We start from the raw sequence: 57,671 nt of genomic DNA on the forward strand, positions 1-57,671 counted from the left end.
GCACATGTATTTCCATCCACTCTTCCTTGTGTAGCACTCAGGTCTCGCGCAAAAGACCTGACTTTACAAAAAAGTGGCTCAGTTTTACTTTGCGCGAAGTGGCTCATTTTTACTCCGCGCGCAACAAGGCCGAATTTTTGATAGGGGTAAGATTGGTAGCGGATTAGGACTGGTTGACCAGCTTGGACGAAACCTGCTGTGCGGCTAGGAGCGAAGAGATGGACCTCTAATGCATCTGGCGCAAGGGCTCGCGGTAAAGTCGTTGGGATCAAAGTCGCTAGCGCCTGCCCGGCATTAACAACTTGGCCCGGGTGATATGTAATTGTGGTTAGGACCCCGGGTTGGGGAGCGGTGATCAAAGTGGTCTTACGGTTTTGGTTTTCAATTAGTTCTTGCTGAAGGCTCGCTTCACTGCGCACTAGTTGCGCCAGATCGGCGGCGAGTGTTTCTTTCAGCGCCCTGTGTTCTGCTTCAAGCGTAAGGCGGTTAGCCTGCAGCTGCGCTTTCGCTCGCTCCAATCCTGTGATATGCAAGTCGAGATCGATGTGCTCTTCTTGCTTTTGCTGAGTCTGCGCTTGCGAGACATATCCACTGGCTTGCAGCAGCTGGAATTTTTCTACCGTTTGCTGAGCCATGCCAAGCCTCCGTTTGGCTAAACTAATTTCTTGTTCCAAACTTGCCATCTCACTTAGATTATTTCTAAGTCGCTCAGCCAAGGCAGTGCGCTTGTCGTTGTCCTGCGCTCTGCGTGCGCGTCGCTCGGTGTCGAGGGAATGCTGACGGATGATTAGCTGCTGTTCGACTAGACCGGCAATTTCTCCTTGCCTGCCTTGGCGCTCGGTTGAAAGTTCAAACAGGGTCTGCCCCGCATTGACGAATTGGCCTTCTGCTAAAAGGGCATGAGCTAGTAGTCCAGTGTTGGGCGCAATAATGGTTATACTGCCTCCGACTGGCACTGTAATGCCGGATACACGAGCTTTTTTTGTTACGCTGCCCAGTACGATAAAGGCAATCAATCCTGATGCGATCAAGCTGGAGGCACAAGCAACCAGCCAAGCTGATAAAGGTTGGGCTGTTCGTATCGGCCCGAAAAAATGATCGCTTCTTGCCGTTATCGCTTGATTGCGGAACAGCGGCAAGCTTTGCTGGTCGAGCGACTGTGAGCGAATGTTTTCCGGCATAAATATATTCCTGCCATAGCTTTGAATGAAAGCGCTAGTGCTATTCGAAGAGCACGTTTACCCAATGTCAACTATTAGAGACGCGTAAGAAAGGGCAAGCCCTTCAGGGAAGTATTGTTCGGGTGGAAAATCTAATATTGCTAATACGCAAAAAAGTTCTTATTTGAAAATTTTTTGTGCGCTTTTATGCCTGAGAAAACGGATAAGCGAAGGATCAGATTGAAGCTTGGAGTAGATAGAATGGGGCCGTGATCTGTAAATAGATTTCCAGTCGGCGAAAGACGCGCAAGCCTTGACTATCTTGCCGGGGATGCTGCGCACGACCGGAAGCCGGGCTTGGTGCACGCCGTAGTGTTCAATGACGGACTAGCGCGGGCGGAAACCATTGGTGCTTACCGCCATGACCTTGCCATCTGAATGCTGCGTATTCCTCTCACTACGTTGCCTATGACTTGGCAGTGCAGCAAGACCTGCATGTCATATTGCTGCCGAAATAGTGTGACGCGCCGGCACACGTTTGGATGGCGCTGCAAATGACCATCACGGCCAGAGTTGTGAGCAGAACGCTGCTCGGCATCTCGCTTACGCACCGCATGACTGGCGGGCCCAAGGCAAACTTCAGGTGGGCGCGCATAGTGTCTAGCCCAAAATAAAAGACGCCTGCTTCACGCCCCGTTAAAAACGGTGCGATGCAGGCGCCGGGGCTTCCGAAGAAGCGCGGGGCTATTCGTGATAGCGGTCAGTCAGCTTGTTGTGACTCCCTCGGGATTCCTGGACGATTTCAAAAGCGATCAAACCAATCATCGCGCCAAAGATACCGATGGTGAGCAGGGTAAACATGTTGTTTCAACCGCGGTGGCGGCTGCTCCCTAGAGTTGATACAACTAAACTTTAGCAGGCAGCAGTCACTTTTCAAGAGGCAGGCACTCGGCTGTTGCGTAGATAGCGCAATGCTATTTGGTGACCAGGTCTGCCGCCATCACTGCCTTTAAGTACAGGCTGTCTGGATTGCCCGGCTCGCGCTGGGAAAACCACCACGCGCTGCCTTTTTTGATATCCCAGTCGCGGTCTTCACCCGTCATCAACAGGGCCGCCGCCTGGCCCAGCGTGGGCTGGTGGCCCACGATCAGCACGGTTTCCTTCGATGCCGGCCAGTTGGCCGCTTGCAGGATATCGGTGGGGTCGGCATCCGGCGCCAGGTCAGGGTGGATCTTGTATTTGCGGCCCAAACCTTCAGCAGTCTGCACCGTGCGCAGCGCCGGGCTGGACAGGATGCGGCAACTGTCCGGCAGTTGCGAATCCAGCCACTGGCCCATGCGCCGTGCCTGCTTCTGGCCTTTCGTCGTCAGCGCCCGTTCCAGGTCCGGCTGGCCGGGCGCGGCTTCTTCCGCTTCAGCGTGGCGCCATAAGATCAAGTCCATCTTTTTCCCCTTCATCGCGAGCCTCACGGGGTGCCTGCATCCGGTGCGCCCAAAGTTTGCATCAAGTGGGCCTGGGCGCTGTAATGGCCTTGCTTGCCTCGTGCCTTGCGGCGTACATAGTGCCCGGTTGGCTCCAGGTCCCACGCGTTGGTGTTGTCCTTCAGGTAAGGATTCAAGCCTTCCGCAATCACGCGTCGTTTCAGCGAGCGGTCCAGCACGGGGAACGCGACTTCGACGCGGCGGAACAGGTTGCGGCTCATCCAGTCCGCGCTGGCCAGGTACACGTCGTGCGCCAGGTCGTTGCGGAAGTAATAAATCCGGCTGTGTTCCAGGAAGCGGCCAATGATGGAGCGCACTTTGATATTGTCCGACAGGCCCGGCACGCCAGGCTTCAACGTGCATGCGCCGCGGACGATCAAATCAATCTTGACGCCATCCTTGGACGCCGCATACAGCGCGCGGATCACGGATTCATCCACCAGCGCATTCATCTTGCCAATAATGCGGGCCGGGCGGCCTGAACGGGCAATCTTGGCTTCATTGCGGATCGCCTTGATTATCTCATTCTGCAGTGCGAACGGCGCCAGCCACAAATGGGTCAGCTTTTGCGGCTTGGCCAGGCTGGTCAAGTGCATGAATACTTCATTGACGTCGCGTCCCAGGTCCGGGTTGCTGGTCAACAGGCCAAAGTCCGTGTACAGCTTGGTCGTGGTCGGGTGGTAGTTCCCCGTACCCAGGTGGGCGTAATAGCGCAGGCCGCCATCTTCGCGGCGCAGCACCAGCGCGATTTTCGCGTGGGTCTTCAAGCCCACCACGCCATACACGACTTGCGCGCCAGCCTGTTCCAGCTTGTCGGCCCAATTGATATTGGCTTCTTCATCGAAGCGCGCCATCAATTCCACCACCACGGTGACTTCCTTGCCCGCATGGGCCGCCACGATCAGCGACTCCATCAAATCCGAATTCATCCCCGTGCGGTAGACAGTCTGCTTGATGGCCACCACGCTCGGGTCATGGGCGGCGGCGCGGATGAAGTCGATCACGGTCTGGAACGACTGGTACGGGTGGTGCAGCAAGATATCCTGTTCGCGCAGCGTGGCAAACAAGTCAATGTTGGCAGCTTTGGAAGCGGAGCCCGGCAGGTAAGGCGGGAAGCGCAGTTCCGGCATGTGCACGTGGTTGATGATTTCCGTCAGGCGCACCATGTTGACGGGGCCGTCCACGCGGTACAGGCGCGACTGGTCCAGGTTGAACTGGTCCAGCAAGAATTGCGACAACTCAGGCGGGCAATTCTTGGCCACTTCCAGCCGCACGGACGTGCCGAACTGGCGGCCCTGCAATTCGCCTTTCAATGCCTGACGCAAGTTCTTGACTTCATCTTCATCGACCCACAGGTCGGAATCGCGCGTGACCCGGAATTGCGAATACGCGATCACGTCGCGGCCGGCAAACAAGTCGGAAATGTGCGCGTGGATGATGGATGACAGCAGGCAGAACGACACGCCGCCTTCGTCGTTTAATTCATCGGGCAGCCGGACCACGCGCGGCAGCACGCGGGGCGCCTTCACTATGGCAATTGCCGTGCCGCGGCCAAACGCATCCTTGCCGCTTAATTGCACGATGAAATTCAAGCTCTTGTTGACGACTTGCGGGAAAGGGTGGGCCGGGTCGAGCGCGATCGGCGTGAGGAGGGGGCGGACTTCGCGTTCAAAATAATCTTTGACCCATGCGCGCTGCTTTTCATTGCGCTGCGTGTGGCGCAGGATGTGGACGCCTGCTGCCTGTAACTGCGGTAATACTTCTGCATTCAAGATGTCATATTGCTGTTTCACCAGCTCATGGCACTCGTCACAAATCCGTTTCAAGTTCGCTGCCAGCGCCGGATGTTCATCCAGCGTGCCATCCACGCTGGCTGCCGCCAGCAAGCTGGCCACGCGGACTTCAAAGAATTCGTCGAGGTTGCTGCTGACGATACATAAGTAGCGCAAGCGTTCGAGCAGGGGAATGGTCGGGTCTTCGGCCTGGGCCATCACGCGGCGGTTGAACGCCAGTTGTGACAGCTCGCGGTCCAGGAAGATCCCGTGCTTGTTGGTTTCCGCACGCAGATCAGGCTTCATCAGGTTTTGCTCCGAGAAACTCTGCCCTTCAGGGCGGAGAGTGAAACGAGCTGGCGGCACAGCCGCCGAACTATCTTTCGGTTAAATGGGGAACAAATTCCACCCCGCTTTGTCAAAGGGGGATGAACTTGGTCTTTCGATACCGCGTCAAATCCCAGACCGGCCTGCTCAATCAGCAGGCCCGGAAGGTGAATTTCGTCTGGAATTTCTGCAATGACAGGCAGAAGGATGCGTTGCGCTTTAATCGCCGCTGGCACACCGGATTTGACTTGATCAATCTGGCCACCGGGTGCAGCAAGGAACTTGGGCTGCATTCCGGCACGATTAACGACGTCTGCCAGCAATACGCCAAGTCGCGCAAACAATCCAACCGGCCCTACCTGCGTTACCGTGGCTGCAAATCGCTGGGCTGGGTGCCCCTGAAGGGGCGTGAACTGAAGCGCGAAGGAAATGCGTTTCGCTTCGCAGGCAATACATTCCGCGTGTTTTACTCTCGCCCTCTGCCGGAAGGCAAAATTGTCGACGGCACCAACTTTTCCCGTGACCGCCGAGGCAATTGGTTCCTGAACATTGTGCTTGAGTTGGCGGCGCCGCCAACCAGAGCGCCCATGCAGCGGGTTGGCATCGATCTGGGGTTGCAAGACTTGGCCAAGCTGACTTCCGGCGAATCGATACCTGCCCCCAACTTTTACCGAGAAGCAGAACTGGCGCTGGCCATTGCCCAGCGCGCCCACAAGAAGCGGCGCGTTCAAGCCATCCATGCCAGGACAGCGAATCGCCGGCATGACTTTCTTCACAAATTGTCCACCCGCCTGGTGCGCGAGTTCGACCACATCGTGGTCGGCAACGTGAACGCGGCGGGCCTCGCCAAAACCAGTATGGCGAAGTCGGTATTGGACGCGGGCTGGTCGACACTTCGTACTCAACTGGCGTACAAGGCTGTTAAGCATGGCGCCATCTTTGAAGAAGTGGGCGAACGATTCACCACCCAGATCTGCTCGAATTGCGGCTCCAAGCCCGAAACGAGGCCGAAAGGTATCGCAGACCTTGGAATAAGAGAATGGCAGTGTAGTGATTGCGGTGCCGTACATGATCGTGATCTCAATGCTGCGATAAACATTCTCCGTCGCGGACGTGCGACGCCGGTAGCAGGAATCTCCGTCCTTTAGGGCGGAGAGGACGTCAAGGTGGTCACGCATTCTTTACAGATAATTAATTCTATCCCCGATTCTAGTCCGATCGAAGGGTTGCCGTAGCTTAATTGTCAATTGTGACGACTTCATGACAAAACCATGACTTCCGTGACATATGACATGTCATAAATCGTATGACAGTGAGTGGGAAAAGGGCGGTTTTCACTCTGGGGACGGGGTAAGTCATTTAATTTTAGTCATGTCATAAAGGTGTCATATTCGGCCGATAGACTGCGCAGCATCTAAACCACGTCACAACCCTCAAAGGACTAGATATGCGCATGAAACAGTTGTTCACCTCCCTGGTCGTAGGCGCTTCGGCTGCCGTGGCTTTCTCCACTGCAACCGCCGCCGACATGACCGGCGCAGGCGCAACGTTCCCTTATCCGATCTACGCAAAGTGGGCGGAAGCGTACAAGGCGGCAACCGGCAATGGCTTGAACTACCAGTCCGTTGGTTCTTCCGCCGGCATCAAACAAATCAAAGCCAAGACCGTTGACTTCGGCGCAACGGACAGCCCGCTGAAAGGCGAAGATCTGGAAGCGGAAGGCTTGACGCAATTCCCGGCCATCATGGGCGGCGTCGTCACCGTGGTGAACCTGGACGGCGTGGCGCCAGGCGCACTGAAACTGACCGGCCCGGTGATCGCTGACATTTACCTGGGCAAGATCACCAAGTGGAATGCGCCGGAAATCGCGGCGCTGAACGGCGGCCTGAAGCTGCCGGCGGAAGAAATCACGGTGGTGCACCGTGCCGACGGTTCCGGCACGTCGTTCCTGTTCACCGATTACCTGTCGAAAACGTCTGCCGATTTTAAAACCAAGGTCGGCGCAGGTACCGCAGTGAAGTGGGTGGTGGGCGTGGGCGGCAAAGGCAACGAAGGCGTAGCTGCCAACGTGCAGCGTATCAAAGGTGCGATCGGCTACGTGGAATGGGCGTACGCCAAGAAAAACAAGATGGCGCATACCGCCTTGAAAAACAAGGATGGCCAGTTCGTCCAGCCGGATGATGACAACTTCAAGGCCGCGGCGGTGAACGCCGACTGGGCCAAGACCCCGGGCTTCGGCGTCGTGCTGACCGACCAGCCAGGCAAAGCTTCGTGGCCAATCACCGGCGTATCGTTCATCCTGATGCACAAAACCCAGGCTGACGCGGCCAAAGGCAAGGAAGTCGTGAAGTTCTTCGACTGGGCCTACAAAAACGGTGGCGCCGCCGCTGCGGACCTGGACTACGTGCCGATGCCGGCCAACGTGGTGAAACTGGTGCAGGAATCGTGGAAAGCCAACCTGAAAGACGCGTCGGGCAAGGCGATCTACTAATCAAAAATGGTGGATTACGCGCGTTGCGCTAATCCACCCTACGGCAAGCGATGCGTGCTGTAGGGCGGATTAGCGGCAACGCCGCGTAATCCGCCAAGCCAGCCCACGGTTTCTGAGGCTACCCAGGGCTGCTGCGATGAATACGCGGCGGCAGTCCCGGCCAGCCCCATAACGATAAGAAATCCACCATGAGCGCAGAACTCTCCTCAGCGACCATTCCACCCATGTCGGAATCCTCGAACAGCACCGTGTCGCCCCAGGCCATGATGTCCATCATGCGCAAGCAGCGCATGCAGGACGCCATCTTCCACAAGATCACGATGGCATTTGCCGTTTCCGTCTTGCTGGTCCTGGTCGGCATCATCATCTCCCTGGTGCTGGGCGCGATTCCAGCCCTGAAACACTTCGGTCCCGGCTTCATCACCACCATCGAGTGGGATCCCGTCAACGACCAGTTTGGCGCATTGATTGCCATTGTCGGCACGCTGGCGACGGCAGGTATCGCGCTGCTGATCGCGTTCCCCGTCAGCTTCGGCATCGCCCTGTTTTTGACGGAAATTTGCCCGGTCTGGCTGCGCCGCCCGCTGGGTACGGCGATTGAATTGCTGGCCGGCGTGCCATCGATTATTTACGGCATGTGGGGCTTGTTCGTGTTTGCGCCGCTGTTTGCCGACTATGTGCAGCCGGCGCTGAAAGCCACCTTGGGCCAGGTGCCGTTCATTGGCGCACTGTTCAGCGGCCCGGCCATGGGCATCGGCATCCTGACTGCCGGCGTGATCTTGTCTGTCATGATCATCCCGTTCATTTCGTCCGTCATGCGCGACGTGTTTGAAATCGTACCGGCCGTGCTGAAAGAATCCGCCTATGGCCTGGGCTGCACGCGCTGGGAAGTGGTGCGCAAGGTCGTGCTGCCGTACACGAAGAATGGCGTGGTCGGCGGCGTCATGCTGGGACTGGGCCGCGCGCTGGGTGAAACCATGGCCGTCACGTTCGTCATCGGTAACGCGAACAAGCTGTCGTGGTCGCTGTTCGCTGCCGGTAACAGTATCGCTTCCGTGCTGGCCAATGAATTCGCGGAAGCGGAATCCCCGCTGCACGTATCGTCGCTGTACGCGCTGGCGCTGATCCTGTTCATCATCACGCTGATCGTCCTGTCGTCCGCCAAGCTGATGTTGCTGGGCATGTCCCGCAAAGAAGGTGTCAAATAATGAATACTGTCATGAATCCTGTGTACCGCAAGCGCCTGCTGGCGCACCGTGCCGGCATCGCGCTGTCCGTGATGGCCATGTCGGCCGGCCTGATTTTCCTGCTGTGGATCCTGGCCACTTTGCTGATCAACGGTTTTTCCGCGCTGTCCATCAATATGTTCACGCAAACCACGCCGGCGCCAGGCAGCGAAGGCGGCGGCTTGTGGAATGCGATTGCCGGCAGCCTGATGATGGTGGTGCTATCCACCGTGATTTCCACGCCGGTCGGCATCCTGGCCGGCATCTACCTGGCCGAATATGGCGAGCAAAGCAAGCTGGCGCAACTGACCCGCTTCGTCACCGACATCATGCTGTCGGCGCCATCGATCGTCATCGGCCTGTTCGTGTACGCGCTGTACGTGGCCAACGTCAAGCACTTCTCGGGTTATGCAGGTTCCGTGGCGCTGTCGCTGATTGCCGTGCCAGTCGTGGTCCGCACCACCGACAATATGCTGAAACTGGTGCCGAACGGCTTGCTGGAAGCTGCTTACGCATTGGGCGCGCCACGCTGGAAAGTATCGATGACGGTGCGCCTGCGCGCTGTCAAAGCCGGTGTGATCACGGGCGTGTTGCTGGCCGTGGCCCGCATCTCCGGCGAAACCGCGCCGCTGCTGTTCACGGCGCTGAACAACCAATTCTTCAATGCCGACATGAACAAGCCGATGGCCAACTTGCCCTACGTGATCTACCAGTTTGCCATGAGCCCGTACGACAACTGGCGCTCGCTGGCGTGGGGCGGTGCACTGCTGGTGACCTTCAGCGTGCTGGGCCTGAACATCTTGTCGCGCACCCTGTTTGCCCAAAAGGCGCCTAAATAATTATGACTACTCAAATGACTGCCAAGCGTAAAACCATCGAGATTTCGGGCCTGAATTTCTTTTACGGTAAAACCCAAAGCCTGCACAACGTCAACCTCGACATCCATGAAAAACAGGTGACGGCGTTCATTGGCCCGTCGGGCTGCGGCAAATCGACGTTGCTGCGCACGTTGAACCGCATGTATGACCTGTATCCCGGCCAGCGTGCGGAAGGCGCCATCATGTACCGCGGCACCAACATCCTGGAGCCGGGCCAGGACGTCAACATGCTGCGCGCGAAAGTCGGCATGGTATTCCAGAAGCCCACGCCGTTTCCGATGTCGATCTACGACAACATCGCGTTTGGTGTGCGTCTGTATGAAGACTTGTCGAAAGGCGAGATGGATGAGCGCGTGGAGTGGGCGCTGAAAAAAGCCGCGCTGTGGACCGAAGTGAAAGACAAACTGAACAAGAGCGGCCTGTCGCTGTCGGGTGGCCAGCAACAGCGCCTGTGCATCGCACGCGGCGTGGCCGTGAAACCGGATGTGCTGCTGCTCGATGAACCGACGTCCGCGCTGGACCCGATTTCCACGTCGAAAGTCGAAGAATTGATCAGCGAACTGAAACAGGATTACACGATCGCCATCGTGACCCACAACATGCAGCAGGCGGCGCGCTGTTCGGACTATACGGCGTACATGTACCTGGGCGAATTGGTGGAGTTCGGCGAGACGGACCAGATCTTCATGAACCCCACGCGTAAAGAAACGCAAGACTACATCACCGGCCGTTTCGGCTAAAAAAGAGAGAACAACATGATGGGCGAACATTCTTCCAAGAAATACGACGAGGAACTGGAGGCAATCCGTTCCAAAGTGCTGCTGATGGGCGGTATTGTGGAAACCCAGTTCCTCGATGCGATGACGTGCTTCCGCATCGGCAACCTGGAGCGCGCCGAGCGAGTCATGCGTGAAGACGATACCGTCAACCAGCTGGAAGTGCAGCTCGATGACGCGTGCAGCCACCTGATCGTGCGCCGCCAGCCGACCGCCAACGATTTGCGCACGGTGATGGCGACGATTAAAGTGATTACTGACCTGGAGCGCATTGGCGACGAAGCCACCAAGATCGCCCGCGTGGCGAAAGCATTGCATACGCGCGGCGCGGCCGGCATCAACCACTATGAAATGGTGCGTGGCATTGCCAATGCCACCAGCGACATGCTGCACGATGCGCTCGATGCGTTTGCCCGCAGCGACCAGCAGCAGGCATTGCAGCTGATTGCCCAGGATGCCGTGATTGACCACGAATTCCGTTCCATCATGCGAAACTTAATTACGTTTATGATGGAGGATCCGCGTACAATCTCGGCCGCGCTCGATACGCTGTGGGTGGCCAAAGCCATCGAGCGCATCGGCGACCATGCAAAGAATATTGCGGAATACGTGATTTACGTGGTGGAAGGCAAAGATATCCGCCACACGCGTCCGGCGCCACAAGTGCAGGACGACGCTTAAAAACTGATTTGACAGAGCAATGGCATCCGATAAAACGACTGTATTGATTGTGGAAGATGAACCGGCGATCATCGAGCTGGTCACTTTTTCCCTGCGCGACGCAGGGTGGAATGTCTGTTCCGTATCCACCGTCCAAGATGCGTGGGACTTCATCACCAAGCGCACGCCGCAGCTGATGCTGCTGGACTGGATGCTGCCGGACCAGTCGGGTTTGCGCCTGCTGTCGCGCATCCGTTCCGACCGCCAGTTCCAGGATATCCCGATCATCATGCTGACGGCGAAAAGCATGGAAGAAGACAAGTTGTCGGGTTTGAACAGTGGCGCGGACGATTACATTACGAAGCCGTTTTCGCCCCGTGAATTGCTGGCCCGCTCGAAAGCGCTGTTGCGCCGCAAGAGCCCGGAGCATGCGCAAAACCAGATGTCGGCCGGCGTGGTGACCTTGGACCCGGTGAGCTGCACGGTATCGATGAATAACCAGAAAATCGATATCGGCCACGCGGAATACAAATTGCTGAAGTTCTTCATGGCGCATCCGGAGCGCGTGTTTTCCCGCTCGCAGCTGCTCGACAAGGTGTGGGGCGACCACGTGGTGATTGAGGAGCGCACAGTGGATGTACATGTGCTGCGCCTGCGCAAGGCATTGAAAGAGGCGGAACACTTGATCAAGACGGTGCGCAGCGTCGGCTACATGCTGTCCGAGAAGGCATAACCCGCATGAACCCGCATTTGGTGTTCTGGGTGCCGGTCGCCATCCGCATGGCGGCCATGGCGGTGGGGGGCGGGGTGCTGTGGTGGATGTTCGGCATGGTGCCGGCGCTGGTGGTGTCGCTGCTGGCGTTGGCCACCATCGTGTTTGTCCAGCTGCGCTACCTGTCGCAACTGTCGTTCTGGATGGATGACCCGCAAAGCGGCCGCTTGCCCGATGGCTGGGGCGAATGGACCACGGTGTTTTCGCGCCTGTACCGCATGCGCCGCGATGACGAGAAAAACCAGAAGGAATTGACGGAGTGGCTGGCCCGCTTCCGGCAGGCCATGCACTTGCTGCCGGACGGCGTCGTCATCATGGACGACGTGCTGTTCCTCGAATGGTGCAATCCTGCCGCGGAAGCCCATTTGGGCTTGCGCCATGACCGCGACAAGGGCATGCGTGTGACGAACTTGATCCGCAGCCCGGAATTCATGGATTACATCATCCTGGGCCGCTATGACCAGCCGCTGACGCTGACGTTCCGCGAGCGCAAGCTGATCGTGCACATCATCCCATTTGAAAACCGCCGCCAGATTCTCGTGACGCACGATGTGACGGAAACCGAGCGCAATGAAATGATGCGGCGCGACTTTATTGCCAATGCGTCGCATGAATTGCGTACGCCGCTGACGGTGATTGTCGGCTTCCTGGAAATCGCACTGTCGGAAGAACTCGATCCTGCTACCCGGCTCGCGCATTTGAAATTGATGATGGAGCAGGGGCAGCGCATGCAGCATTTGATTGAAGATATGCTGACGCTGTCGCGGCTGGAATCGGTCGATCATCCGCTGCGTTCCGAGCGGGTCGATGTGAAGAAATTGCTGGACCGCGTACTGTCCGATGCGCGGGCGCTGTCGGCAGGCAAGCATACGATTTCGCTGGAAGTCAACGGGCCGGATATCAGCGGCAGTCCCGATGAATTGCACAGCGCCTTTGGCAACCTGGCGTCGAATGCCGTGCGGTATACGCCGGCCGGGGGCGAGATCCGCTTGAAGTGGCAGAGGTCGTCGCGGGGCGCGCAATTCGTCGTCGAAGATACGGGGATCGGCATCAGTCCCGAACATATTTCGCGGCTGACGGAGCGCTTCTACCGGGTCGACAAGAGCCGGTCGCGCGAGACACAGGGCACGGGGCTGGGACTGGCCATCGTCAAGCACGTGCTGCTGCGGCATGGGGGCAATTTGTCGATTACGTCGGAAGCGGGGAAGGGCAGCAGTTTTACAGTGAGCTTGCCGGGCGCTTGATTGCAACTATATGTAAATCAATATACCCGGTATACGGGCGTTCTGAGGGGTTCTAACCGGTTTGCTGTAAGGCATTTTTAAGCCACCGCTGTCCTATTGCGCTACAATCTCGCGGCTCAACCCCGCGATGATTGTCATATGTCCCTGAAACACAAGTTGATTGCCGCCCTGGCTGCTTTGGCGCTGGGCGGTTGTGCCACTACTGTCCCGCACACGCCGCCAACCGCGGCGATGGCGGGCAACGGCACGCCGGCTGTCACCACACCGGTCGCCAACCCTGCCACTCCCAATGCCACGCCGGCCGACCCGGGTGCGCCCGTTGCGGCCGCGCCGGCGCCACGCAAGATCAAGATCGGCCTCGCGCTCGGTGGCGGCGCCGCGCGGGGCTTTGCCCACATCGGCGTCATCAAGGCGCTGGAAGCGCAAGGCATTACGCCGGATATCGTGGTCGGCACGTCAGCCGGCAGCGTCGTGGGGGCGCTCTATGCGGCCGGCCACTCGGCCGCCACGCTGCAAAAAATGGCGTACGACATGGATGAGGCGGCGATTTCCGACTGGGCCATGCCGCTGTTCGGCAAATCGTCCGGCGTGCTGAAAGGCGAAGCGCTGCAAACCTATGTCAACAAGACGGTGAATTTCCGTCCCATTGAAAAACTCAAGATTCCTTTCGGCGCCGTGGCCACGGATTTGAAAAACGGCCAGCCGATCCTGTTCCAGCGCGGTAATACGGGCATGGCGGTACGCGCCAGTTCGTCCGTACCGGGCGTGTTCCAGCCGGTGGTCATCGGCAGCCATACGTATGTTGATGGCGGCCTGGTGGCGCCCGTGCCAGTGAAATTCACCCGCGAAATGGGCGCTGATTTCATTATTGCCGTGAATATTTCCACGCAGACGGAAGCGCAGGCCGCCATCAGTTCGCTGGAAGTCATCATGCAGACGTTTGCCATCATGGGCCAGCGCATCAACCAATATGAATTGAAAGAAGCCGACATCGTGATCCAGCCGCCGCTGGGCAAGATGGCCGGCAATGATTTCGGTAACCGCAGCAAGGCCATCCAGGCCGGTGAGCGCGCCACCAATGCGGTGATGGCGCAAATTAAACAAAAGCTCAAAGCACTTCGCGAGCAGTAAGCCTGCTCTGCGCAAGTTTGCGGCACCTGCAGGGGCAGTTGCCGTCCGCATTCAACCAATACTACGCACAGGAAACTGCCATGCAAACCAAACCCATGCTGACCCTCGAAGATGTGAAGAAAATCGCTGCCGCCGCGGAAGCGGAAGCAGTCGCCAATAAGTGGGCGGTCGCATTCTCCATCGTGGATGACGGCGGCCACCCGCTGTGGTTCCAGCGCCTCGACGGCGCCGCGCCAATGTCGTCGGTGATTGCGCCTGCCAAGGCCCGTACGGCCGCCATCGGCCGCCGCGAATCGCGCATCTACGAAGAGATGATCAACAATGGCCGCACGTCGTTCCTGTCGGCGCCGGGCGTGGAAGGCATGCTGGAAGGCGGCGTGCCGATCATCGTGGATGGCCATGTGGTGGGGGCGGTGGGCGTGTCGGGCGTGAAGTCGAACGAAGATGCGCAAATTGCCAAGGCTGGTATTGCCGCCCTCGGTTGATTGCAACTTGCTATGGCCGAGGCCGTAGCTTTTCTACTAGAATGGGTGCATGAGGTTCCTCACTGCACTCGTCATAGCCTGCCAGTTGCCCGTGTCCGCCTACGCGGACGAACTGCGGCTGGCCGTCATTGCCAATAACGCCACGCACGAAGGCTTGTGGTCCGTGGTGGAAGAGGCGGCCCGGCGCGCCGGGCTCACCGTGTCAGCCCATGCCATGCCCGCCGAACGGGGCATGCTGCAAGCCAGCCAGTATGATCTCGATGGCGCCGCCGGGCGCACCACGGTGATGGCGCAAGGTTATCCAGCGCTGGTCCGCGTGGATGAACCCGTCTATCAATATGCTCCTACTGCGTACACTTACCGGCGTTTCGACGTGACGGCGGGCTGGCAAGCGCTGGCCGGCCATACCGTGTGTATCCGGCGCGGCTTGAAATTGACGGAAGAGCGTACCCGGGGCCTGCCGCGACAGGAATTGCGCGACGAATCGTCGATGCTGCGCATGCTGCGCGCCGGCGGCTGCGATGTGGCCGTAATGGACCGCCATAACGCGGTGGCGAAAGCAGCGATGGCAGCCGATGCCCGTTTGCTGCAATTGCAGCCGCCACTGGAGCGCATCCCCTTATATCTTTACTTGAATGACCACCATGCGCATCAGGCGCCGCGCCTGGCTGAAGCGCTGCGCAAGATGCGTGCGGACGGCGCCATGCAGCGCCTCGGCTCCGAGTGAAGATACATGACAAACGTGTGACGGTGGCTTGCCGGAAAGCAGGGTTTGGGTTATAATTCAAAGGTTTAGCCAATTACCCATCGACCGTAGCGCCTACCTCACACATCCATCTTCATCTGATCAGCAAGCTCGCGAATTTGTTCAATTCTGCCGGGCTACCATGCTGTTCGTCTGACGTGGCGCCGCTACGGTAACTTTATCAGGAGTTGCCCTTGCCGCCATTTTTTTCTGGCCCAGCCGTCCCAGCCATTCTGGCTCTTGCTGACGGAACTATTTTCAAAGGTTTTTCCATCGGCGCCGCCGGTCACACGACGGGCGAAGTAGTTTTCAATACTTCGATCACCGGTTACCAGGAAATCCTTACCGATCCAAGCTACAGCCGCCAGATCGTCACCCTGACGTATCCCCATATCGGCAACTACGGCATCAACCCGGAAGATGTCGAATCCACCAAAGTCCACGCCGCAGGCTTGATCATCCGTGATTTGCCACTGCTGGCCTCGAATTTCCGTTCCACCCAGTCGCTGTCCGATTACCTGAAGGCCGAGAACATCGTTGCCATCGCCGGTATCGACACCCGCAAGCTGACCCGTATCCTGCGTGAAAAAGGCGCCCAATCCGGCGCGATCCTGACTGGCACCCAGGGCAATGAGCCATCGGCAGCCCAGGCACTGGAACTGGCCCGTTCGTTCCCTGGCCTGACCGGTATGGACCTGGCCAAAGTCGTTTCCGTCAAAGCCGCTTACGAGTGGACGGAAAACGAATGGAAATTGGGTGAAGGCTACGGCAAGGTAGAAAACCCTAAATTCCACGTGGTCGCATACGACTTCGGCGTCAAGCGCAACATCTTGCGCATGCTGGCCGAGCGCGGCTGCAAAGTCACCGTGGTGCCTGCCCAGACCACGGCCGAAGAAGTGCTGGCCCTGAACCCGGACGGCGTGTTCCTGTCGAATGGTCCTGGCGACCCGGAGCCATGCGACTACGCAATTGCCGCCACCAAAGTCTTCCTGGATAAAAAGCTGCCGGTGTTCGGTATTTGCCTGGGCCACCAGATCCTGGCGCTGGCTTCCGGCGCGAAGACCCTGAAAATGAAATTCGGCCACCACGGCGCCAACCACCCGGTGCAAGACCTCGACAGCCGCAAGGTAATGATCACGTCGCAAAACCACGGTTTTGCCGTGGACGTGGATACCTTGCCGGCCAACTGCCGCGTGACCCACGTGTCGCTGTTCGACGGCTCGCTGCAAGGCTTTGCCCGCACCGACACGCCGGCGTTCTGCTTCCAGGGTCACCCTGAAGCATCCCCTGGCCCGACCGACGTCGCCTACCTGTTTGACCGCTTCATCACGTCGATGGAAGCAGCGGAGAAGAAATAAATGCCAAAACGTACAGACATTAAAAGCATCCTGATCATTGGCGCCGGCCCGATTGTTATCGGCCAGGCGTGCGAATTCGACTACTCCGGCGCCCAGGCTTGCAAAGCCCTGCGCGAAGAGGGCTACAAGGTCATCCTGGTGAACTCGAACCCGGCGACCATCATGACCGACCCGGAAATGGCCGATGTCACCTACATCGAGCCGATCACGTGGCAAGTTGTCGAGCGCATCATCGACAAGGAAAAGCCGGACGCGATCCTGCCGACCATGGGCGGCCAGACTGCGCTGAACTGCGCACTCGACTTGCACCGTCACGGCGTGCTGGATAAATACAAGGTGGAACTGATCGGCGCGACGCCGGAAGCCATCGACAAGGCCGAAGACCGCTCGAAGTTCAAGGATGCGATGACCAAGATCGGCCTGGGTTCGGCACGTTCCGGCGTGGCGCACACGATGGACGAGGCGTGGGCCGTGCAGCGTGAAATCGGCTTCCCGATGATTATCCGTCCATCGTTCACGATGGGCGGCACGGGCGGCGGTATCGCGTACAACGAAGAAGAATTCGAAACCATCTGCAAACGCGGCCTGGAAGCATCGCCGACGTCGGAACTGCTGATCGAAGAATCGCTGATTGGCTGGAAAGAGTACGAGATGGAAGTGGTGCGCGACAAGGCGGACAACTGCATCATCGTGTGCTCGATTGAAAACCTGGACCCGATGGGCGTGCACACGGGCGACTCGATCACCGTGGCGCCGGCGCAAACGCTGACCGACAAGGAATACCAGATTATGCGTAACGCCAGTCTGGCGGTATTGCGCGAGATCGGTGTCGATACGGGCGGCTCCAACGTGCAGTTCTCGATCAACCCGAAAGACGGCCGCATGATCGTCATCGAGATGAACCCGCGCGTGTCCCGTTCGTCGGCGCTGGCATCGAAAGCCACCGGCTTCCCGATCGCCAAGGTTGCCGCGAAACTGGCCGTGGGCTTCACGCTGGACGAACTGCGCAACGAAATCACGGGCGGCGCCACGCCGGCGTCGTTCGAACCATCGATCGACTACGTCGTCACCAAGGTGCCGCGCTTCGCGTTCGAGAAATTCCCGACCGCCGACAACCGCCTGACCACGCAGATGAAATCCGTGGGTGAAGTGATGGCCATGGGCCGCACGTTCCAGGAATCGTTCCAGAAAGCCCTGCGTGGCCTGGAAGTGGGCGTCGATGGCTTGAACCAGAAAACCATCGACCGCGAAACGCTGGAAGTGGAACTGGGCGAGCCAGGTCCTGAGCGTATCTGGTACGTGGGCGACGCTTTTGCACAAGGCTTCACCCTGGATGAAGTGCATGCGCTGACCCACATCGATCCATGGTTCCTGATCCAGATTAAAGAGATCGTGGACCTGGAACTGTGGCTGGACACGCAGAAGCTGGAAAACCTGGACAAGAACACCTTGTACAAGTTGAAGCAAAAGGGCTTCTCGGACCGCCGCCTGGGCTACCTGCTGCAAACCACCGACACGGAAGTGCGCAACAAGCGCCGTGAACTGGGCATCCGTCCGGTGTACAAGCGCGTGGATACGTGCGCGGCGGAATTCTCGACCAACACCGCGTACATGTATTCCACGTACGATGAAGAGTGCGAATCGAATCCGACCGACAAGAAGAAAATCATGGTGCTGGGCGGTGGCCCGAACCGTATCGGCCAAGGTATCGAATTCGACTATTGCTGCGTGCATGCCGCGCTGGCCATGCGCGAAGACGGCTACGAGACCATCATGGTCAACTGCAACCCGGAAACCGTATCGACCGACTACGATACGTCCGACCGCCTGTACTTCGAATCGCTGACGCTGGAAGACGTACTGGAAATCGTCGACCTGGAAAAACCAGTGGGCGTGATCGTGCAGTACGGCGGCCAGACCCCGCTGAAACTGGCGCTCGACCTGGAAGCCAATGGCGTGCCGATCATCGGTACGTCGCCGGACATGATCGACGCTGCGGAAGACCGCGAGCGCTTCCAGAAGCTGCTGCAAGACCTGGATCTGCGCCAGCCGCCTAACCGCACTGCGCGCACGGAAGAAGAAGCGCTGCGCCTGGCGCAGGAAATCGGCTACCCGCTGGTGGTCCGTCCTTCGTACGTGCTGGGCGGCCGCGCGATGGAAATCGTGCACGAGCAGCGCGACCTGGAACGCTACATGCGCGAAGCCGTCAAGGTATCGAACGATTCGCCAGTGCTGCTGGACCGCTTCCTGAACGACGCCATCGAGTGCGACGTGGACTGCATCTCGGACGGCAAGTCGACCTTCATTGGCGGCGTGATGGAGCACATCGAACAGGCCGGCGTGCACTCGGGCGACTCCGCCTGCTCGCTGCCGCCGTACTCGCTGTCGCAGGAAACCATCGATGAACTGAAGCGCCAGACCGCGCTGATGGCCAAGGGCTTGAACGTGGTCGGCCTGATGAACGTGCAGTTTGCGATCCAGAAGCAGGATGGCAAAGACGTCGTCTACGTGCTGGAAGTGAATCCGCGCGCATCGCGTACCGTGCCATACGTGTCGAAAGCCACGGGCCTGCAACTGGCGAAGATCGCCGCACGCTGCATGGCCGGCCAGTCGCTGGCGGAGCAGGGCATCACGAAAGAAGTCGTGCCGCCTTACTACAGCGTCAAGGAAGCCGTGTTCCCGTTCGTGAAGTTCCCTGGCGTGGACACCATCCTGGGCCCGGAAATGAAATCGACCGGTGAAGTGATGGGTGTGGGCATGACGTTCGCGGAAGCGTTCGTGAAGTCGCAGCTGGGCGCGGGCGTGAAATTGCCGAAGTCCGGCAAAGTGTTCCTGTCCGTGAAGGCGTCCGACAAGCCGCGCGCCGTGAAAGTTGCGCGCGACCTGGTCGATGCGGGCTTCTCGCTGGTGGCCACCAAGGGTACTGCGGCCGTGATTTCGGCAGCCGGTATCCCGGTAACGCCGGTTAACAAGATGTCCGAAGGCCGTCCGCACATTGTCGACATGATCAAAAACCATGAGATCGCGCTGGTGATCAACACGGTGGAAGAAAAGCGTTCGGCAATTAACGACTCGCGTAATATCCGTACGTCGTCGCTGGCGGCCCGCGTGACCACCTACACGACGATCGCCGGTGCGGAAGCGGCCGTGGCCGGCATCCGCCACCTGGATGAGTTGCGTGTGTACGATTTACAAGGGCTGCATAAGTCTTTAAACTAAGCCTGTTCCTGCCGTTTGGCAGGCCGCAGAATTGATATGCGGATGCCCGGCCTGAAGGCCCGGCACACCGTGTGATACCTGACAGAGCCCGCGCTGTTGTATGGCGCGGGCTCTGTGCTTTTTTGTAATCGAGAGAGATGAATATGACTTCAGTTCCACTGACCAAATACGGCGCCGAACTCCTGCGTGAAGAATTGCACCAGTTGAAGACCAAGGAGCGCCGCATTGTCATTGACGCGATCGCGGAAGCGCGTTCGCATGGCGACTTGTCGGAAAATGCTGAATATGATGCTGCCAAGGAACGCCAGGCGTTCGTGGAAGGCCGTATCGCTGAACTGGAAGGCAAGCTGAGCACCGCTCAAATCATTGACCCGGCCACGCTGGATGCGGAAGGCCGCGTCGTGTTTGCATCGACCGTGGACCTGGAAGATTTGGAAAATGGCCAGAAAGTCAGCTATCAAATCGTTGGTGTTGATGAGGCTGACTTGAAGTTGAGCAAAGTTTCCGTGACGTCCCCGATTGCCCGCGCGCTGATCGGCAAATATGCCGGCGACGTGGTGGAAGTGCAGGCGCCATCGGGCCCGCGCGAATATGAAATCCTGGAAGTGCGCTACGTTTAATGCCTAGCGTGCTCGCCAAGGTCCGCCTGCTGGTGGCGGCGTTGTGGGCCGGCAGCCTGTGGGCGGTTGGTTACCTGGTGGCGCCGACCCTGTTTGCGACCTTAAGTGACCGGGTGTTGGCTGGTTCCATTGCCGGCAGCATGTTCCACTCGATGGCCATGCTGTCGCTGGGCTGTGCGCTGGCGATGGTGCTGCTGTTATGGCGCGCCACGCCGGACTGGACGGCGCAGCGGCGCCGCACGGTGCTGGCGCTGGTGGCAGGCATGGCGCTGTGCACGGTGGTGAGCCACTTTGGCTTGCAGCCGATGATGGCGGAATTGAAAGCGGCGGCAGGGCCGGGCGGGGTGATGGAATCCGCAGCGAAGGGCCGGTTTGGCATGCTGCACGGCATTTCCAGTGTGATTTATCTGGTGCAGAGCGTGCTGGCAGGCTGGCTGCTGCTGAAGCAATGATGTCTTTACTTCGTCATTCCCGCGAACGGCTCGGCGCCCCCGCAGGAATCCATGCTGAGCGGGCATAACCTGCGCCCTATGGATCCCCGCCTGCGCGGGGATGACACAGTTTTGCGGAGCTTGGCGTGCAGATTAGGCCAGCGATGCTTTCTTGGTGCTCTTCTGGCGCGTTTTTGCGCGCTTGATGGTGCCGCCTTCGGTGACACGTTCGTTGCCTTTCAGCAAAACTTTGCTGACAGATGGCTTCTTGGTGCCGCTGGCGGATGGCTTGACGATGGTCACCATGCGCATGCCTTTGCCGGCTTTCGCGGAGCGTTCCTTTTCCACTTCCTTCTTTGGGCGGTACAGGACCAGCAGTTTGCCGATGTGCTGCACCGGCGCGGCGCCCAGTTCGGCGCAAATGGTTTCATACATGCCGATGCGGGCTTCGCGGTCGTCGCCGAACACGCGCACCTTGATCAGGCCGTGTGCATCCAGGCCCAGTGCGATTTCTTTCATGACGGCCGGCGTCAGGCCGGATTCGCCGATCATGACGACTGGCTTCAGGCCATGGGCTTCAGCGCGCAGCGCGGAGCGTTCAACGGGGGTCAGATTGATCATAATGTTTTTTTCGGTAGTTCTCTAAAGGCAGTATTCTACGCGAATGGCTAAGAACAAAATAAACAAAAACTGGTTGCATGACCATATTAACGATCCTTACGTGAAGGCGGCGCAGAAAGATGGCTACCGCGCCCGCGCCGCGTACAAGCTCAAAGAGATCGATGAAGATGAAAAATTGATCAAGCCAGGCCAGGTCATTGTCGACCTGGGCTGTACGCCGGGCAGCTGGGGCCAGTACACGCGCCGCAAGCTGGCGGCGGGCGGCGGCATCAATGGCACCATGATCGGCCTCGACATTCTGCCGATGGAACCGATTGCGGACATGCATTTCATCCAGGGCGATTTCCGTGAAATGGAAGTGCTGGACCAACTGGCGGAAGTGCTGCAGGGCCGCAAAGCCGACCTGGTGCTGTCCGATATGGCGCCGAATTTATCCGGCATTGCGACGGCGGATGCGGCGCGCATGGAAGACTTGATTGATATTGCCATCGACTTCGCGCAGCACCACATGAAACCCGGCGGTGCGCTGCTGGTGAAATGTTTCAAGGATATGGGCTTTTCACAGATCGTTGAGAAATTCCGCGCTGAATTCAAGACCGTCACGCAAAAGAAACCCAAGGCCAGCCGCGACAAATCGTCGGAAATATTCTTGCTGGGCCGTGGTTTGAAGCATCCTGCCCCTTGAGAATGGTCAAACGGGCCATATATCGGCCCGGAGAGGACCCGATTTACCGCTGCAAACTGGCATAAACGACATACTTACGGCGTGTTTTACGCGTATTGGCGCACGTAAGGGCGTGTTTATGGCACACCAGCCTTATTGCGAGTAAAATCGGAAGTCCAGCTATTGGTCTCTGGATGGGGCCAGGATTGAAGGAGTTTTCGTGAATAACATGTTTTCCAAATCAGCCATCTGGGTCGTCGTTGCCCTGCTATTATTCATGCTGTTTAAGCAATTCGAGAATCATGGCATGGCGGCCGGTTCCAAGGTCATTGCTTATTCCGATTTGCTGGACGAAGTCAAATCCAAACGCATCAAGGATGTCGTCATTGAAGGCAGCACACTGACTGCCACCAAGGAAGACGGCTCCAAAGTCCGCGCCAATACGACTTACCTCGACCGTGGCCTGATCGGCGACCTGCGCGACAATGGCGTGCACTTCGACGTGAAGCCGCCAGAAGAGCCATCGTTCCTGCAGCAAGTGTTCGTATCATGGTTCCCGATGCTGCTGCTGATCGGCGTGTGGATCTTCTTCATGCGCCAGATGCAGGGCGGCGGCAAGGGCGGCGCCTTCTCGTTCGGCAAGTCGAAGGCGCGCATGCTGGATGAAAGTAACAATACCGTGACCTTTGCCGACGTGGCCGGTTGCGATGAAGCAAAAGAAGAAGTCACGGAAATCGTCGACTTCCTCAAAGATCCAACGAAATTCCAAAAGCTGGGCGGCCGTATTCCACGCGGCGTGCTGATGGTCGGTCCTCCAGGCACGGGTAAAACCCTGCTGGCCCGCGCCATTGCCGGTGAAGCGAAAGTGCCGTTCTTCTCGATCTCGGGTTCCGACTTCGTGGAAATGTTTGTCGGCGTGGGTGCTTCCCGCGTCCGCGACATGTTTGAAAACGCGAAAAAGCATTCGCCTTGCATCATCTTCATTGACGAGATCGACGCGGTCGGCCGTCACCGCGGCGCCGGTATGGGCGGCGGCAACGATGAGCGCGAACAAACGCTGAACCAGTTGCTGGTGGAAATGGATGGCTTTGAAGCATCGTCCGGCGTCATCGTGATTGCCGCCACCAACCGCGCCGACGTGCTGGATAAAGCGCTGCTGCGTCCGGGCCGTTTCGACCGCCAGGTATCGGTCGGCTTGCCGGATATCCGCGGCCGCGAACAAATCCTGAACGTGCACATGCGCAAAGTGCCAATCGGCACCGACGTGAAAGCTGACATCCTGGCCCGCGGCACCCCTGGCTTCTCCGGTGCGGACCTGGCCAACCTGGTCAACGAAGCTGCCCTGTTTGCCGCGCGCCGTTCGAAGCGCTTGGTGGACATGCAAGACTTCGAAGATGCGAAAGACAAGATCTTCATGGGTCCGGAACGCAAGTCCATGGTGATCCGCGAAGAAGAGCGCCGCAATACCGCGTACCACGAATCCGGCCACGCGGTGGTGGCGAAGCTGTTGCCGAAGGCGGATCCTGTGCACAAGGTCACCATCATGCCGCGCGGCTGGGCGCTGGGCCTGACGTGGCAATTGCCTGAGCATGACAATATCTCGGGTTATAAAGACAAGATGCTGGAAGAAATTTCCATCCTGTTTGGCGGCCGTATTGCTGAAGAAATCTTTGTCGGCCAAATGTCGACTGGCGCGTCGAATGACTTTTCCCGCGCCACCAAGCTGGCCCGCTCGATGGTGACCCGCTTTGGCATGTCCGACGCGCTGGGCGTCATGGTGTACGAAGACAGCCAGAACGAAGGTTTCCTGGGCGGCACCAACAAGACGATTTCGGAAGCCACGCAGCAAAAAGTCGATGCAGAAATCCGCAACATCCTGGACACGCAATATGCGCTGGCCCGCAAGTTGCTGGAAGAAAACCGCGACAAGGTGGAAGTCATGACCAAGGCGCTGCTGGAATGGGAAACCATCGATGCAGACCAAATCAATGACATCATGGCCGGCCTCGAGCCGCGTCCTCCTAAAGCTGGTGTCACCTTGCGCAAGCAGCCGAACAGTGGCGATGGCCCAGGCGTCTCGCCAAACGCGACGGCTCCGGCTTAATTCACAGAGACAGCAATGACGAGGGCGGGGAGCGATCCCCGCCTTTTTTTATCCCGTATGAAGACAATTCCGTTTGGCCGCTTTAACTTGCCACTGCACCCGGCAGGCGCGCTGGTCATGGGCATTTTAAATGTGACGCCTGACTCTTTTTCCGATGGCGGCCAGCATGCCGCGCTGGAAGGTGCGATTGCCCATGCCGAGCTGATGATGGAGCAGGGCGTCGATATCATTGATATTGGCGGCGAATCCACCCGTCCCGGCTCGCCCGCGGTGCCGCTCGAAGAAGAAATGCGCCGCGTGATGCCCGTGATTTATGCGCTGCGCGATTGCGGTGCGGCCATCTCGGTCGATACCTATAAGCCACAAGTCATGCGCGAAGCCATTATTGCCGGCGTCGACATGATTAACGACATCAATGCCTTCCGCGCGGATGGCGCGATTGAAGCCGTGCGCGACAGTGACTGCGCGTTGTGTATTATGCACATGCGCGGCGAGCCTGCTACGATGCAACAGCAGCCGGTATATGACGACGTGGTACTGGAAGTCATTGATTTTCTGCGCGAACGCATTGCTGCATTGACTGCGGCAGGCATTGCCCGTGAGCGCTTGTGGATCGATCCCGGATTTGGTTTTGGCAAGACGGTCGAGCATAATTATGCTTTGATCAAAGCCACGCGCCGCCTGATCGATGAATTGGGCGTGCCGCTGCTGGCTGGCCTGTCGCGTAAATCCATGGTGGGGGCAATCACCGGCAAACCGGTTGAGCAGCGTCTGGCGGGCAGTCTGGGTGGTGCGCTGGCGGCTGTCGCACATGGCGCAAAGATCGTCAGGGTCCACGACGTGGCAGAAACTGTCGATGCATTAAAAGTTTGGCAAGCAGCACATTAACCGTAGAACTCACAGAACATTAGAGAACAGACATGGCACGTAAATATTTTGGCACCGATGGCGTACGCGGCCTGGTCGGTGTGGCGCCGATTACCCCGGATTTCGTTATGCGCCTTGGCTATGCGGCAGGCAAAGTCCTGGTAAAAAACCAGGGCGGTGCAGCGCGCTCGACCGTGCTGATTGGCAAGGACACCCGTATTTCGGGCTATATGCTGGAAGCCGCGTTGGAAGCGGGCTTCTCCGCTGCCGGCGTTGACGTGATGCTGGCCGGCCCAATGCCGACCCCGGCGATTGCTTACCTGACCCGCGCGCTGCGCCTGCAAGCCGGTGTCGTGATTTCCGCTTCGCATAATCCATACGAAGACAACGGCATTAAATTCTTTTCCGAGCACGGCACGAAATTGCCGGATGCCGTGGAACTGGACATTGAAGCGCAACTGGATTTGCCGATGGAATGCGTGGAATCCAAGCGCCTGGGCCGAGCCAGGCGCCTCGATGATGCGCAAGGCCGCTATATTGAATTCTGCAAGAGCACCTTCCCCAACGCGCTGGATTTGCGCGGCTTGAAAATCGTCGTGGATTGCGCCCATGGCGCCGCCTACAACATTGCTCCGCACGTGTTCCATGAATTGGGCGCGGAAGTGATTGCCATTGGTAATAAACCGGACGGCTTTAATATTAATGCAGGTTTTGGCGCTACCGCGACGGCAGCCATGGCGGCCGCCGTGGTAGAGCATGGCGCAGATTTGGGTATTGCCCTGGATGGCGACGCCGACCGCCTGATTATGTGCGATGCCAAAGGCCGTTTATATAATGGCGATGAATTGCTTTATGTTATGGTTATGGACCGTTGCGCAACAGGCCCCGTGGCAGGCGCAGTCGGCACATTAATGACGAATATGGCGCTGGAAGTTGCCTTTAAAGAAAAAGGCATCGGTTTTGCCCGCGCTAAGGTCGGCGACCGTTATGTATTGGAAGTTATGCAGGAAAAAGGCTGGATTTTGGGCGGCGAAGGTTCCGGCCATTTACTGGCAACCGATAAACACACGACTGGCGACGGTATTATTTCGGCATTGCAAGTATTGTCCGCATTAAAGCGTAGTGGCAAATCGCTGGAGCAATGTGCTGCAGACCTGGTATTGTTCCCGCAATCGCTGATTAATGTCCGCGTCAAAGCCGGCTTTGACTGGCAATCGCACGCCGCCGTGGTTGCGGAAAAAGAAGCGGTGGAACGTGAGTTGGGCGATACGGGCCGCGTGTTGATTCGTGCTTCCGGTACGGAACCGTTGATCCGCGTAATGGTGGAAGCGCGCGATGCACAAGCTGCCGTGGCTTATGCCCGCCGAATTGCAGATAAGGTAGAGGCGCGCCTGGCCGCATAAGGCTCACTCGCGGGCGTTCCGCATTGACGCGGAGCGCCCGATGCGGATATAATATTGTCATCGGAGTGTAGCGCAGCCCGGTAGCGCATCTGGTTTGGGACCAGAGGGTCCTAGGTTCGAATCCTAGTACTCCGACCAAATACTTAAAGAACGGGTTAGTCGAAAGACTGCCCGTTTTTTATTGTCTACGATAATCCATTTGGATTCATCACTGCCCATAGCTCAGTTGGATAGAGCATCGGCCTTCTAAGCCGAGGGTCGCAGGTTCGATTCCTGCTGGGCAGGCCATAAAATCCAGGATTGATATTTCTCCGCACGCTTGCTGATCCCGGGCTTTATATCCGGCGTTCCATTAAAACTGCGGCAAAGATAATCAAGAACTTACGGTCAATTTGAATGCCGAAAGGCTATCCGGTGTTATTCACACGTTATTGTGATGGCGGTAACGCAGGATTCAATCGTTTGAAACGTTGCCTAATGCGGGTATTCGTGAGATACAGCCAAGGTTTCAATCATATCCGGTGAAACGGTTAAGCCCGGCGGATGCAATCGATCCCGAACAGTTGCTGCGCCTGAGCGAGAGCGCCATATACGTTGGCAAAACGGCGAGGGCGTACTGCCAAGTGCTGCTTGGCGAGGAACCGATCAGGGTCCGCATGCCGGGCGCAATAAATGTCTGCGTATTTTGACCAGGATCAAGCCGGACCAATGACAGCCGAGGGCTTGGTGAATAAGCTGGTCTTCACGGCACCAGTAATCCCCATAGGAAAGAGCAAATGAACGCACTGGTCTACGAAGGGCCGGGCAGCCCAGACTTGGCTAACGAGCTGAAACCCATGCTAGCCGGGCCTTCCGGCTTCGCATCGGGAGCTTTTGCCATGTACTGCATCCGCATACATGCCGGCGCAAGATGGCCGAGCCAGGCTTGCGACTGATCAAGCCACGCCAGCCATGGAAACTTTGCCAGCACCCGCCGATGCCTTGAATCTGCTGGCTTCGTTCGCTGCTGGCCTGGTGATCGGGATCGAGCGGGGCTGGAACCAGCGGCAGCGCAATGATGGTGAGCGCGTTGCAGGGCTGAGGACATTTTCTCTGGTGGGCATCCTGGGCGGTGTCCTTGTGCTTCTTTCCGGTCCGCTAACGGCATGGGGGCTGCTGGGGACGGTGCTGGGGCTGTCGCTGCTGCTGGCGCTGGCCTGGCGCGAGACGGCGCGCACATCAGGCGACTTCAGTATCACGACCGCAGTGGCCCTGCTGTTGACGCTGATGCTGGGGGCTGCCGCCATGCACGGCCACGTGGCGGTCGCGCTGGCCGCCGCTGTCGTGGTGGCTGTCATGCTGGACTTGAAGTCGACGCTGCACCGCTGGCTACGCCTGATCGAACACCGCGAACTGGCGGCGGCGCTGCAACTGCTGGTGTTGTCAGTGGTGATCTTGCCCAATTTGCCGAATACCGGTTTGGGACCATATCGGGCTCTCAATCCCTATCAGCTGTGGTGGGCCGTGGTGCTGATTGCCGGGTTATCGTTGGCCGGGCACTGCGCGATGCGGGCCGCAGGCTATCAGCGTGGCCTTTTCCTGACCGGAATACTGGGTGGCCTGGCATCGTCCACAGCGGCCACGCTGTCGCTCGCCCGTCTTGCCAGGAGGGAGCCCGGGCTGTCTTCCATTACTGGCGCGAGCGCGCTGGCGTCCTGCGCGGTCATGTATTTTCGTCTATTCATTTTGTTGCTGGCGATCCAACCAGCGCTGTTGAAAACCACCGGTCCGGCCCTGCTTACCACTGGCGGGACCATGCTGTTGACAGGAATTTGGCATTGGCGCCGCGCCAATATTCAGGTTCAGCCTGGCAGCGCCGGGGCTGCGATTGCCCCGTTTGATTTGTCGACAGCGCTGGTGTTTGGGGGATTCCTGGGTGTAATGGCTGTTGCGGTGCCGGCGGCCAAGGATGCCCTGGGAGCTGGCGGCGTGTATACGGCGTCTGCACTGTCGGGGCTGCTGGATGTTGACGCCATCGTCATTTCCATTGCACGCATCCATCGCGCCAGCGGTATCACCGATAGCATCGCTGTCATTTCGCTGTCTCTGGCGGTGTTCGCCAACATGGCGGTCAAGGCCGGCATGGCCTGGGTAGCAGGGGGACGCGCAATCGGGCTGGTGGTGTCGCGCGGCTATGGCATTGCACTGCTGGCCGGCGCCGTGCCAGTGGTGTTGGCCATGGCTTGATGAACCGTAGGCGAACTTGGCGATAGAAGGAAGCAGAAGCCGCCTCCACGCTGTCAACCTTGCGTTGCTGCTGATCGGCTGGGCCGTGAATTCTATCCAGAATCGGAATTGTTGCCGGTTTTGATTTAGATCAACTCATGGCAAAGACATGGCCAATCACGCAGGCTATTGTGGAGTCATGCCGCTGCGGGCGATTGCGCTGGCGGACTCATCGCGATAAGGAGAAGACGATGGCTGCAGAACAGTTTAATCCGGCAGAGGCCGGTGATGGAATGGAGGTTCCCGTGGTGTTTACAGGCTTGCAGCGTTTTGAACGGCATACTGTCATACGCCAGACTTCTTTTTATATATCGGGAACGATAGAGCAGGCGTCCTATTACAACGAACTGTTTTACGCCCTGCGGTCAGCCAGTGAAACCGACCTGATTTATCTGCATTTGAATACGACGGGAGGCGACTTTGACACTGGGCTGCAGATAATTAATAACATGCAAGCATCTGCAGCACGTGTCGTCACGGTGCTGGAGGCGCGCGCTTATTCCATGGGCGCGTTTATCCTCCTCGCTGGCGATGAAATGGTCGTACATGAAAATTGCCAGTTGCTGTTTCACAGCTATTCCGGGAATTTTTCCGGCAAAGGCAATGAGCAGCAGGCGCAAGCCTTGGCGGTGGCAAACTGGTTTGCCAAGTTCATGGAGCGGATTTGCCAGCCATTCCTCCATGCCCGTGAAGTCAGTGCGATTTTAAAGGGAACGGATCTGTGGATGGACTCGGATGAGATCCGCCGCCGCATGCAAAAATTGCAGCGCGCATGCGGCCCGGCAGTTGTTGCAGGCAGGCGGCACGCACCTGCTGCGCCATCCATACCTGCTGCAGCATTAGTTGCTGCCGATAGCGCCAGTTGAAACATGGCCGGGTGGAAGGTAAGGTCCCACCCGGTAAAATTGTTTAATTCGTGTCCGTTTCGGCATGGAATACCAGAACGGGCACGCGGCTTTTTAATAATACCTTGTGGGTTTGGCTTCCCAGTAAAATGCCTTTCAGGCCCGAATTGCCATGTGTGGCCATGGTAATCAGATCGCAGCCCCGCGTCACGGCGGTTTCTACGATATTCCGATATGGCTGGTCGGATCTTAATGATATGGTCTCGCATGGCACGCCCATGGCTTGCGCTTTCTGGGCTAATGCCTCCAATAATTTTGATGCTTGCTCGGACGTATCCCGCATAAATGCTTCACGGGTTTCATCAAGCTGCACCGGCTCGATCGAAAACATATGGTATTCCGGCATGACATGCAACGCTGTAATACGGGCGCCCGCCTCTCTTGCAAACTGTAGCGCGGATTGAATAGCCGATGCTGTAGCAGGTGAGCCGTCGGTAGGCAATAATAAATGTTTGTACATATCAGACTCCTGTCATAAACGTTGGTGGGCGGTGGTGCTGACAGATAGTGTGCGCAAGCTGGCGCATTGCAACTTTGACGCTGATCAAATACTTATAAATAAAGGGTTTTTGCTCTTGACTAAGGGTAATGCTGGTCAGGAGTGCTGGAGTGCCTGCGTTTTTTTGCGGTTTTTTTGCCACTTTATGCCAGGTTTTAGCTTAATCGTGCCTGTAATTGGTATAAAAGGTTAGAATTGCCTAAATTCCATTGGGAAATGATCATGACGGCATCTGGGTACCGCAATGCGTTGGCGGCATTGGTGTGGGTAATATGCACGGCTTGCGCCGCGGCGGAGCAGGGGCCAGTGCCGGCCACGTTAAAAGTCGGCTTGCAAAACGTGATTGCACCGTTTGTGATGCCGGGGCAGCAAACCGGTTTATTGGTCGATGTATTGCGCGCGGCCTTTGCAACACAGCATATTGCAGCGGATTTCAGTTATTTACCGAATGTCCGCTTTGAACAGCAATTGCGAGAAGGCAAGGTCGATGTCAGTACATTAGCGAAACCTGAATATAAGCACAAAGGGTTTCTCAGCCATTGGCCGGTTACGCATTTCCATAATATGGCCATTACCGTTCGCAGCCGTATTCCCGCCTTACACCATCTTGATGATTTAAAGGCATATCGCGTGACGGCATTTGGCAATGCCCGCAAAGTGCTGGGGCGTGAATATGACGCGGCCATGGCAAAAAATCCGGAATACCGTGAACCCGCGACAATGCCTTCCGCCAGCCTGATATTGAACCGGACCGATGTGATCATTTCGCAGCGCGATATTTTTTTGTATTACCTGAGCCAGCAAATGCCAGAGGCGCGCAGCCGCGAAGGTGAACTGGCTTTCCACGATATTATCGGGCCGGGGAATTTATATTGGCTGTCATTCCGTTCAGAACAGCAGCGGGATGCATTTGAACGCGGTATTGCGGAACTCTATGCCAGCGGTGAAATCGACCAGATTATCGCACGCTACCAAAAAGAATTCGGTACAACGCGGGATTTCTTCTTGCCGCTGGATTGTCAATTCAGGCCGGCGCAGGCGCCAAAAGCTTGCAAGGATATCGCCAGGCGCCAATAAAAAAGCCGGGCAGTGCCCGGCTTTTTTCAAGGATTAGCCACCATTAATAGGTGTAATACATGCGCTGGATTTCTTTGGTGTTATTGGTTTTCGTCAGCGCCAGCATCAGCAGAATACGGGCTTTTTGTGGATTCAGCGTATCCGATACAACGAAGTCCAGTTGATCGTCATTGGCTTCGCCATTACGGGCGACAATACCGTTACCTACGCGGGCCGAACGCACAATGATCGCGCCTTTTTTGCGGGCTTCCACCAAGCCTGGTTTGACTTGCGCCGCTACGCTGCCGTCACCGGTACCGGCATGAATAATGCCTTTATCGCCGGACGCAATAAATGCATTGAGCGCCACGGTATTCATATTGGCATAGCCGTACACGATATCGACTTGTGGCAGGGCGTCCAGTTTGCTGATATCGAATTCCGTGTCCACCGTATGTTTGCGGGTCGTCACGTGGTAGAAGTAAGGCTTGTTACCTTGCATGTAACCGAGCATGCCCAGTTCCGGCGTACGGAATGCGTCTGGCGTCGACGTATTGGATTTCGTGACGTCGCGCGCGCCATGGATCTGGTCGCCCAGTGCCACCATCACGCCCTTGCCGGCGGCATCCGGGCTGGCAGCCAGCAGCACGGCGTTATACAGGTTGATCGGGCCATCGGCCGACAGGGCGGTCGATGGGCGCATGGCGCCGACCAGCACGACTGGCTTGCGGCTTTTCACAACCAGGTTGAGGAAATAGGCGGTTTCTTCCAGCGTATCGGTACCGTGCGTAATCACAATGCCATCGACGTCGTCTTTGGACAGCAATTCATTGACGCGCTTGCCCAGTTTCAGCCAGTGGTCATTGGTCATGCTTTCGCTGGCGATCTGGAACACCTGTTCACCGGTGACGTGGGCGGCTTTTTGCAATTCCGGTACCGCGTTAATCAATTGCTGCACGCCGACGGTGGCTGCCGTGTAGCCCACGGTGGTGGTGGACGTGGCGCCGCTGCCGGCAATGGTGCCGCCCGTTGCCAGAATGGCGACATGAGCGAGTTTTTGTTGGGCTACTTCTTGCGCTTGGGCCGTGGCAAAGATAATCGTGCCGATAAATGCAGCCATCAAACGGGCCGTCTTATGTTGAAACATTGTTTCCTCCTTATGGGCGAATTGAGCCGCGATAGTAGCAAACAATGAATGCTGAAGAAATAAGGAAAAAACAGAAAATATTAAAATGCGACAAAGCCGTCCAATAACCGGAAATTGGAGAATTTAACGCGTATCAAAGTTGAGAAAAACCCTGAAAAACCAGTGAGCGGCCACGGAAAACCGTGGCCGCCACCAGATGCGCAAGCAGGAATTCAGTGCAGCTTGTGGCTCTTGTTGCGGCGGGCCGTGAACGCCAGCATGCCCAGGCCGGCTGCCAGCATGCCGTAGCTCGCTGGTTCCGGTACCGGAGCAGTCACCAGGTTCAGGTTGCCTGCATAAGAACCGCCCAAGCCATCCAGCGACGTCTGGCCGTGGATGACAAAGCCATAGTTTCCTGCGGATAGCGTGTCGGCCGGGAAGAACTCGACCGAATTGCCGGTAGTAGTATCAGTACCCAGGATGCTGCGGGAACTGTCGGCATTAACGCGGAAAAATTCGACCCCCGTTATGCCGTAGTTGAAGAGACGGCTGAGTCCCACGAGTGTCTTGCCTGCAATGGCAGTCCCGCTGGCCCAGCCCTGGCTCTCAGTGGCCACCTTGAACAGGAATTCGTCGGAATAGGCGCCCGGGTCGGCGTGTGACGCGCCGTACGTGGCATTGCCCGATCCGTCGAAGACCAGCACATCCGCAATTGCCGCCGGCGCTGACAGCACGCCGACAGACAACAGCAAGGCGGCAGCCGTGCTGAAGATGGATTTCTTCATTGTGTTACCCCTCTGGATGATCAAACATTGCCGGTAGACGGAAAACTGCAATCCCCATCACAGTTTTGTCTTTACGGCAAGTTTTCCTATCTACCAACATTGGCAATATAGCATAATGCTGAGTCCGCATTACTACATTAATGAAGTGTGTTGCAGTGCAGCGCGGCACACCAGGCACTGCCGTTAAGCCCCTATAATCGCCGCATTGCAACTTTGTCAGGCGCAGCCCGTGGATATTCATTCCGATGACTTGAAGACGTTTGTCGCCGTCATTGACAGCGGTTCACTGAGCGCCGCTGCAGCGCATCTGGCGCAAACCACGTCCGGTGTCAGCCGCGCGCTGGCCCGGCTGGAAGAAAAGCTGGGCGCCACACTGTTGACGCGTACGACGCGGCGCATGGATTTGACGGAAGAAGGGCAACTGTTGCTGGAGCATGCGCGCACCATCCTGGCGGGCATGGCAGCGGCGGAAGAAACCATCCGCATGCGGCGCCAGCAGCCGGCCGGGCGCTTGTGCGTCGATGCCGCGTCGCCGTTCATGCTGCACTGTGTGGTGCCGCACGTGGCGGAATTCCGCGCGCTGTATCCCGGCATCCGGCTGGAGCTGACCAGCAATGACCAGATTGCCGACTTGATTGAACACCGCACGGATATTGCAATACGCATCGGCGCCCTGGCGGATTCCACGCTGCATGCGCGGCCATTGACGGCCAGCCCGCTGCATATTCTCGCCAGTCCCGCTTACCTGGCACGGCACGGAACCCCCGGCACGCCGGAAGCATTGGCGCAGCATAGCCTGCTAGGGTTTGCCCAATATGAGGCGGGCAACCTGTGGCCGTTGCGCCATGCGGGTGGCAATGCACTGCCCATTACACCGGCGCTGTCCGCATCGAGCGGCGAGACCTTGCGCCAGCTCGCGCTGGCGGGGCAGGGCATTGTGTGCCTGGCCGATTTCATGACGCGCGCCGATATCGCTACCGGCCGCCTGGTGACGCTACTGGAACATTGTTCGACGGGCTACCGCCAGCAAATCCACGCAGTCTATTACCGCAATACGCAGCTGGCGCGCCGCATTTCGTGCTTCCTCGAGTTCTTGCAGCACAAGCTGTAAGAGTCCATCCGCGCTACGACAAGATCCAGTCCTACACCATTTTTTACGTTTTTGCAGCAACCGCCGCGTACAGTGTGCGTCACCGTACGGTCCCACCTTTGCCCCGGCAATACACTGATCCTGCGTGGTTGATGAATGGCGCAGCGGTCAATAAACAGCATGCGCAGCGCCGTCTCCAACCCGCAGGCTTGCCGGCCGCCTCGAGGACCGGCACCAATTCCAACGTAGCAGGCAGGTGAGGCGCCCAGCGCCGGCCAGCCAGGTTTCGATAAAAAACGGAGGCTATCATGGCACAGACTAACCACCCATCGAAGTACGTCGTACGAGAGTATCTGGAACGCCGTTCGCAGGAAGTCAAACCACCGCCCACTCCGGAAGAAATCCGCCGCCAGCTGGGCTGGGGCTTGATGATGTTCGATCAAAAAATGAATGGTGGCCGCTCCTGAAAGCCACTTGTTCCATCCCGCCCTCCAGGGCCCGCGCTGAGTCAGCTCGGGCCCTTCGTATTTCTGGCGCCTGCCGCCTGCGCCATTCCGCCGTTCGCTGAAAACTTCGCCATTCACCGGTTGCCATCCGCCATTCACCGATTCCCTGTTTCGCCGCACTAAGGCAGCCGGTATGGTTACGTCCATACCGAACACTCACTGACGGAGATGAACATGAACGACGAGGCAGCGACGCAAAACTGGCGCAAGCAAATGATCTGGGGCCTGATGATTATCGCGATGGGCGTGGCCTTCCTGCTCGATCGCACGGGCCAGTTTGACTTCGGCCACCTGTGGCACTACTGGCCGCTGCTTGTCGTTATCGCAGGCGTGTCGGACCTGGTGCCCCCGACCACGGCGAAGCTGGTGTTGAACGGCTTGTCGACCATCACGTTTGGCGCATGGTTTTACGTATCGGTCGAACACCTGTGGGGCATGGGCTTCCACAACAGCTGGCCTATCCTCATTATCATGTGGGGCGTGAAAGTGGCGCTGAAGCCGGTACTGGAAAAATACATGGGTAACAAGGAGTAAGGCATGCGCAACCTATATCGCAGCGAAAGGCGGGAACAGCGCCGCCAGGACAGGTTGCAGCGCAGGCTTGAACGCAGGCGCAACGGCGGCAGCGCCGCAGGGCAATTGGTGGTCGGGTTGGGCGTGATTGCCATCGGCATGCTGTTCTTGCTCGATAACCTGGGCATCATTGAATTTGAATATGCGTTCCAGCTGTGGCCGGTGATCTTTGTGCTGGCCGGCGCGCTGAAGGTCCAGCAAGCGACCAGCAACAGCGGCAGGGTGGCGGGCGGCATATTGATCGCGGTGGGCGCTCTGCTGCTGTTAAAAGGAATGGGCTTCATCGATATCAGTTGGCGGACGCTGGCGCCGGTACTGATGATTGCGGCAGGCTTGCTGGTCGTGTTCAAGTCGACCCGTGCGCGCAACGATACCGTCAGCAGCCTGCTGGACAAGGATGCCGGCCAGGACAGCGTGGTGCGCCTGACGGCGCTGATGGGTGGCATCGAGCGCCGTATCAATACGCAGGATTTCCGTGGCGGTGAAATCACGGCCATCATGGGCGGCTGCGAGCTGGACTTGCGCCAGGCTTCAATACAGGGACAAGCCGTGCTCAATGTGTTTGCCATGTGGGGCGGCATTGAAATCAAGGTGCCGGATGACTGGACGGTCAGCCTGGAAGGCACGCCGCTGCTGGGCGCCTTCAGTGAAAAGACCATTGCGCCGCGCGACAATGCCAAGCGGCTGATCATCCGCGGCGTGGCGCTGATGGGGGGCTGCGATGTCCGCAACTGAGGCGCACGGCTGATGCTGGCGCCAACGGGTAACCGCCGCAGCGCCGTCCTGTACCTGCTGGCATGGCTGCTGCTGGGCGTGGCGCTGGGCGGCGCGATCGCGGCAGCCTTTGATGCGCGCTGGGTCAATGCGATGATCTTCGCCATCCCCGCCACCGTGCTATATGGGGTCGGCGCCGGCTTTTCAGCGTATTACCTGTGCCGCGCGTATCCCCTGGCCGAGCGCAGCCTGGCAGGTGTCGTGACGGCGCTGGGCGCGTCGGCCGTGGTGTCGGCACTGTTGTGGAGCGCGCTGCTGGAAGGCTGGAACACGCTTGGGAGCGCGCTGAATGTGGCGTGGGCCGGCATCGATTACACGCCGTCATTGAAGGCGGTCCTGTTTGGGCTGGGCGTGCTGCTGTATGGGCTGCTGGCCGCCATCAATTACCTGGCCACGGAATCGGAGCGGGCCAGCAGCGCCCTGCAGCGTGAATTGCAATCGCGGCTGGCTGCGCGGGAAGCGGAATTGCGCATGCTGCGCACGCAGATCGACCCGCATTTCCTGTTCAACAGCCTCAATTCCATCAGTGCGCTGACGTCGCAAAACCCGAAAGGCGCGCGCGAAATGACGCTGCAGCTGGCGAGTTTTTTCCGCCTCAGCCTGGGCGTGGCGGAACATGCGGTGATCCCGCTGGCGCAGGAAATGCAGCTGATACGGCATTTCCTCGCCGTGGAAAAAGTGCGCTTTGGCGACCGCCTGCAACTGGAAGAAGCCATCGAGCCCGAAGCGGAAAGCTGCGCCGTGCCGCCGATGCTCATCCAGCCCCTCGTGGAAAACGCTGTCAAGCATGGTATCGCGGGATTGCCGGAAGGCGGGAAAATCCGTGTCGCGGCGCGCCGGGCTGGTTCACAATTGCGTATCGTGGTGGATAATGCGATGGATGCCGACGGGCCCGCGCCGCGCCGCGAAGGCAACGGCATCGGCCTGGCCAACGTGCGCCAGCGCCTGGCCGGCAGCTATGGTTCGGAAGCGGCCGTGCACTGGGGCGCGCGCGATGGCGTATTTGTGGTGGAAATGACGTTGCCTGCACAGACAGGCGAAGAAAGCAGGAAGTGACATGCGCATCATTATCGTAGACGACGAAATGCTGGCCCGCAGCGTCGTCCGGGAATACCTGGAGCCGCATCCGGACGTGGAAGTGGTGGCGGAATGCGCCAACGGTTTCGAAGCCGTGAAAGCCATTACGGAACTGGGCCCGGACCTGGCCATCCTCGACATCCAGATGCCCAAGCTCGATGGCTTTGAAGTGGCCGAACTGGTGGCAGGCAAATGCCGCATCATGTTTGCCACCGCATTTGACCAATATGCGATCAAGGCGTTTGAATACCGCGCGCTGGATTATTTGCTGAAGCCTTTCAGCCAGGAGCGGTTTGACCAGGCCATCAGCCACGTGCGCGCCACGCTGGGGCAGGGCGACGCTGCGAAGGCGCAGCAAGAGGCGACACAAGACGTGGTGCGCGAAGCCGCCCGCGATGCGGCGGCGCGCGGCAAGCCGCTGGGGCGGGTCGTGATCCGCGATGGCGCCAAGGTGCATGTGATTGCCAGTGAAAAAATCGATTACATTGAAGCGCAGGACGATTACGTGCAAATCCATACGGAAGGCAAGTCGTACCTGAAAAACCAGCGCCTGTCGGACCTCGAAGGGCAGCTCGATGCCGATAAATTCCTGCGCATCCACCGTTCCTATCTGCTGAACCTGGAATGCCTGGCGCGTATCGAACAGGCGGGCAAGGACAGCCATGTGGCAGTATTGAAGGATGGCGGCAAATTGCCGATCAGCCGTAGCGGTTATCAAAAGGTGCGCAGTGTCATTCAGTAAAACGATAAACAACAGGTTGTGGTGGATGCTGGCGGCTGCCACTGTCGCCACTGTTGCCACTGTCGCCGTTGCGGCCGAGCCGGAAACGCGCTCGCCCAATGAAGGCGAAATGCAATCGTTTGCCGCGTATTACCAGGCGCCGCCTGGCGCCGTGGCGCGCCCTGCATTTGACATCCGGCGCGGCGGCGCCGTGCATGGGTGGTCCGTCGCAGCGTGGACGGAAGACAAGCCGCAGCGGGCCGCGTGGTCGCTGTGCCTGGCGCAGCGCCATGGCCATGCATACGATGGCAAGGCGTGGCATGCGACGGGCGTGTCGCGGCGCTATGTGTGGCTGGACCGGGCCAGCGATTGCGGCGTGTCGCCGCAGCGCGTGCTGCTCGGGCATGACATGGCGGACCGCGATATAGTCACACTGCTGGAAGGGCAGGCTGCGGTGCTGCAAGGGGCCCGGCTGCTGTTTGCCGGGAATACGCAGTGCGCGCCGATGCGTGCGCTGCCATTCAAGCTGGTGGGGCTGGGGTTGGACAAGGATGGGATGGTGGTCATGACGTACCGCAGCGACCGCGAATCGGATGCACAGGTGACTGTGCGCAAGCGGGGGCGGGAACTGACTGCGTGGAACGTCAAGTGCTGACGTCCACGTGCCACCACGAAGGCAACAGCGCCCGCACTTCCGGCCGCGCAAAGCGGTCATCGATCAGATACACGGTTCCCTTGTCCGTCTCGGTACGGATCACGCGCCCCGCAGCCTGCACCACCTTTTGCATGCCCGGGTATAAATACGTGTAATCGTACCCGGCGCCAAAGATGGTTTCCATGCGCCGGCGGATTTGTTCATTGACGGGATTGAGTTGCGGCAGCCCCAGGGTGGCAATGAATGCGCCGATCAGCCGCGCGCCCGGCAAATCCACCCCTTCGCCAAACGCGCCGCCCAGTACGGCAAAGCCTATGCCGCAGCCCTCTTCGGTAAAGCGCGCAATAAAGCCTTCGCGCGCTGCTTCATCCATGCGCCGCTCCTGCAGCCACACGGGAATGTCCGGATAGCGTTCCGCAAAGGCGCGCGCCGCCTTGTCCATGTAATCAAAGCTGCTGAAGAAGGCCAGGTAATTGCCGGGCTGGCGCGCATATTGTTCGCCCATCAGCTGGCCTATGGGCGCCAGCGAACGGTCGCGGTGCTGGTAGCGCGTGGAAATGCGGCCAGCGATGTGTACGGCCAACTGGTCGGCCATGAACGGCGATTCCACATCGACCCATGCCGTTCCCGCCGGCATGCCCAGCATGTCGCAGTAATAATTCCACGGGCTGAGCGTGGCGGAAAACAGGGCGGTCGTGTGGGCTGCTTCGAAGCGGGATTGTAAAAACGGGGCAGGGACGATGTTGCGCAGGCACAGGATGGAATTGGCGCGCGTGCCGGAACCGTCCAGCGCGACGTCGAACAGCGAGTGATCGCCATGGCTTTCCGCCAGCCGCATGAAGGCCATCGCATCAAAATAGAAATGCTGTAAATCGTTATCCACGTGCGCCGGGTGTTCCGCATAAAACTCGCCGATCGCCGTGATGGCGGTTTGCAGCGCGCCCGTCAGCTTTTCCGGCAAATCCTGGTAGACCTGGTAGGCCGGTTCGGCGCACGCTTGCTGTTCCTTTTCCAGCGCGTTCCACTGCCTGTGCACGCGGTCCAGCACTTTCTTCAGCAATTCCGGTGCGGTCTTGCGCAGCATGCGCAGTTGCGCGTGTTCCAGCTCCGCGGAATACATCTTGCGCGTGCGCGACACCATGTTGTGCGCCTCGTCCACCAGCACGCTGGCTTTCCAGCTGTTTTGCACGGTCAGGCTGTACAGCATGGCGCTGATGTCGAAGTAATAGTTGTAGTCGCCCACGATGACGTCGGCCCAGCGCGCCAGTTCGCTGGCCAGGTAATATGGGCACACGTCATGCGCCAGCGCGGTCGCGCGGACAGCGTCGCGGTCCAGCATGGACACTTGCAGCGCCGCCGCGCGCGCTGCCGGCAGGCGGTCATAAAAGCCTTGCGCCAGCGGGCACGATTCGCCGTGGCACGCTTTATCCGGATGCTCGCACGCCTTGTCGCGCGCCACCAGTTCCAGCGTGCGCAGCGGAATAATTGGAATGTTTTTCGCCGGCGCCGTGCGCTCCACGCCCGTCAGCGTGGCGGCCGCATCGAGCGCCATGGCGCGGCCCGACGTTTTCGCGGCCAGGAAGAAAATCTTGTCGAGGCCATGTTCGGCCGTGGCTTTCAACAGGGGGAACAGGCTGCCCACGGTTTTGCCGATGCCAGTCGGCGCCTGCGCCAGCAAGCCGCAGCCACGCGTGCTGGCCTTATACATGGCTTCGGCCAGCTGGCGCTGGCCGGGACGGAAATCCTTGTGGGGAAAGCGCATGGCCCTCAGCGCCGCGTCGCGCGCCGTGCGGTGTGCGATTTCCTGTTCGGCCCACGCGATAAACGCGCGGCACTGCTGTTCGTAAAATGCCTGCAGCTCGCCTGCCTGCGCCTGTTCCGTGACCAGCGTTTCCTTTTGGCTGCCGATATCGAAATATACGAGCGCCAGCCGCACGTGCGGCAAGCCCCGCGCCGTGCACAGCAAGTGCCCATACACTTTCAACTGTGCCCAGTGCAGCGCCCTGTGGTTGGCAGGCATGCGGGCCAGGTCGCCCCGGTACGTTTTGACTTCTTCCAGCTGGTTCGCGGCCGGGTCGTAGCCATCGGCGCGGCCCCGCACGCGCAGCGGGCCGTACTCGCCCGACAGGCTGACTTCCTTTTCATAGCCATCGCCACGGCGCGACGCCACCACGGCATGGCCGGCGATGCCTTCCTGCGCGGTCGGCGTGGGCGTGAAGCGCAAATCCAGGTCGCCGGTCTTGGCCGTGAATTCGCACAGCGCACGCACGGCGATCGTGTAGCCTTTTATGCCGCCCATTGCAAATAACAGACAGTGATCGGCATCGCGTGCTGCGCACAATACGCAATCCAGCGCAACTGGTTGTCTTGCAGGCGGTCGCCGGGACCTTTGACTTCAATCATGTGGTAGCGGCGTTCGTCCGGCCAGAACTGGATCAAGTCCGGGAAACCGCTGCGGTTGGACTGGATGTCGGCCAGGATGCGCTCGCACCACAGTTTCAAGTGGGGTGCGGGAATGCAGGCCAGCGCCAGTTCCAGCAACGTTTCATCCAGTGCGCCCCAATACACAAACGGCGACTGGATATTGAACTTGGCGGCAAAGTTGCGGCGGATGGTGTCCGCATAGCTGCCATCGTCCAGCTGCGCCAGGCAAGCGGCAAATGGCGCGGCGCGGCGCGCGTGGAAGTCGGCCGCGTGCAAATCCGCCGGGCCATGGTGGAATGGGTGGAAAAAGGCGCCGGGAATCGGCGTGAAGATGGCGTCCCAGCACAGCAAGCCAAACAGGGAGTTGGCCAGCGCATTTTCCACGTAATACACGGGCGACGCCTCTGCCGACAAATGGTCGCGTACGACGCCTTCGACCCACCAGTCATCAGGCGGCATCGGCAACGCCAGGTCCAGCCTGACGACAGGCGCAGCGGGCGTTGCCGGCTGTTTCGGGTGGCCCAGCTTGCGGCGCAGCCTGGGCGCCATGCGCAGCAATTGCTGGCGTTCCGCATCGCTTTCCGGCGACGCCATGGCTTGTTCCAGCAAGGCATACGCGTCGGCTGGCGCTTCGCTTTTTTCCAGCACGCGGATGGCGCGGGCGCGGGCGCCGGGATACGGGCAATCGCGGTACAAGGCCAGCGCCCCCGGCCAGTCCTGCAGTTTTTCCTGCTGCTGCGCCATCTGGAATTGCAGGCGGTGGCGGCGGCTGGCCAGCCATTCATTGCCATCGTCGGGCGGCAAGTCGCGCAAGATATCCAGCGCCGGCTCGCCATGGGCAAAGCGCTCGCGGCATGCATGCAGGGCCAGGTAGGCGTCGATGTCGGCGCGCGTGCGGAAGCCGCGGGCCGAGGGCGGGAAGTCGACTTTTTCATACTGGTAGATGCCCAGGTCGGACAGCACGAATTCCGACCAGTCCTGGTGGAAATTGCCAAAGAAAACCAGCCGCAGGCGGTCGCACAGCGGCTGCATCAGCATGTGGTAGAGGGTGTCGGACGGCGCAATGCCGCCAGTCAACTCCGCCCAGCCGGACAGCGGCAATGCATCGGGGTAGCGTTCGCGCAGGGCTTCCAGCTGGTCGGCCTTGCGCGCGGTTTTGTCGGCGCCCTTGAACGCAAATAATTGCGCCAGTTCCGGCTTTTGCAGTACGGCGAATACATCGTCCAGCGCCAGCGCTGCGCCGGCGGCTATCCAGCCCAGCTCCGTCAATGGCGCGGCAGCGGCAGTGGTATTGCCGATTTCCGGATACACGAGTTTGGATGCGCGGAACAGCACGCCTTTGCGCATGGCCATGCGCACGAACAGCGCGCGCGACGGCTGCGGCAGCGCGGCAAATTGCGCGACAAAGGAGCGCTCGGCGTCATCGAGCAAGTCGTCATAGCGGGCAGCAATCCACTGCAAGACTTGCTGGAAGTTATCCAGATAATAAAACGGGTTTTCCAGTACCTTGACCATCGATGCGCGCTGCTGGCTGTATTTCTATACAGTAGTGTATCGCGGATGACAGCGGTTGGATAGGGGCGGGAAAGAGCGGCGGCAAGCGCCGCTCCGGGAAGCGTTATTGCGGATCGGTGACTTGCGCGGACGCTTTGGCGATTTGCGCTTCCACATTGGACACCGCCTGGCGGGCTGCCGTGGTCACCTGTTCATAGCCGGCAAACGCATTGTCGATGGCGGCTTTGACAATTTGCACGGCATTTTCCGAGCCGGGACGGACGTTTTTCGTCACATCGTGAATCAGCGCGGACAGCGTGGTTTTCGCTTCCGTCATGTGGGCGTCGGCCGCACGGTTGAATTCATCGCGCATTTCCGTGATGATTTCGCCCAGCTGCTGGTGGTATTCCTTGGCATTGGTCATGCCAGGCTGGACTTTGGAGGCGGCCACGGCCAGCACGGCTTTCGGGTCGCGGGCCAGGCTCAAGTCTTTGCCGGCAGCCAGCTGGTCTTCCAGGCTGGATTTTGCAGTGGCCATGTTCAATGCCACCACTTGCTCGACGCCTTGTACGGTCTTGCTGGCCAGCGTGTTGAACGTCTCCAGCTGGAATTCAAACAGGGCCTTGGTGGTGGCGGCGAATTGCTCAGGACTTGTAAACATTGGCTCTCCTCGTTTTTTAGGTGGAACAGCAAAGTCTTGTTATGAGCCCATTATTTGGCAATTGCTAATTTTTCGCAACGGCTATCTCTATAGGGACGGGGTATCTTTTCCCATCCATCGCCCAGCGGCGTTTGCGAGCAGACGCGGGCGCCGTCGATTTTGCTGACCCACCAATACCATGCGGCGGGTTCGGCTGCCAGCAGCGTGCAGGCGCCGGCCAGGAATAATGTCAGCAGGATTTTCATGCAGATGATTATAGCGGGGCGCTCGATGGCAAGAGCAAGGAAAAACGCGTGCCGGCGCCTGGCGTGCTTTCCACGGTAATGCGCCCGCCCAGCACGCCCGTGACGATGTTGTGCGCCACGTGCAAGCCCAGGCCGGAACCGCCGGCGCCCAGGCGCGTCGTAAAAAACGGGTCGAAAATGCGGGGCAAATGTTCCGGCAAGATGCCGGCGCCATCGTCTTCGAACGTCAGTTGCGCTGTATTGTCCGCCAGGCGGCGCGCGGCAATTTTAATGTGGCCGCCTGCGCGGCCTGCGAAGCCGTGCGTGATGCTGTTTTCAAACAAGACCTGGATCACCTGGCCTAACTGGCCCGGATAGCTGTCCATGTCGAAGTGGTAGGGGATGTCCTGTTCGACTTGCACTTCCGTGTGCTTGACCATCGCATGCAGGGGCAAGATCAATTCCGAGATGAAGTTATCGAGGAAGAACGTACGGCGCTGCGCACTGTCCGTATCGACTGCAATGAGCTTGAAACTTTGCACGAGGTTGGCGGCGCGGCGCAAATTGCGCACGACAATGTCGTCTGCCTCCTGCGCCTGCTGCAGGTAGGCGTCCAGTGCGGAGCGGCGCAGCATGCCTGTGTCCGTGCTGTTGCGGATGGTGCGCGTGCGTTCCACCATCGTGCTGGCCACCATCAGGCTGTTGCCGATCGGCGTATTCAATTCGTGGGCCACGCCGGCAACCAGCGCGCCCAGCGCGGCCAGCTTGTCGCGCCGCACCAGTTCATCTTGCGTCATGCGCAAGTTTTCCAGTGCTTTTTGCAATTCCGCGTTGGCTTGTTCGGCCGCATCCATGGCGCGGCGCATGTCGGCCGTGCGGGCTTCCACCAATTCTTCCAGGTGGCCGCGGTGGCGCAGCAATTCATTTTCATGGCGCATGCGGGCAATCGCGATGCCGGCCAAGTGGGTGGCCACGCCGGTCAGGCGCAAATCGTCCGGTCCAGGGCTGCGCGGTTCGCGGTAATACATGGCAAACGTGCCCAGTACCGTGTCCTGGTCCAGCAAGATCGGCATCGACCAGCAGGCCCGCAAGCCGAACTTTTCCGCTATCGCCTTGTAGGGCTGCCACAGCGGATCGGTGGTGATATCGTTGACGATGACGCCTTCTTTGCGGAACATGGCCGTGCCGCACGAACCGACGCCAGGGCCGATGGCCAGGCCATCGATGGCTGCCATATATTCCTGGGGCAGGCTCGGCGCGGAACCATGCCGCATGGTTTTGCCATCCGTATCGAGCAGCAGCGTGGAGCACAGCACGCCGGGCGACTGCGCTTCAATCAGCAGCATCAGGCTGTCCAATGTCTGCTGCAGCGGGGCGCCGCGCGCGATCATTTCCAGCAATTTGTTTTGGCCAAAGCGCAGCGCTTCGGCCAATTTATGGCCCGTCACATCGACCATGCGCATGTGGTACAGGCGCCGGCCATCCTTGTTCAGCATGACGAGGCGCAAGTCGCAGTCAATGCGGCGTCCGCTGCTGTGCTGGAACGTCATCTGGAACACTTTGACTTCACCGGCCAGTACGCGGCGCATCAAATCCTGTACGGCTTGTGCGGACGGCGTGCCGTCTGGCTGTTCGGGTGGACACAAATCTTCCAGCCGCAGTGAGCGCAATTCCGCGCTGGTGCGTCCCAATAAGCGCTCGGTGCTGGCATTGATGGCGACCGGGTGGCCGTGTTCTGCATCGAACAGCATCACGCTGTCCGGCGTGGACAGCATCATCGAGAAATAATTGACTTCCAGCGACTCGGCATCGAGCTTGGCGGAGCCGGGGCGGGTCGGCCACGCGTGGCGCACCGTCAATTCCACCAGTACTTGCTCCACGACTTCCTGGACCGATTGCGGCAATTGCAGGTAGCCGCTGGCGCCGGCTTCCAGCGCGCGCCGGTGTTCATCGTCGGTCGGGGTGGGCGACATCATCAGGACGGGCAGCTTGCCTTCGTCCGCTGCGGCCAGCAGGCGTTGCACCAGTTCAAAGCTGGCGCTGCCGGCCAGTGCTGCTTCGACCAGGACAAGGGAAATACTGCCTTCGCGCACGGCGGCCAGGGCGGCGTCGCCGCGGTTGACGACATGAACGCGGAAACCATATTCCGCCAGCGCTGATTCCAGCGCCGCGATGTCATAGGCGGCGCCTGAGACAATCAAGATGGTTTGCGGCTGAGTTGACGCCATCGAGCGGATTTCCCCGGTGAAGCAGAATGTTAGCCCAGTGTAGTACAAGGTGCTGTGCGGTAACAACACACTTGCATATGAGGATGGGGAAGGTGAGACACCAGAAAAGAAAAAAGCCTTCATCCGTACTGAACGCGGTCTTGAACGCGTTCTGACTGATGAAGGCTTTTTTGCGGAATTCTGTGGTGCCCACGGAGGGACTCGAACCCCCACACCTCGCGGCACATGGACCTGAACCATGCGCGTCTACCAATTCCGCCACGTGGGCAATGTGTTACAGAGACATCGAAATCAGCGCTGGTGCCCACGGAGGGACTCGAACCCCCACACCTCGCGGCACATGGACCTGAACCATGCGCGTCTACCAATTCCGCCACGTGGGCGCTGCTTTCTTTGTCGCTCTGTTGCGTTGTCGCTGCAACAGAGGCCCGAACTATACGGGGTTGGATGCGGGTGGTCAAGGGTATTTCGATGTTTTTCGGAAAATATTGCTTTTCTATGTTGGTGCCTGGCACCGAGGGTTTGGGAAATATTGCTTTTCCCGCCGGTGCCTGGCACTGCCAGCCAAAAGCACTATCGTGCCTTGCGCTTCCGATAGCAGGGGCGCGGAAATGAAAAAAGCCGCAGACTCGTGAAAGTCTGCGGCTTTTTTGCGGAATTCTGTGGTGCCCACGGAGGGACTCGAACCCCCACACCTCGCGGCACATGGACCTGAACCATGCGCGTCTACCAATTCCGCCACGTGGGCAATGTGTTACAGAGACATCGAAATCAGCGCTGGTGCCCACGGAGGGACTCGAACCCCCACACCTCGCGGCACATGGACCTGAACCATGCGCGTCTACCAATTCCGCCACGTGGGCGCTGCTTTCTTTGTCGCTCTGTTGCGGTGTCGCTGCAACAGAAGGCACGCATCTTAAGGGGTGTTGCGGCATCGGTCAAGGGTATTTTCATGAAATCCAGAAAAAACCTGCAGCAGTAACCGGGGAGGGCGCGGAAATGAAAAAAGCCTTCATCCGTACTGAACGCGATCTTGAGTGCGTTCTGACTGATGAAGGCTTTTTTACGGAATTTTTGGTGCCCACGGAGGGACTCGAACCCCCACACCTCGCGGCACATGGACCTGAACCATGCGCGTCTACCAATTCCGCCACGTGGGCAATGTCTGCTATTATAGCAATTTGGCCAGTCTCACGCCAGATGAACGTTGCCATTCCATACTGCGTATCGACCTGCCTATCCCGCAACATCGCTGCTGCAAGAGACACGGATTATAGAGCAATCCCAGCCGTTGTCAAATGCCCGAACCGTGGTTAGGTGATTGGCGCGACCTCCGGTACACTACGCCATATATATGCAAAATCAAAAACCACCAACTAATAATAAGACCAAACACTTTTGAACCAATCTACCCACATTATTCCCAGCCGCGAGGAAATTCTCGGCATCTTCCGCAGCGCCAAGGCGCCGCTCGACTTGCGTGCACTCGCGCTGTCGCTCAAAGTCAAAGCTGATTCCCATGCCGTCCTGACACGCCGCCTGAACGCGATGGAGCGCGACGGCCAGATCGTGTCCGATGGCTCCGGCTTTTATGTGCTGGCCGACCACTCCGGTTTTGTTGCCGGCCGTGTCAGCAGCCACCGCGACGGCTACGGTTTCGTGATCCCGGATGAGCCGGGCGAAGACTTGTATTTGTCCGAGCGGGAAATGCAAAAAGTCATGCACGGCGACCGTGTGCTGGCCAAAGTCGTCGGCCTGGACCGCCGTGGCCGCGCCGAAGGCACCATCGTCGAAGTGGTGCAGCGCGCCAATACCCACATCATCGGCCGCCTGCTGCGTGAAAACGGCGTGTGGCTGGTGGTGCCGGAAGATAAGCGCATTTCGCACGACATCATCATTGAGGGTTCCGTCGGCAAGGCCAAGGCGGATCAGATTGTCAGCGTGGAATTGACGGAACAGCCGGGCCGCTTCAAGCAGCCGATGGGCCGCCTGGTGGAAGTGCTGGGCGCGCTGGACGACCCGGGCATGGAAATCGAAATTGCCGTGCGCAAGTTCGGCGTGCCGCACATCTTTTCCGACAAAGCGCTGAACCAGGCCAAAAAACTGCCGGACTTCGTGCGCGAAGAAGACCTGGCGGACCGCGTGGATTTGCGCGACGTGCCGCTGGTGACGATTGATGGCGAAGATGCGCGCGACTTCGATGACGCCGTGTATTGCGAACCGGTGAAAATCGGCCGCGCCAAAGGCTTCCGCCTGATCGTCGCGATTGCCGACGTCAGCCACTACGTGAAGCCGAACGACGGCCTCGATGGCGACGCGCTGGAGCGCAGCACGTCCGTGTATTTCCCGCGCCGCGTGATCCCGATGCTGCCGGAAAAACTGTCGAACGGCCTGTGCTCGCTGAACCCGAATGTCGACCGCCTGTCGCTGGTGTGCGATGCCGTGATTACCGCCCAGGGCGAAATCAAGGCGTACCAGTTCTATCCGGCCGTGATGCACTCGGCAGCCCGCTTCACGTACAACGAAGTGGCCGCGATCCTGGCCAACACGAAGGGGCCGGAAGCGGTACGCCGCGGCCCGCTGGTGCCGCACCTGCAAAACTTGTATGACGTGTTCCACGCACTGCAAAAAGCCCGCCTGGTGCGGGGCGCGATTGATTTCGAAACGACGGAAACGTACATCGTTTGCAACCCGTCCGGCAAGATTGAAAAAATCATCCCGCGCACCCGCAATGATGCGCACAAGGTCATCGAAGAATGCATGCTGGCTGCCAACGTATGCGCGGCCGACCTGCTGCTGCGCCACAAGCACCCTGGCACGTACCGCATCCACGCTGGGCCGACCAAGGAAAAGCTCACGCAAGTGCGCAACTTCCTGAAGCAGGTGGGCTTGAGCCTGGGCGGCGGCGACACGCCGGCCGCTTCCGACTACGCGGAACTGATGGGCAAAATCAAGGAGCGCCCCGATGCGTCGCTGCTGCAAACCATGCTGCTGCGGTCCATGCAGCAAGCGGTCTACAGCCCGGACAACATCGGCCACTTCGGCCTCGCTTATGAAGCGTACGCACACTTCACGAGCCCGATCCGCCGCTATCCGGATTTGCTGACGCACCGCGCCATCAAGGCGATTTTGCTGGGCAAGAAGTACGAGCCGAAGATCGGCGACAAGAGCGTATTAAATACCGCCGTGTCGAACGCAACGCGCCGCCAGCAGTTGAAAGACAAGCAGGAAGGCAAGTCGCCGAAAGCGGCCGCCGACCTGACCGTGTGGGATGCGCTGGGCGTGCACTGCTCGGCCAATGAGCGCCGCGCCGACGAAGCGTCGCGCGACGTGGAACAGTGGCTCAAGTGCTATTACATGCAGGACAAGCTGGGCGAGGAATTCACCGGCATGATCACCGGCGTGACGACGTTCGGCATCTTCGTGCAGCTGGAAGAATTGTTTGTCGAGGGCCTGGTGCACATCACCGACCTGGGCGCCGACTACTTCCAATACGACGATGCGCGCCACGAATTGAAGGGCGAACGCACGGGCAAGCGCTACCAGCTGACGGACAAGGTCAAAGTGCAAGTGGTGCGGGTTGACCTGGATACACGCAAGATCGACTTGCGCCTGGCGGCATCGGAAACAGCGGGTATCGGCGTGCGCAAGCCGGAGGCTGGCGGTGGTCCGCGCATTACGCCGCTGTATGAAGAAGATTTCGACGACGAAGAAGAGGCAGCACCGCGTGGCCGCCGCAAGCCGGCCGGCAAGGGCGCTGCCGCCGGTAAGCCAGGCAAAGCCGGTGCGGCGCCGAAAGCCGGCGCAAAGGCGGGCACGAAGGCGGGCACAAAGGCGGGCGTGCGGGTGGCTGACAAGCTGCCGTCGAAATACGATCTGGAACCGCTGTATGAACCACTGGTGCCGCCGCCACGCTCGCGCAACAGCGCCGGCGGCAAGTCCCGCACCACGGCAGCCCGCCCGGCTGCCAACCCTGCCGCCAAGGCGGCTGCAAAACCCCAGGCCCAAGGCGTCAAAGCCAAGGCTGCAAAACCCAAGCGCTCAAAAACTGCTACCGCAGCCAAGAGCAAGAAGAAACGCTAAGTCAATACAGCAATGTCCAAGAACAAAATGATTTTCGGCTTCCACGCCGTCACGTCGCGCCTGCGGCACGAAGCGTCGTCCGTGGAAGAAATTTTCGTCGATATCGCCCGCAACGACCGCCGCATGACGGACCTGGTGGCCAACGCCAAGTCGCTCGGCGTGCGCGTGATGCCGGTCGATTCGTCTCGCCTCGACAAGATCGTCGGCACCCATCGCCACCAGGGCGTGATCGCGTTTGCCCAGCAAATTTCGCTGGCGCGCAACCTCGATGAATTGCTCGATGCGATTGAAGGCCCGCCGCTGCTGCTGGTCCTCGATGGCATTACCGATCCGCACAACCTGGGCGCCTGCCTGCGCGTGGCCGATGGCGCCGGTGCGCACGCGGTGATCGTGCCGAAAGACCGCGCCGTCGGCCTGAACGCCACGGCCGCCAAGGTTGCCAGCGGCGCCGCGGAAAACGTGCCCTACATTACGGTAACGAACCTGGCGCGCACATTGCGCGACTTGAAAGACCGCGACATCTGGCTGATCGGTACGTCCGACGACGGCGAAAAGAGCCTGTACCAGTCCGACTTCACGGGCCCGACCGCGCTGGTCATGGGTTCGGAAGGCGAGGGCATGCGCCGCCTGACCCGTGAAACCTGCGACATGCTGGTCAATATCCCGATGTTCGGCACCGTCGAGAGCCTGAACGTCTCAGTCGCTTCCGGCGTCTGTCTGTACGAGGCGCGCCGCCAGCGCCTCGCCAAAGAAGCCTAAACAGGCTACGGCGGCCTCTGCGAAGAGGCGCCTTCAAACTGCGCTTGGCGGGTTTGTTCGACCCGTCAAGCGTGCGTTTCCGCTGCGCCCCAAGCGCCCCAACATTCCATATCCGAGCAACAGCTGCCCGAATGCGCTACGATGCGCATATCGGTCATAACCTTATGCGCTTTATGTTCCATCGCCTGAGAGAAGACATCAATAGCATCATCGACCGCGATCCCGCCGCCCGTAACGGATGGGAGGTACTCACGTGCTACCCCGGCTTGCACGCCATTGTCATGCACCGCTGGGCGTACTGGTGCTGGCACCACCATATGAAGTGGCTGGGCCGTTTCACGTCGCACCTGGCGCGCATCCTGACCGGCATAGAAATCCATCCCGGCGCCTGCATCGGGCGCCGCGTATTCATTGACCATGGTTTCGGCGTCGTCATCGGCGAAACCGCCGTGGTGGGCGACGATTGCACGATTTACCAGGGCGTGACCCTGGGCGGTACGTCGCTGGCCACGGGCGCCAAGCGCCATCCGACGCTGGAGCGGGGCGTCATCATTGGCGCCGGAGCGAAAGTGCTGGGCAATTTCACTGTGGGTGAATATGCCAAGGTTGGCTCGAATGCCGTGCTGTTAAAGCCGGTACCGCCCGGCGCAACGGCAGTTGGCAACCCGGCGCACATTGTGCAAAAGGATGCGGCGCCCGCCACCGTCGCGAATTTATTTACGTCCTATGGCCTCACGTCGAATGGCGACGACCCGCTGTCGAAGGCGCTGCGGGCCCTGATCGACCACGCCGCCGTGCAGGAGCGGCAAATCGAACAGCTGGCCGCAACCATGAAAGCGGCGGGGTTGGACTGTAAGGCATTGCCCGAGTGTGATAAATTCGATCCCGCCCAATTGAACAAGCTTGTGGAATAAGGAACAGCGCATGACAACCGATGCAGACAATCCCAACCTGCTGGACCCGTTCGAAGTACGGGTGCTGGCGGTGCTGGCAGAAAAAGAAGCGCTCACCCCCGACAATTACCCGATGTCGCTCAATGCGATCACCAACGGGTGTAACCAGTTATCGAGCCGCGACCCCGTGATGTCGCTGTCTGAAGAAACCGTGGCCGATACGCTGCAGCGCCTGATGCAGCGCAAGTTCGTCAACGGCATCACGCAGGCCGGCGCCCGCGTGACCAAGTACGAGCACCGCATGCGCATCAAGTGGTCGCTGGAACAGGACAAGGTGGCGGTGCTGACGGTATTGATGCTGCGCGGCCTGCAAACAGCTGGCGAAGTGCGCACCCGCACGGGCCGCATGCATGAATTCAAGACTGTGCAGGATGTCGAGCAGGCGCTGCAATTCTTGATCGACAAATACCCGCCGCTGGTCAGCCGCCTGAATGTGGCGCCGGGTGCGAAAGAACCGCGCTACGGCCATTTGCTGTCCGGCGAAGACGCACTGGCGCGCGAAGAAACCGCGGCCAGTTTTGGCGGTTCTGCCGGTGCGGGGCAGGGTACGCAGGCAGGGCGCGTGGCGGCGCTGGAAGAACAGGTGTCGCAGCTGCGGCAGGAAGTGTCGGACCTGGCGGCGCAGTTTGCCGAGTTCAAGAAACAGTTTGAGTGACATCGTAGGGCGGGTTCGGCTCGGCGCCCCCATGGAACCCGCCCTTAATTCGGCCCTCCTTCCGGCAGGTAGCGAGCCGTCAATACCCGAAATTTTTCCGTGCGCTTGAATTGCGCCAGCGCGTAATCGTACTGGCGCATGCGCCGCAGCGATTCCGGCTTGTGCGCAAACACGATATATGCCGGCGTCACGCTCAGTGGCGGCGACAGGATGTCCACTTCATCGAGCTTGCCCAGCTTGCGCATTTCATGCGTGACGTTCAAATCGTTTTCCACGATGGCGTCAAAGCGCTTCGCCAGCAGTTTTTTCATGTTCAATTCCGCACTCGGTACCGTATCGACCTGGGCCCAGGGCGCTGCGCGCAATGTCTCGAATTCATCATTGACGCGCTTGTCGGCATACAGCCCGATTGAATGCTGGCGCATGAAATTTTCAAGGTTGCCATCGAACCGGATACCGCTGCCGCGCCGTACCACCAACACGTTTTTCTGGTCAAGGATGGCTTCATGCGGGAACAGCATGAATTGCGCATAATCCTTGAAATGCAGCACCGTCATGGCCATGTCGCAGCGGCCCAGCTTCATCTCCGACACGACGCGCGCCCACGGCATGTAATCAATGCGGATGTTCCACCGCAGGGCTCCGGCCACGTTTTGCAGGACTTCCACGGCATAGCCGGCCGGCTGGTCGCCGGCGTCTTTCATGGTTTGGGGCGCGAGGACCAGGCTGCATACACGCAGCGGTGGTTCTGCCGCAAAGGCGGCCGTGTGCAATGCTAGCAAGGCGGTCAAAAGTGCATTCTTCATGGGAAACATCGTCGGCACTGCTTATCTTCCGTCTGATGCTACTTGCTTTCCCGGTTGATCTCGATGCTTTAAACATGACAGTTGCTATATTGTGCAAACAACATATTTGTTTTGAAGTCACACTTTTGCAGCCGTCCCGGAGACGGCGTCACCAATCGCATAAAAATGCCCGCCCGCGATATGGTGCAGGCTGCGCAAGGCAGGATCTGCGGTTTCAAAGTGCCAATGGCCATCGCTGAACACGCGCGTATCGGCCCAGGCAGCGGTCACTTCGCCGATGAACAAGTCGTAAGTCTGCTGGTTATGCGGTTCCGGAATCAGCTTGCAGGCCAGCCATGCCGAGCAGCCAGCCACGAACGGCAGGTCGAAGCCTTCCATGGCGAACAGTTCGACGCCGCTGCGCGCCAGCTTGGCCGGCTGTTCGCGCAGGCTGTGGCTGCCGACTTCATTCGTCATCCACGCCTGTGCGACAGTGGGCACCTGGATCACGAACATGCCGCTGTGCTCAATCAGTTCGCGGGTTTTCGTGGCCTTGTCCAGCACCACGGTCAATTTCGGCGGCGAGAAATCCAGTGCGCAGCACCACGCGGCGGCCATCACGTTATCGGTGCCGCCTTGGCGGCCTGAAACCAGCACGGTCGGGCCGTGGTTGAGGAGGCGGTAAGCTTTGGGCAGTGGTACGGCGGCGATAGGTTGATTCATGCTGGCTCCTGCGATGTCAGAGCCAGCCATTATAGTGAAGCTGCCCGTGTCAGGCAGTAGGGCGCCGTACTGCGCGGACTTTGCCGCTGGCGCCGCCACCGCAATAGAACAGTCCCGCGCCATCGGATTCCAGGCCGCTGACGCCTGTCCCCTGTGGCATTTCCAGACGCGCCAGCACGGCGCCGCTGGCGGGATCGATGCGCCGGATATCGCTGTCGTCGCCTTCCCACGTGCCATGCCACAATTCGCCATCGACCCATGTGACGCCCGTAACAAATCGGTTGGATTCGATGGTGCGCTGGATGGCGCCCGTGGCCGGGTCGATTTGATGGATCTTGCGGTCGCGGTAGTTTCCTACCCACAGGCTGCCTTCGGCCCACGTCAATCCGGAATCTGTGCCTTTGCCCGGGGCGGGAATCGATGACAGGACGTTGCCGGTGGCCGGGTCGATCTTGTCGATGCGCGCTTCGGCAATTTGATAGAGATGGGAACCATCGAAAGCAGTTCCCGCATCGCATGCGACGTCCAGCTTGCGCACGGTATCGCCGCTGGCAGGATCGAATGCGACCAGCGCATCACCGGTGGCGGCCCACACGCGCTGGCCGTCGTGGGAAACGCCGTGGATGCGTTCCGCGCCGTTAAATGGGCCATATTCACGGACGATTTCTGCTGTGCTGACTTTGGTGCTATTCATGGTTTTCTCCTTGGTGGCGGGCGGCCATAAGTGGCGCCACAAGGCCACTCTATCCAATCGGCAGGGCCGCAGGGAGTAACAAAAGTGTCGTGAATCCGTTCAGCGGCGCGGCTAATGGCGGCGCCAGCCAGCGGCGTGAGCGGCCCTGGCCGATGGCGCGCACTTGTCCCGCCGATTCAAGATCGGCCAGCGTGCGCTGCACGGTGCGCTGGCTGGTATCCATGGCTTGCGACAGCGCCGACGTCGACCACGCGGCGCCGTCGGAAAGCAGTGCCAGCAACGCCGCCTGTTCACCTGCAATGGGCGGCGCCAGCACGGCGGCTTGTTGCCCATCGCGTAGCTGCCAGGCAAAGCCGCGGGCCGTTGCTTCAATGCGCGCCAGCGGCGCGGCCAGCTTGCGCAGGCGGCCAATTTCTACGCGCAAGCGCGCCCGGTGCGTGTCGTCCTGGTGGCGGGTGCGGAACGCTGCAGTAATTAAGGATTCCCGGTCGGCATCGCCGGGCCAGGCTTCCGCCAGCGCGCGCGCCAGGACAAACAGGACAGGGCGCTTGGCTAGCGGTATAAAGTAGCCGCTGGCAGCCAGTCCCCGGCGGCAAGCGTCGATGGTCAGCGATTCAGACGCCAGTAGCGCCGCAACGCCGTCCAGTGTTTGCGCATGTTCGCCGTCGGCATCGATGCGCCGGGCGGCAGGGCGCTGCAATGCTGCCTGGGCTTCTTGCGTTTCCGCGTACAGCGCCGGAATGCCGGAGCGCTGCGCAGCCGAATACGCGCGGGCCAGTGCCATGCGGGCGTCGCCAGTGCGCAGGGCGCGCAAGGCGATTTCCGCTGCAATCAAATTGCCGACAGCAACCAGTGCAGGTGGTATGGCCGCCGCAACTGAAGCGGTAGCGGCATTGGCTTGCATCAGCATGCTTTCCGCGTCGGCCAGGCGCCCCAGCAGCAATAGCCTGCGCGCGGCAATCAGGCGGGCCTGCAACGCATTGACCGGGTCGCCATGTATTTCCAGCGCATGGGCGGCGGCTGCCAGCGAGCGGGGCGTGGTGGTGAAATCCCGCATGGCCAGCGCCACTTCCGCCGCAGCGACCACACAGCGCGCCCTGGCCACTACTTCCCGCGCCCCAAAACTGCGGGAGGCAAGCTTCAGCAATTCACGGGCGCGCGCCAGTTCGCCCAACTGCGCCATGGCAATCCCGCGCAACGCCAGCGCCGGCGCATCATCACGCAGCGCGATTCTTTTCAGCGCGCCCAGCGGATCGCCGGCAGCCAGCGCGCGGGCGGAAGCAGTGATCAGGGAATCCATAACACGCCAGCCTACACGAAAAGCAATGCCGGCCGTTAGTTACGCCGATACTTCATCTTTACGCTTTACAGCATATTTAGCGCCATCGTATTGCCACATCCGGCTCTGCTTTCTGGGAATACCGCGTGTCGTTCTGGCTGCGGCGTTCTGATACTGATGCGCAGCTCAATCATTGCCAAAAAATCAACCAGAACTATGATATAAATTTTAATATTAATTCCGTGACAATTTGTGAGTTTTGGTGTTGATTTTTCGTGAAATAATTTTCTGGAGAGGTTTTCTCAAGCTGCATCTCACATATTCATCGCGGTGAAAGTTTACATTTGGAATCCGAACTGAATTCTGTGTGGAGGGTTTAGTGTGAAAATCATGAGTGGTTTGTTTCTTCTTCTGGTTTACTTTTTTTCTGTACCTGTTTGGGCAGAAGCGGATATTTCAACCGACGAAGTTTTGGAGATTATACGTCAGGATGCCAAATCGGCATTTGGTGATATGCGGGAAGACATTTATCTTCCCAATGTTAAAGTTTCCTCAGCTCTTGTGGAGTTGATCGGGCCTTCAATAGCTGGAAAGCCTGAAAATTTCGGAAACTATATAATGGTTTATGGTTGCAGGGTACAAAGTTGTACCGAGAAAGCTGTGGCCATTGTCGATGGGGCGAAAAAAAGGATAGCCGCGGTGGGATTGATTAATTTTCGCTGTGGCAGAAAACAAGCGAGAGATAGTGCTGGGAAAGTAAAGTCAATGGGTTTTTGTGAAAAGAATGCTGTATTAAATACTTATGTTTTGGTAGGCGACGATGAAGTTGCCGGTAAGGCCGATTTGGAATTGCTGGTTAAAAAAATTCATCAATGGGCGGCAATGCACTACTATGAAGGCGAAGTATTTAGAAGAATTAAAAGAAGGTAATGCATGTGAATTTCGCAAAACTTTTTTTGCACTGTTGTGCCTCTCTTTCCAGCATACAGCGGCCGTGTTGGTTCTTCACCAGTGAAAAATACTGCCCATGTAGAGTGTCGAGGTGTTCGTTGCGATAGGCGCAAAAAAAGCCGGACCAGCCCTGCGGCCAGTCCGGCTTTGCGCGTTGAACGCTTAGCTTACATTACGCGGAAACTTTTGCTTTCACGGCTTCCACCGCATCCAGGATCGCTTCACTGGTCGCCGGTGCGCGCAGCGGTGGGTTGACTTTGTGATCGCCCACGGACGACACTGCGTTACGGATCGCCAGGAATACGGAGAACGGCAGCAGCAGCGGCGGTTCGCCGACTGCTTTCGAACGGTGGATACTGTCGAATGGATTGCGGTTCTTGAACAGGCGGATATTGAAGTTATCCGGGCAGTCCGACACGGCAGGGATTTTGTACGTGGACGGGGCGTGCGTCATCAGCTTGCCCGATTTGTTCCACCACAGTTCTTCCGTCGTCAGCCAGCCCATACCCTGGATGAACGCGCCTTCCACCTGGCCCACGTCGATGGCTGGGTTCAGCGAGTTGCCCGCGTCGTACAGCGCATTCACGTCCAGCAGTTTCCATTCGCCGGTCAGCGTGTCCACGATGACTTCCGATACGGACGCGCCGTAAGCGTAGTAGCCGAACGGGTTGCCCGTCATCGATGCGCGGTCCCACGACAGGCCCGGCGTTGCATAGAAGCCGTCCGACCACAGTTGCACGCGCGCCAGGTAGGCCGCTGCCACCAGGTCGGCAAACGTCGTCGTCACTTCACCGGCATACACGATGCCTGCCGCGAACACGATGTCTTCGGGCGGCACGTTATACGTCTTGGCCGCGAACTCGCGCAGGCGCTTGTTCAAGGTGGCTGCAGCATCCTGCGCAGCCTTGCCGTTCAAGTCCGCGCCGGTCGATGCCGCCGTGGCCGACGTATTGGCGACTTTCGACGTATCGGTAGCCGAAGCACGCACCTTGGCCAGCGGAATACCCAGTTCATGCGCCACCACCTGGCACACCTTGGTGTTGATGCCCTGGCCCATTTCCGTGCCGCCGTGGTTCACCAGCACGGAACCGTCCGTGTAGATGTGCACCAGCGCGCCGGCCTGGTTGAAGTGGGTCACGTTGAACGCGATACCGAATTTCACCGGCGTGATGGCCAGGCCCTTTTTCAGCACAGGGCTGGTGGCGTTGAATGCGTCCACGGCCTTGCGGCGTTCGCGGTAGTTCGAATCCGCTTCCAGCTGCGCCACCAGTTCGTGAATGACGTTGTCTTT

General features: G+C 59.0%; 51 protein-coding genes and 7 tRNA genes (1 of these 58 running past the window's edge). 36 read left to right on the forward strand and 22 right to left on the reverse strand.

Annotated elements, in window-relative coordinates:
• The 3 genes from GM668_RS20625 to ppk1 all read right to left on the reverse strand — a co-directional run.
• The coding region (locus GM668_RS20625; protein WP_155440847.1) for an HlyD family secretion protein at window positions 1-1,181 on the reverse strand (1,181 nt) is incomplete at its 3' end.
• 953 nt (window positions 1,182-2,134) lie between these two features.
• Entirely contained in the window at window positions 2,135-2,602 is a 468-nt protein-coding gene (sixA, locus tag GM668_RS20630; protein ID WP_155440848.1) for a phosphohistidine phosphatase SixA, read from the reverse strand.
• Window positions 2,603-2,625: 23 nt separating this feature from the next.
• Complete coding sequence (ppk1, locus tag GM668_RS20635; RefSeq protein ID WP_155440849.1) at window positions 2,626-4,719, reverse strand: polyphosphate kinase 1; 2,094 nt, start codon at window positions 4,717-4,719, stop codon at window positions 2,626-2,628.
• 122 nt (window positions 4,720-4,841) lie between these two features.
• Between ppk1 and GM668_RS20640 the strand changes: the two genes are divergently transcribed.
• The 15 genes from GM668_RS20640 to GM668_RS20710 all read left to right on the forward strand — a co-directional run bounded on the left by GM668_RS20640 (window position 4,842) and on the right by GM668_RS20710 (window position 20,797).
• Window positions 4,842-5,888 (forward strand): RNA-guided endonuclease InsQ/TnpB family protein, encoded by a 1,047-nt coding sequence (locus GM668_RS20640; RefSeq protein ID WP_155440850.1) that lies wholly within the window; start codon window positions 4,842-4,844, stop codon window positions 5,886-5,888.
• Window positions 5,889-6,193: 305 nt separating this feature from the next.
• Window positions 6,194-7,231: a phosphate ABC transporter substrate-binding protein PstS gene (gene pstS, locus GM668_RS20645; protein WP_371868743.1), complete on the forward strand. Its 1,038-nt coding sequence runs from the start codon at window positions 6,194-6,196 to the stop codon at window positions 7,229-7,231.
• A gap of 224 nt (window positions 7,232-7,455) precedes the next feature.
• A complete protein-coding gene (pstC, locus tag GM668_RS20650; protein WP_229499636.1) occupies window positions 7,456-8,439 on the forward strand; it encodes a phosphate ABC transporter permease subunit PstC in 984 nt (327 codons plus the stop codon).
• Window positions 8,439-9,296 carry a phosphate ABC transporter permease PstA gene (gene pstA, locus GM668_RS20655; protein ID WP_155440853.1) on the forward strand — a complete coding sequence of 286 codons (858 nt, stop codon included), beginning with the start codon at window positions 8,439-8,441 and terminating at the stop codon, window positions 9,294-9,296. The genes pstC and pstA overlap by 1 nt, the downstream gene beginning before the upstream one ends.
• 2 nt (window positions 9,297-9,298) lie before the next feature.
• Complete coding sequence (gene pstB / locus GM668_RS20660) at window positions 9,299-10,075, forward strand: phosphate ABC transporter ATP-binding protein PstB (RefSeq protein WP_155440854.1); 777 nt, start codon at window positions 9,299-9,301, stop codon at window positions 10,073-10,075.
• A 15-nt stretch (window positions 10,076-10,090) separates the two neighbouring features.
• A complete protein-coding gene (phoU, locus tag GM668_RS20665; RefSeq protein WP_155440855.1) occupies window positions 10,091-10,792 on the forward strand; it encodes a phosphate signaling complex protein PhoU in 702 nt (233 codons plus the stop codon).
• A 19-nt stretch (window positions 10,793-10,811) separates the two neighbouring features.
• Window positions 10,812-11,504, forward strand: coding sequence for a phosphate regulon transcriptional regulator PhoB (gene phoB / locus GM668_RS20670; protein ID WP_155440856.1), 693 nt, complete (start codon window positions 10,812-10,814; stop codon window positions 11,502-11,504).
• Between the two features lie 5 nt (window positions 11,505-11,509).
• Window positions 11,510-12,787: a phosphate regulon sensor histidine kinase PhoR gene (gene phoR / locus GM668_RS20675; protein ID WP_155440857.1), complete on the forward strand. Its 1,278-nt coding sequence runs from the start codon at window positions 11,510-11,512 to the stop codon at window positions 12,785-12,787.
• A 138-nt stretch (window positions 12,788-12,925) separates the two neighbouring features.
• Window positions 12,926-13,918, forward strand: coding sequence for a patatin-like phospholipase family protein (locus tag GM668_RS20680; RefSeq protein ID WP_155440858.1), 993 nt, complete (start codon window positions 12,926-12,928; stop codon window positions 13,916-13,918).
• Window positions 13,919-13,998: 80 nt separating this feature from the next.
• Window positions 13,999-14,403 (forward strand): GlcG/HbpS family heme-binding protein, encoded by a 405-nt coding sequence (locus tag GM668_RS20685; RefSeq protein ID WP_155440859.1) that lies wholly within the window; start codon window positions 13,999-14,001, stop codon window positions 14,401-14,403.
• Between the two features lie 49 nt (window positions 14,404-14,452).
• Window positions 14,453-15,130, forward strand: a complete 678-nt coding sequence (locus GM668_RS20690) for a substrate-binding periplasmic protein (protein ID WP_155440860.1) — start codon at window positions 14,453-14,455, stop codon at window positions 15,128-15,130.
• Window positions 15,131-15,342: 212 nt separating this feature from the next.
• Window positions 15,343-16,506: a glutamine-hydrolyzing carbamoyl-phosphate synthase small subunit gene (gene carA / locus GM668_RS20695; protein WP_155440861.1), complete on the forward strand. Its 1,164-nt coding sequence runs from the start codon at window positions 15,343-15,345 to the stop codon at window positions 16,504-16,506.
• Window positions 16,507-19,725, forward strand: coding sequence for a carbamoyl-phosphate synthase large subunit (gene carB, locus GM668_RS20700; protein WP_155440862.1), 3,219 nt, complete (start codon window positions 16,507-16,509; stop codon window positions 19,723-19,725).
• Between the two features lie 143 nt (window positions 19,726-19,868).
• On the forward strand, window positions 19,869-20,345 hold the full coding sequence (gene greA, locus GM668_RS20705; RefSeq protein WP_155440863.1) for a transcription elongation factor GreA: 477 nt from the start codon (window positions 19,869-19,871) through the stop codon (window positions 20,343-20,345).
• The gene (locus tag GM668_RS20710; RefSeq protein WP_155440864.1) at window positions 20,345-20,797 is read left to right on the forward strand and encodes a DUF4149 domain-containing protein; all 453 of its coding nucleotides are present in this window, start codon (window positions 20,345-20,347) and stop codon (window positions 20,795-20,797) included. Before greA ends, GM668_RS20710 begins: the two co-directional genes overlap by 1 nt.
• A 132-nt stretch (window positions 20,798-20,929) precedes the next feature.
• Here GM668_RS20710 and GM668_RS20715 read toward each other — a convergent pair whose 3' ends face one another.
• Window positions 20,930-21,397 carry a YhbY family RNA-binding protein gene (locus tag GM668_RS20715; protein ID WP_155440865.1) on the reverse strand — a complete coding sequence of 156 codons (468 nt, stop codon included), beginning with the start codon at window positions 21,395-21,397 and terminating at the stop codon, window positions 20,930-20,932.
• 43 nt (window positions 21,398-21,440) lie between these two features.
• Here GM668_RS20715 and GM668_RS20720 point away from each other — a divergent pair, with 43 nt between their 5' ends.
• From GM668_RS20720 to GM668_RS20755, 8 genes are all read left to right on the forward strand, one after another.
• Entirely contained in the window at window positions 21,441-22,082 is a 642-nt protein-coding gene (locus GM668_RS20720) for an RlmE family RNA methyltransferase (RefSeq protein ID WP_155440866.1), read from the forward strand.
• 199 nt (window positions 22,083-22,281) lie between these two features.
• Complete coding sequence (ftsH, locus tag GM668_RS20725; protein WP_170305737.1) at window positions 22,282-24,165, forward strand: ATP-dependent zinc metalloprotease FtsH; 1,884 nt, start codon at window positions 22,282-22,284, stop codon at window positions 24,163-24,165.
• 57 nt (window positions 24,166-24,222) lie between these two features.
• Window positions 24,223-25,053: a dihydropteroate synthase gene (gene folP, locus GM668_RS20730; protein ID WP_229499622.1), complete on the forward strand. Its 831-nt coding sequence runs from the start codon at window positions 24,223-24,225 to the stop codon at window positions 25,051-25,053.
• A 32-nt stretch (window positions 25,054-25,085) separates the two neighbouring features.
• Window positions 25,086-26,435, forward strand: coding sequence for a phosphoglucosamine mutase (gene glmM / locus GM668_RS20735; protein ID WP_155440867.1), 1,350 nt, complete (start codon window positions 25,086-25,088; stop codon window positions 26,433-26,435).
• Between the two features lie 61 nt (window positions 26,436-26,496).
• A tRNA-Pro gene (locus tag GM668_RS20740) sits at window positions 26,497-26,573 on the forward strand.
• A gap of 73 nt (window positions 26,574-26,646) precedes the next feature.
• Window positions 26,647-26,723 (forward strand) — tRNA-Arg (locus GM668_RS20745).
• Between the two features lie 663 nt (window positions 26,724-27,386).
• Window positions 27,387-28,661: an MgtC/SapB family protein gene (locus tag GM668_RS20750; RefSeq protein WP_155440868.1), complete on the forward strand. Its 1,275-nt coding sequence runs from the start codon at window positions 27,387-27,389 to the stop codon at window positions 28,659-28,661.
• 230 nt (window positions 28,662-28,891) lie between these two features.
• Window positions 28,892-29,566, forward strand: a complete 675-nt coding sequence (locus GM668_RS20755; RefSeq protein WP_155440869.1) for an ATP-dependent Clp protease proteolytic subunit — start codon at window positions 28,892-28,894, stop codon at window positions 29,564-29,566.
• A gap of 43 nt (window positions 29,567-29,609) precedes the next feature.
• On the opposite strand, the gene GM668_RS20760 is transcribed toward GM668_RS20755, so the two are convergent.
• Window positions 29,610-30,065 (reverse strand): universal stress protein, encoded by a 456-nt coding sequence (locus GM668_RS20760; RefSeq protein ID WP_155440870.1) that lies wholly within the window; start codon window positions 30,063-30,065, stop codon window positions 29,610-29,612.
• Window positions 30,066-30,320: 255 nt separating this feature from the next.
• Between GM668_RS20760 and GM668_RS20765 the strand changes: the two genes are divergently transcribed.
• Window positions 30,321-31,181, forward strand: coding sequence for a substrate-binding periplasmic protein (locus GM668_RS20765; RefSeq protein WP_229499624.1), 861 nt, complete (start codon window positions 30,321-30,323; stop codon window positions 31,179-31,181).
• A 43-nt stretch (window positions 31,182-31,224) separates the two neighbouring features.
• On the opposite strand, the gene GM668_RS20770 is transcribed toward GM668_RS20765, so the two are convergent.
• Both GM668_RS20770 and GM668_RS20775 read right to left on the reverse strand, forming a co-directional pair.
• Window positions 31,225-32,307: a type II asparaginase gene (locus GM668_RS20770; protein WP_155440871.1), complete on the reverse strand. Its 1,083-nt coding sequence runs from the start codon at window positions 32,305-32,307 to the stop codon at window positions 31,225-31,227.
• A 212-nt stretch (window positions 32,308-32,519) separates the two neighbouring features.
• The gene (locus GM668_RS20775) at window positions 32,520-33,071 is read right to left on the reverse strand and encodes an FxDxF family PEP-CTERM protein (RefSeq protein ID WP_155440872.1); all 552 of its coding nucleotides are present in this window, start codon (window positions 33,069-33,071) and stop codon (window positions 32,520-32,522) included.
• 229 nt (window positions 33,072-33,300) lie between these two features.
• Between GM668_RS20775 and GM668_RS20780 the strand changes: the two genes are divergently transcribed.
• The 7 genes from GM668_RS20780 (at window position 33,301) to GM668_RS20805 (ending at window position 38,467) form a co-directional block, all read left to right on the forward strand.
• The gene (locus GM668_RS20780; protein ID WP_170305738.1) at window positions 33,301-34,182 is read left to right on the forward strand and encodes a LysR substrate-binding domain-containing protein; all 882 of its coding nucleotides are present in this window, start codon (window positions 33,301-33,303) and stop codon (window positions 34,180-34,182) included.
• Window positions 34,183-34,469: 287 nt separating this feature from the next.
• Window positions 34,470-34,628, forward strand: coding sequence for a hypothetical protein (locus tag GM668_RS30595; protein WP_170305739.1), 159 nt, complete (start codon window positions 34,470-34,472; stop codon window positions 34,626-34,628).
• A gap of 213 nt (window positions 34,629-34,841) precedes the next feature.
• Window positions 34,842-35,201 carry a LiaF transmembrane domain-containing protein gene (locus GM668_RS20785; protein WP_155440874.1) on the forward strand — a complete coding sequence of 120 codons (360 nt, stop codon included), beginning with the start codon at window positions 34,842-34,844 and terminating at the stop codon, window positions 35,199-35,201.
• A gap of 3 nt (window positions 35,202-35,204) precedes the next feature.
• A complete protein-coding gene (locus GM668_RS20790) occupies window positions 35,205-35,975 on the forward strand; it encodes a LiaI-LiaF-like domain-containing protein (protein ID WP_155440875.1) in 771 nt (256 codons plus the stop codon).
• Window positions 35,976-35,987: 12 nt separating this feature from the next.
• Window positions 35,988-37,070: a sensor histidine kinase gene (locus GM668_RS20795; RefSeq protein WP_155440876.1), complete on the forward strand. Its 1,083-nt coding sequence runs from the start codon at window positions 35,988-35,990 to the stop codon at window positions 37,068-37,070.
• 1 nt (window position 37,071) lies between these two features.
• Complete coding sequence (locus tag GM668_RS20800; RefSeq protein ID WP_155440877.1) at window positions 37,072-37,833, forward strand: LytR/AlgR family response regulator transcription factor; 762 nt, start codon at window positions 37,072-37,074, stop codon at window positions 37,831-37,833.
• Between the two features lie 25 nt (window positions 37,834-37,858).
• Window positions 37,859-38,467: a hypothetical protein gene (locus GM668_RS20805; RefSeq protein ID WP_155440878.1), complete on the forward strand. Its 609-nt coding sequence runs from the start codon at window positions 37,859-37,861 to the stop codon at window positions 38,465-38,467.
• Here GM668_RS20805 and GM668_RS20810 read toward each other — a convergent pair.
• From GM668_RS20810 to GM668_RS20855, 10 genes are all read right to left on the reverse strand, one after another.
• Window positions 38,457-40,766, reverse strand: coding sequence for an ATP-dependent DNA helicase (locus GM668_RS20810; protein WP_155440879.1), 2,310 nt, complete (start codon window positions 40,764-40,766; stop codon window positions 38,457-38,459). The genes GM668_RS20805 and GM668_RS20810 overlap by 11 nt on opposite strands.
• A complete protein-coding gene (locus GM668_RS20815) occupies window positions 40,754-42,406 on the reverse strand; it encodes a VRR-NUC domain-containing protein (protein ID WP_155440880.1) in 1,653 nt (550 codons plus the stop codon). The genes GM668_RS20810 and GM668_RS20815 overlap by 13 nt, the downstream gene beginning before the upstream one ends.
• Before the next feature lie 103 nt (window positions 42,407-42,509).
• Window positions 42,510-43,046 (reverse strand): phasin family protein, encoded by a 537-nt coding sequence (locus GM668_RS20820; RefSeq protein ID WP_155440881.1) that lies wholly within the window; start codon window positions 43,044-43,046, stop codon window positions 42,510-42,512.
• Window positions 43,047-43,096: 50 nt separating this feature from the next.
• A complete protein-coding gene (locus GM668_RS20825) occupies window positions 43,097-43,291 on the reverse strand; it encodes a hypothetical protein (RefSeq protein ID WP_155440882.1) in 195 nt (64 codons plus the stop codon).
• Between the two features lie 8 nt (window positions 43,292-43,299).
• The gene (locus GM668_RS20830) at window positions 43,300-45,498 is read right to left on the reverse strand and encodes an ATP-binding protein (RefSeq protein ID WP_155440883.1); all 2,199 of its coding nucleotides are present in this window, start codon (window positions 45,496-45,498) and stop codon (window positions 43,300-43,302) included.
• A 183-nt stretch (window positions 45,499-45,681) separates the two neighbouring features.
• A tRNA-Leu gene (locus tag GM668_RS20835) sits at window positions 45,682-45,766 on the reverse strand.
• A 30-nt stretch (window positions 45,767-45,796) separates the two neighbouring features.
• Window positions 45,797-45,881: transfer RNA gene (locus GM668_RS20840), tRNA-Leu, on the reverse strand.
• A gap of 280 nt (window positions 45,882-46,161) precedes the next feature.
• Window positions 46,162-46,246, reverse strand: a tRNA-Leu gene (locus tag GM668_RS20845).
• A 30-nt stretch (window positions 46,247-46,276) separates the two neighbouring features.
• A tRNA-Leu gene (locus tag GM668_RS20850) sits at window positions 46,277-46,361 on the reverse strand.
• A gap of 212 nt (window positions 46,362-46,573) precedes the next feature.
• Window positions 46,574-46,658 (reverse strand) — tRNA-Leu (locus tag GM668_RS20855).
• 238 nt (window positions 46,659-46,896) lie between these two features.
• Here GM668_RS20855 and rnr point away from each other — a divergent pair.
• The 4 genes from rnr to GM668_RS20875 all read left to right on the forward strand — a co-directional run bounded on the left by rnr (window position 46,897) and on the right by GM668_RS20875 (window position 51,948).
• Complete coding sequence (gene rnr / locus GM668_RS20860) at window positions 46,897-49,581, forward strand: ribonuclease R (protein ID WP_155440884.1); 2,685 nt, start codon at window positions 46,897-46,899, stop codon at window positions 49,579-49,581.
• Between the two features lie 12 nt (window positions 49,582-49,593).
• Window positions 49,594-50,340, forward strand: coding sequence for a 23S rRNA (guanosine(2251)-2'-O)-methyltransferase RlmB (rlmB, locus tag GM668_RS20865; protein ID WP_155440885.1), 747 nt, complete (start codon window positions 49,594-49,596; stop codon window positions 50,338-50,340).
• Between the two features lie 173 nt (window positions 50,341-50,513).
• Window positions 50,514-51,254 (forward strand): serine O-acetyltransferase, encoded by a 741-nt coding sequence (gene cysE / locus GM668_RS20870; protein ID WP_155440886.1) that lies wholly within the window; start codon window positions 50,514-50,516, stop codon window positions 51,252-51,254.
• Window positions 51,255-51,264: 10 nt separating this feature from the next.
• Complete coding sequence (locus GM668_RS20875; RefSeq protein WP_155440887.1) at window positions 51,265-51,948, forward strand: YceH family protein; 684 nt, start codon at window positions 51,265-51,267, stop codon at window positions 51,946-51,948.
• A 44-nt stretch (window positions 51,949-51,992) separates the two neighbouring features.
• Here GM668_RS20875 and GM668_RS20880 read toward each other — a convergent pair whose 3' ends face one another.
• The 4 genes from GM668_RS20880 to GM668_RS20895 all read right to left on the reverse strand — a co-directional run bounded on the left by GM668_RS20880 (window position 51,993) and on the right by GM668_RS20895 (window position 55,450).
• Window positions 51,993-52,754 carry a substrate-binding periplasmic protein gene (locus GM668_RS20880; RefSeq protein ID WP_170305740.1) on the reverse strand — a complete coding sequence of 254 codons (762 nt, stop codon included), beginning with the start codon at window positions 52,752-52,754 and terminating at the stop codon, window positions 51,993-51,995.
• 117 nt (window positions 52,755-52,871) lie between these two features.
• Complete coding sequence (locus GM668_RS20885) at window positions 52,872-53,456, reverse strand: flavin reductase family protein (RefSeq protein WP_155440889.1); 585 nt, start codon at window positions 53,454-53,456, stop codon at window positions 52,872-52,874.
• A gap of 49 nt (window positions 53,457-53,505) precedes the next feature.
• A complete protein-coding gene (locus tag GM668_RS20890; protein ID WP_155440890.1) occupies window positions 53,506-54,150 on the reverse strand; it encodes a Vgb family protein in 645 nt (214 codons plus the stop codon).
• A gap of 49 nt (window positions 54,151-54,199) precedes the next feature.
• A complete protein-coding gene (locus GM668_RS20895; protein WP_155440891.1) occupies window positions 54,200-55,450 on the reverse strand; it encodes a helix-turn-helix domain-containing protein in 1,251 nt (416 codons plus the stop codon).
• A 360-nt stretch (window positions 55,451-55,810) separates the two neighbouring features.
• On the opposite strand from GM668_RS20895, the gene GM668_RS20900 reads away from it, so the two are divergent.
• Window positions 55,811-56,359, forward strand: coding sequence for a hypothetical protein (locus GM668_RS20900; protein ID WP_155440892.1), 549 nt, complete (start codon window positions 55,811-55,813; stop codon window positions 56,357-56,359).
• 193 nt (window positions 56,360-56,552) lie between these two features.
• On the opposite strand, the gene xdhB is transcribed toward GM668_RS20900, so the two are convergent.
• Window positions 56,553-57,671, reverse strand: partial view of a xanthine dehydrogenase molybdopterin binding subunit gene (xdhB, locus tag GM668_RS20905; protein WP_155440893.1) — the final stretch only. 1,233 nt of this gene lie beyond the right edge of the window; only the last 1,119 of its 2,352 coding nucleotides appear in the window; its start codon lies beyond the right edge, outside the window — the gene reads right to left on this strand; it ends in the stop codon at window positions 56,553-56,555.

The sequence above is a fragment of the Pseudoduganella ginsengisoli genome (genome assembly GCF_009720865.1).
Lineage (GTDB): Bacteria > Pseudomonadota > Gammaproteobacteria > Burkholderiales > Burkholderiaceae_D > Rugamonas > Rugamonas ginsengisoli.

Excerpts from the sequence above, each read along its gene's own strand:
- GM668_RS20895 (WP_155440891.1), bottom strand. The coding sequence starts at position 55,450 with ATGGATTCCCTGATCACTGCTTCCGCCCGCGCGCTGGCTGCCGGCGAT.
- GM668_RS20775 (WP_155440872.1), bottom strand. The coding sequence starts at position 33,071 with ATGAAGAAATCCATCTTCAGCACGGCTGCCGCCTTGCTGTTGTCTGTC.
- GM668_RS20770 (WP_155440871.1), bottom strand. The coding sequence starts at position 32,307 with ATGTTTCAACATAAGACGGCCCGTTTGATGGCTGCATTTATCGGCACG.
- phoU (WP_155440855.1), top strand. The coding sequence starts at position 10,091 with ATGATGGGCGAACATTCTTCCAAGAAATACGACGAGGAACTGGAGGCA.
- pstC (WP_229499636.1), top strand. The coding sequence starts at position 7,456 with ATGTCGGAATCCTCGAACAGCACCGTGTCGCCCCAGGCCATGATGTCC.
- folP (WP_229499622.1), top strand. The coding sequence starts at position 24,223 with ATGAAGACAATTCCGTTTGGCCGCTTTAACTTGCCACTGCACCCGGCA.
- pstS (WP_371868743.1), top strand. The coding sequence starts at position 6,194 with ATGAAACAGTTGTTCACCTCCCTGGTCGTAGGCGCTTCGGCTGCCGTG.
- GM668_RS20875 (WP_155440887.1), top strand. The coding sequence starts at position 51,265 with ATGACAACCGATGCAGACAATCCCAACCTGCTGGACCCGTTCGAAGTA.
- GM668_RS20715 (WP_155440865.1), bottom strand. The coding sequence starts at position 21,397 with ATGATCAATCTGACCCCCGTTGAACGCTCCGCGCTGCGCGCTGAAGCC.
- GM668_RS30595 (WP_170305739.1), top strand. The coding sequence starts at position 34,470 with ATGGCACAGACTAACCACCCATCGAAGTACGTCGTACGAGAGTATCTG.
- GM668_RS20820 (WP_155440881.1), bottom strand. The coding sequence starts at position 43,046 with ATGTTTACAAGTCCTGAGCAATTCGCCGCCACCACCAAGGCCCTGTTT.
- GM668_RS20795 (WP_155440876.1), top strand. The coding sequence starts at position 35,988 with ATGCTGGCGCCAACGGGTAACCGCCGCAGCGCCGTCCTGTACCTGCTG.
- GM668_RS20710 (WP_155440864.1), top strand. The coding sequence starts at position 20,345 with ATGCCTAGCGTGCTCGCCAAGGTCCGCCTGCTGGTGGCGGCGTTGTGG.
- GM668_RS20825 (WP_155440882.1), bottom strand. The coding sequence starts at position 43,291 with ATGAAAATCCTGCTGACATTATTCCTGGCCGGCGCCTGCACGCTGCTG.
- phoR (WP_155440857.1), top strand. The coding sequence starts at position 11,510 with ATGAACCCGCATTTGGTGTTCTGGGTGCCGGTCGCCATCCGCATGGCG.
- GM668_RS20690 (WP_155440860.1), top strand. The coding sequence starts at position 14,453 with ATGAGGTTCCTCACTGCACTCGTCATAGCCTGCCAGTTGCCCGTGTCC.
- glmM (WP_155440867.1), top strand. The coding sequence starts at position 25,086 with ATGGCACGTAAATATTTTGGCACCGATGGCGTACGCGGCCTGGTCGGT.
- GM668_RS20880 (WP_170305740.1), bottom strand. The coding sequence starts at position 52,754 with ATGAAGAATGCACTTTTGACCGCCTTGCTAGCATTGCACACGGCCGCC.
- GM668_RS20760 (WP_155440870.1), bottom strand. The coding sequence starts at position 30,065 with ATGTACAAACATTTATTATTGCCTACCGACGGCTCACCTGCTACAGCA.
- GM668_RS20890 (WP_155440890.1), bottom strand. The coding sequence starts at position 54,150 with ATGAATAGCACCAAAGTCAGCACAGCAGAAATCGTCCGTGAATATGGC.
- GM668_RS20750 (WP_155440868.1), top strand. The coding sequence starts at position 27,387 with ATGGAAACTTTGCCAGCACCCGCCGATGCCTTGAATCTGCTGGCTTCG.
- GM668_RS20680 (WP_155440858.1), top strand. The coding sequence starts at position 12,926 with ATGTCCCTGAAACACAAGTTGATTGCCGCCCTGGCTGCTTTGGCGCTG.
- GM668_RS20685 (WP_155440859.1), top strand. The coding sequence starts at position 13,999 with ATGCAAACCAAACCCATGCTGACCCTCGAAGATGTGAAGAAAATCGCT.
- GM668_RS20720 (WP_155440866.1), top strand. The coding sequence starts at position 21,441 with ATGGCTAAGAACAAAATAAACAAAAACTGGTTGCATGACCATATTAAC.
- GM668_RS20805 (WP_155440878.1), top strand. The coding sequence starts at position 37,859 with ATGCTGGCGGCTGCCACTGTCGCCACTGTTGCCACTGTCGCCGTTGCG.
- GM668_RS20755 (WP_155440869.1), top strand. The coding sequence starts at position 28,892 with ATGGCTGCAGAACAGTTTAATCCGGCAGAGGCCGGTGATGGAATGGAG.
- GM668_RS20815 (WP_155440880.1), bottom strand. The coding sequence starts at position 42,406 with ATGGTCAAGGTACTGGAAAACCCGTTTTATTATCTGGATAACTTCCAG.
- GM668_RS20785 (WP_155440874.1), top strand. The coding sequence starts at position 34,842 with ATGAACGACGAGGCAGCGACGCAAAACTGGCGCAAGCAAATGATCTGG.
- pstB (WP_155440854.1), top strand. The coding sequence starts at position 9,299 with ATGACTACTCAAATGACTGCCAAGCGTAAAACCATCGAGATTTCGGGC.
- GM668_RS20800 (WP_155440877.1), top strand. The coding sequence starts at position 37,072 with ATGCGCATCATTATCGTAGACGACGAAATGCTGGCCCGCAGCGTCGTC.
- GM668_RS20765 (WP_229499624.1), top strand. The coding sequence starts at position 30,321 with ATGATCATGACGGCATCTGGGTACCGCAATGCGTTGGCGGCATTGGTG.
- GM668_RS20790 (WP_155440875.1), top strand. The coding sequence starts at position 35,205 with ATGCGCAACCTATATCGCAGCGAAAGGCGGGAACAGCGCCGCCAGGAC.
- greA (WP_155440863.1), top strand. The coding sequence starts at position 19,869 with ATGACTTCAGTTCCACTGACCAAATACGGCGCCGAACTCCTGCGTGAA.
- GM668_RS20810 (WP_155440879.1), bottom strand. The coding sequence starts at position 40,766 with ATGGGCGGCATAAAAGGCTACACGATCGCCGTGCGTGCGCTGTGCGAA.
- carB (WP_155440862.1), top strand. The coding sequence starts at position 16,507 with ATGCCAAAACGTACAGACATTAAAAGCATCCTGATCATTGGCGCCGGC.
- ppk1 (WP_155440849.1), bottom strand. The coding sequence starts at position 4,719 with ATGAAGCCTGATCTGCGTGCGGAAACCAACAAGCACGGGATCTTCCTG.
- rlmB (WP_155440885.1), top strand. The coding sequence starts at position 49,594 with ATGTCCAAGAACAAAATGATTTTCGGCTTCCACGCCGTCACGTCGCGC.
- GM668_RS20885 (WP_155440889.1), bottom strand. The coding sequence starts at position 53,456 with ATGAATCAACCTATCGCCGCCGTACCACTGCCCAAAGCTTACCGCCTC.
- cysE (WP_155440886.1), top strand. The coding sequence starts at position 50,514 with ATGTTCCATCGCCTGAGAGAAGACATCAATAGCATCATCGACCGCGAT.
- GM668_RS20640 (WP_155440850.1), top strand. The coding sequence starts at position 4,842 with ATGAACTTGGTCTTTCGATACCGCGTCAAATCCCAGACCGGCCTGCTC.
- phoB (WP_155440856.1), top strand. The coding sequence starts at position 10,812 with ATGGCATCCGATAAAACGACTGTATTGATTGTGGAAGATGAACCGGCG.
- GM668_RS20830 (WP_155440883.1), bottom strand. The coding sequence starts at position 45,498 with ATGGCGTCAACTCAGCCGCAAACCATCTTGATTGTCTCAGGCGCCGCC.
- pstA (WP_155440853.1), top strand. The coding sequence starts at position 8,439 with ATGAATACTGTCATGAATCCTGTGTACCGCAAGCGCCTGCTGGCGCAC.
- sixA (WP_155440848.1), bottom strand. The coding sequence starts at position 2,602 with ATGGACTTGATCTTATGGCGCCACGCTGAAGCGGAAGAAGCCGCGCCC.